This is a genomic window from Streptomyces sp. NRRL B-24484 (genome assembly GCF_000717715.1).
Taxonomy (GTDB): Bacteria; Actinomycetota; Actinomycetes; order Streptomycetales; family Streptomycetaceae; genus Kitasatospora.
This window is the reverse complement of the sequence record NZ_JOAI01000002.1, coordinates 1-56,001: the sequence shown is the minus strand read 5'-3', so window position 1 is coordinate 56,001 and position 56,001 is coordinate 1. Positions and strand designations below refer to the sequence as shown.

The window sequence follows — 56,001 nt, the reverse complement described above, 5'->3', positions numbered from 1 at the left end:
AGCGTGCTCATGGGGTGACTCCCGGGTCGCGGGCCCGGTCCGGTCCGTCCGGCGGGCATGTGTCCATCGTGCTCGGACGGGCCGCCGGAAACGTCAGCCCCGATAGTGATCCACGCCCCTGACCTCTCACCGGGGCGGCGGAGGTCCCTCTCAGGGTCGACCTCAGGGCCGCCCCCGAGAGGCACAGCCGGCCGGGGCGCCAGCGGGCCTGCGGAGGAGGCCTGTGCGGGCCCGGGAGTCACCGCGCGTTGCCGGGCCGCGGATGGTGCCGACGGCAAGTCCGTGGCGCGGGGCCGCTGTTGCCGACGCGGGGCAGGGCGTCGAGTCCGTCCGGACGGGCCCGCCGAGAAGACGCCTGCACGCCCGGAAGTCACCGCGCACGGCCGTGCCGGCCGGGCGCTACCGGACGGTGGGGCTGCCCGGGGCGGTGAGGCGGCCCAGGGGGGCGGCGGAGGCGAGTTCGTAGGTGCGGTGGTGCGGCACCGCGGCGGCGCCGGCGGTGCGGCGCCGGCGGGCCCGCAGCCGGAGCAGGGCACGGGCGGCCGGGACCATCAGCAGATGGCAGACGGCCGCGCCGGCCGTGCCGAGGATGATGTCGTCGACGTTCAGCACGTGGCCCGGGGTCCAGCTCTTCAGGATCTCCAGCCCGGTCGCCAGCAGGGCGGCCCCGCCGACCGTGCGCAGGAAGGACGGCAGCACGGGCGTCCGCAGCCGGCCGACCGCGATCGGCAGCAGCACCCCGAACGGGGCCAGCGGCAGGATGCCGGCCGCGAGCTGCCGGGCCCCCGCGTAGCCGCCGAGGGCGAGCGCCCGGTCGACGGAGGCCAGCGGGGTCAGGTTGGCCGGGTAGGTCCAGTTCACCGCGTTGGGCCGCAGCACCAGCCAGGCGAGCAGCACCGCGTAGCCGGCCAGCAGGAGCCGTGCGGTCGTCCGCAGCAAGCGGCACGCCTCCGGCGGCGGGGTCCGATCGGTCGGCTCGGCGTCCTCGATCGTGTCGTCCCCGGTCACTGCGCCGGTGCGGGTGGTGGTGCCATGTCGGTGCACAACCGGGTGGACGCGGTCCCGGCCGTGGACGGTTCCACCGCCCCGCCCCGGGCGGGTCAGGGGCAGTGCGAGGCCGAAGCGCTCGGCGTCGGGGTGATGCTGAACAGCGGCGTCGGGGTCTTCGCCGCGACGGACGGCCACCCGGTCGGGGCCGGCGAGGCGGCCGTCGGCGTCACCGCCCGCGGCACCTGCACCGGGCTCGGGCAGGCCGTGCGGCTGGCGGGCGCCCCGGCGTCGACCGGTACCGCCGTCGGCCGGATGCCGCAGCCGGCCGCGGCCCCGGCCAGCAGGACCAGTGCCGCCGCCCTCCGTACCGCGCTCACTGTGCGTCCTCCAGACTGGGCGGGGTGTGCGGCAGGGTCAGGGTGAAGACCGCCCCGCTCTCCCCGTTGGCGGCCGTGATGGTGCCGCCGTGGATCTGTGCGTTGGCCATCGCGATGGACAGCCCGAGGCCGCTGCCCTCGGAGCGGGCCCGCCCCTTGTCGGCCTTGTAGAAGCGGTCGAAGACGTGCGGCAGCACCTCTTCGGGGATGCCCGGCCCGCTGTCGCGGACCTCGACGACCACGTCGTCGCCCTCCTGCCGGACGGCCACCCGGACGGGCGAGCCGCCGTGCTTGAGGGCGTTGCCGATCAGGTTCGCGAAGACGACGTCCAGGCGGCGCGGGTCGGCCATCAGCCGGATGCCGCGCGGCGCGTCCACCTCGACGGCGTCGTACCAGGCCCGGCCGTCGATGCAGGACATGATCAGGTCGGCTATGTCCACCTCGTCGGCGACCAGCTTGGCGGTGCCGGCGTCGAAGCGGGTCACCTCCATGAGGTTCTCCACCAGGTCTGACAGCCGCCGCGTCTCGCTGACCACCAGCCGCACCGCGGGCTCGATCATCGGGTCCAGCGAGTCCGCCTCGTCCTCCAGGATGTCGGTGACGGCGGTCATCGCGGTGAGCGGGGTGCGCAGTTCGTGCGACATGTCGGCCACGAAGCGGCGGCTCTGCGCCTCGCGGGCGCTCAACTCCTCGACCTGGTGCGAGAGCGACTCCGCGGTCCGGTTGAACGTCCGGGCGAGGTCCGCGAGTTCGTCGCCGCCCTCGACCTCCAGCCGGGTGTCCAGCTTGCCCTCGCCGAGCCGCCGGGCGGCCTCGCCGAGCCGGCGCACCGGCCGCAGCACGGTCGAGGAGGCGGCCTGCGCCAGCAGCGCCGAGCCGATCAGCGCCAGCAGCGTGGCGATCGCCAACGACCAGCCCAGCGTGTTGAGATCGGCCCGCTCGTCCTCCAGCGACTTGAACATGTACGCCGTCGGACCGGTGGGCACCACCCTCGTGCCGCCGACCAGGAACGGCCGGTTCCCCAGGTTCACCCGCTGCCAGTACAGGTGGTACGGGTACGGGTTGCCCGCCCCCACCTCGCGCTCGGCGGCCACCGCCCGCTGCAGCGACTGCGGCACGTCGTGCAGGGTGAACCGCGACGGGTCGGTGGAGACCGCGCACTCGGGCTTCGCCGGGTCGGTCACCACCACGTCGTAGTTGAGCCCGGACGAGGCCACCTGCTGTGCCAGGTAGGCGAGTTCGGGGCAGGTGGAGTCCACCGGCAGGTCGGAGACGTTCCGGGTCAGCGAGACCCGGAAGTCGTTCAGTGCCGTGTCCTGGGCGCGCTTGAGGACGGCGTCGCGGTTCAGCCAGTAGGCGATGCCGGACGCCGACACCGCGGTGATCAGCGCGACCGCGGCGAACACCGCGATCAGGCGGACCCGGAGCGAGCGCAGCCGCCGCCAGGGACGGCGGCGGCGCGGCGGGGTATGGGCGTCAGTCAACAGGTCTCACAGACGGGAACGGGAACAGGCGGGCGGCCGCGGCGGCCGACGGTCACTGCAGGGGCGGATCGAGCCGGTAGCCGACCCCGCGCACGGTGCGGATCAGCGTCGGCGCGGACGGCACGTCCTCGACCTTGGCCCGCAGCCGCTGCACGCAGGCGTCCACGAGCCGGGAGTCGCCCAGGTAGTCGTGCTCCCACACCAGCCGCAGCAACTGCTGCCGGGAGAGCGCCTGGCCGGGCCGGCGGCTCAGCTCCAGCAGCAGCCGGAGCTCGGTCGGGGTGAGCTGCAGGTCCAGCCCGTCCTTGGTGACGGTCATCGCCGAGCGGTCGATGACCAGGCTGCCGTAGGTGGAGGAGTCCGAACTCTCCCGTTCGCCACGGCGCAGCACGGCCCGGATCCGCGCGTCCAGGACGCGCGGCTGCACCGGCTTGACGACGTAGTCGTCGGCACCGGACTCCAGGCCCACCACCACGTCGATGTCGTCGGAGCGCGCGGTGAGCAGGATGATCGGCAGCTGGTCGGTCCGGCGGATGCGACGGCACACCTCGAAGCCGTCGATGCCGGGCAGCATGACGTCCAGGACGATGAGGTCCGGACGCTGCTCCTTGAACAGCTTCAGGCCGTCCTCGCCGGAGGACGCGGCGGCCACACGGTGGCCCTGGCGGGTGAGGGCGAGTTCGAGGCCTGTCCGGATGGCGTCGTCGTCCTCGATCAGAAGCAGGAAAGGCACGGGCTCATTCTGGCCCACCCACGGCCACAGATCACCCACCCGGGTGGTTGCTGAACGGTCGCGGGAACCGGAGGCGCCGGTTCGGGCGTCCGGGCGGATGTGACAGCAGTGCGCCCGGACGCCCCGGGCGCTGTGACAGCCCTGTGACAGTCGGCGGACACCGCCATGACGACGGGCGGGCAGGATTTTCCTTGTCGCCGGGAACGACCGGGTGAGAACCGGAGGGAACGGCGACGGGGAACCGCACGTACCGACCATGGGGGCGCACGATGAACGCAACGCTTCTGACCCGCAACGCGGCCGTCCGCGCAGCGCGTTCGACCGCCAACCCGCGGACCAGGTACGAGGTGCGGACCGACGAGGCTTCCGGTGCCGTGATCGTACGGGGGTGCGCACACCGCACCGGAGCCCACCGCCCCAGCGGCGGCGGGCACGTGGGGGAGCTGTATGGGATCGGCCACAGGGGGAGTGCGGCCGACAGCAGCTCGACCATGACGCTCCGGGGGATCCTCCCGGTGGGTCAGGGTCGGGCCATCCCGACGGGGGAAGGCCTGCGCGGCACCGGCTCGGGGGAGCCGGACGCCCGCCAGGCCGCAGGCACCACACTGCTGCGGCTCACCCCCGCGGCAGCAGGTGCCGAGGACGGTCGACAGGGAGGCGCGCAGGGGGAGTGCTCGACCGAGGCGGCGGACCGCATCGCAGAGTTCACCGCGTACGTGCGCGAGCGCCGCGCCTCCCTGTACGCCACCGCGTACCACCTCACCGGTGACCGCTACGAGGCCGAGGACCTGCTGCAGAGCGCGCTCTTCAGCACCTACCGCGCCTGGGACCGGATCACCGACAAGGCCGCGGTCGGGGGCTACCTCCGCCGCACCATGACCAACCTGCACATCTCCGCCTGGCGGCGCCGCAAGGTCAACGAGTACCCGACCGAGGAGCTGCCGGAGACGGCCGGCGACACCGACGCGATGGGCGGCACCGAGCTGCGCGCCGTGCTCTGGCAGGCGCTGGCCAAGCTGCCGGAGAACCAGCGCACCATGCTGGTGCTCCGCTACTACGAGGGCCGTACCGACCCGGAGATCGCCGACATCCTCGGCATCAGCGTCGGCACCGTCAAGAGCAGCATCTGGCGCGCGCTGCGCCGGCTGCGCGACGACGAGCAGCTCAACCGGACGGGCGACACCGCGCACGCCTTCGGCGAGCTGGTCGCCTGACCGCGGCCACCACAGGACTCCCGTCGGGGGACGGGTGAAGGGGACGCGGAAGCGCGACGGCCTACTCGGGGGAGTGGCCGCCAACGGGGGAAGCCCGCGGACCCGCAACAGCAGGAGCCCGGTGCCGGGGAGAGGCACCGGGCTCCTGTGCGTCGTCGTACGGGAGGGCGCGTGAGCGGTCCGGGGGCCGTGCGGGCCGCCCGGGGCCCTCGGGGCCGTGGCTCAGGCCGCGACGCGGACCGGTCGGGCGTCCGCCACCGCGCGCACCCGCCGCTCGGCCTCCGGGCCGGCGCAGGCGTGCGCGCCGAGGGCGGTCTGGCGGGACACGATGCCGCGCTCGGCACGCATCAGCCGCCAGCCGCGGCGCAGCAGGTAGGGCACCGACTTGCGGCCCTCGCGGACGTCCCGGCGGAAGCGCCGCCAGGCCGTGGTGGACGGGCGGTTGCGCAGGCACAGCGCGTCGCCGAGCAGCCCCTCCGCCCCGCAGCGGCCGACCAGCTCGGCGGCGAAGATCCCCTCCGCGACGAACGCGGCGGCGCCGTCGAGCGCGAACGGGCGCACCCCGACCCGGCCGTTGTCCGGGATCGAGTACACCGGGACGTCCGCGCGGCCGTCCTCGACCAGCGCCCGGATCACCGCCAGCGCCTGCTCGGCGTGCCAGGAGGCCGGCGAGTCCCAGTCCGTGCCGCCGTCGTCCGGCAGCTGCGGCAGCGTCGGGTCGTCGCCGTCCTTGTAGAAGTCGTCGAGCTGGAGCACGGGCAGGCCGGTGCGCTCGGCGAGGGAGGACTTCCCCGATCCGGAGGGTCCCGACAGCAGGATGACGCGGGCGCGCTGGGTCGGCGCCGGGTTCAGCGGGGTGTCACTCACGGGACACCAGTCTGACGCATCACCGGCGTTCACCGGTACCGCCGGGACGTCCCCGGGCCAATCTCACACGGACCGCCGGGCGGTGCGCCCGTCAGACCGTCCCGTCCACCGGGCCGCCCAGCGCGAGCCGGGTGGTCACCAGGTAGCGGCTGTGCACCTGGACGAACACCGCCGCGCCGCCGTCCGGCGGCAGGTAGCCGGTGGCCGGCCGGTCGGGGCCGAAGCGGTCCTCCGGCGCCGGGTCGCGGTGCTCACCGCCGAGCCCGAACTCCAGCCACGGGTGCCGGCGGGAGCCGAAGGCGGCGGTGGGCCGGCCCGGCGTGACCAGCAGGCTCCCGCTCTCGAACGCGGCCGGCCAGCCCGGGCGCTCCGAGCGCACCGAGCACGGGATGCGGGTCGGCAGCCCGGCCAGCAGCCGCCGGCGGGCCCGCCGTGCGCGCAGCGCCCGCAGCGGCCCGTCCCCGAACAGAACCGCCAGGTCGGCGGCCAACTCCCACATCGTTTCGTCCTTCCGGTCGTTCCTGCCCGGTTGGACTCGTGGAGGGGGTCGGCAGGTTGCCCGCCGACCGGCCGGAACCCGCAACGACGAAAGTGGGACCCGCACCCCCGGTCGGGAGGGTGCGGGTCCCACTTTCGTCGCGGCCCGGTGGTCAGATGCCCATCGGGTGCCAGACCGTCTTGGTCTCCAGGAAGGAGGTCAGCCGCTTGGTGCCCGGCGCCTCCGTCCAGTCCGCGGCGGCCGGGTCGGCGGCCGGCCGCAGGACGCGCTTGAGGGTCTCGGCGGCGGCGGCCTCCAGGGCGGCGGGCGAGCCCGGACCGTCCTGGTGCACCGCGCCGGTCAGGTCGAGACCGTTGACGTCCTGGTGGGACGCCAGCGTGGGGGCGATGTCGGCCGTGCGGCCGGACAGCACGTTGACCACACCGCCGGGCAGGTCGGAGGTGGCGAGCACCTCGCCCAGCGACAGCGCCGGCAGCGGCGCGTCGGCAGCGGCGGCGACCACGGCGGTGTTGCCGGTGGCGATCACCGGGGCGATCACCGACACCAGGCCGAGGAAGGAGAAGCCGTGGCCGGCCTGCGGCGCCAGCACACCGACCACGCCGCTCGGTTCGGGCGTCGACAGGTTGAAGTACGGCCCGGCGACCGGGTTGGCGTTGCCGGCGACCTGGGCGACCTTGTCCGTCCAGCCCGCGTACCAGACCCAGCGGTCGATCGCGGCGTCCACCAGCGAGGCGGCCTTCTTGACGCCCAGGCCCTCGGCGGCGGCCACCTCGACGGCGAACTGCTCGCGGCGGCCCTGCAGCATCTCGGCGACCCGGTACAGCACCTGGCCGCGGTTGTACGCGGTGGTGCCGGACCAGCCCTTGACCGCGGCGCGCGCGGCCACGACGGCGTCCCGGGTGTCCTTGCGGGTGCCGAGCGGGGCGTTGGCGAGCCACTGGCCCTTGGAGTCGGTCACCTCGTACACCCGCCCGCTCTCGGACCGCGGGAACTTCCCGCCGACGTACAGCTTGTAGGTCTTGAGGACGTCAAGACGCAGGGTCGTGTCAGACATCGAGGTAGGCCTCCAGACCGTGCCGGCCACCCTCGCGGCCGTAACCCGACTCCTTGTAGCCGCCGAACGGCGAGGCCGGGTCGAACTTGTTGAAGGTGTTGGCCCAGACCACACCGGCCTTGAGCCGGCTCGCCGTCCACAGGATGCGCGAGCCCTTCTCCGTCCAGATGCCGGCGGAGAGGCCGTACGGGGTGTTGTTGGCCTTCTCGACCGCCTCGGCGGGGGTGCGGAAGGTCAGCACCGACAGCACCGGGCCGAAGATCTCCTCGCGGGCGATCCGGTGGGCCTGCGAGACGCCGGTGAACAGGGTCGGGCGGAACCAGTAGCCGGCGCCCGGCAGGTCGCAGGAGGGCGACCAGCGCTCGGCGCCCTCGGCCTCGCCGGCGTCGGTCAGCTCGGTGATCCGGGCGAGCTGCGCCGAGGAGTTGATGGCGCCGATGTCGGTGTTCTTGTCCAGCGGGTCGCCGACCCGCAGGGTCGACATCCGGCGCTTCAGCGCCTCCAGGAACTCGTCCTGGACGGACTCCTGGACGAGCAGCCGGGAGCCGGCGCAGCAGACGTGGCCCTGGTTGAAGAAGATGCCGTTGACGATGCCCTCGACGGCCTGGTCGATCGGCGCGTCGTCGAAGACGATGTTCGCGGCCTTGCCGCCGAGCTCCAGCGAGAGCTTGGTGCGGGTGCCGGCGAGCTGGCGGGCGATCGAACGGCCGACCGGGGTGGAGCCGGTGAAGGCGACCTTGTCCACGTCCGGGTGGGCGGTCAGCGCGGCGCCGGTGCGGCCGTCGCCGGTGACGATGTTGACGACGCCCTTCGGCAGACCGGCCTGGCGGCAGATCTCGGCGAAGCGCAGCGCGGTCAGCGGGGTGGTCTCGGCCGGCTTGAGGACGACCGTGTTGCCGGTGGCCAGCGCCGGGGCGATCTTCCACGCCAGCATCATCAGCGGGAAGTTCCACGGGATGACCTGGGCGGCGACGCCGACCGGCTTCGGGTTGGGGCCGTAGCCCGCGTAGTCCAGCTTGTCCGCCCAGCCCGCGTAGTAGAAGAACCACGCGGCGACCATCGGCACGTCGAAGTCGCGGGTCTCACGGATCGGCTTGCCGTTGTCGATCGACTCCAGCACGGCCAGCTCGCGGGAGCGCTCCTGGACGATCCGGGCGATCCGGAACAGGTACTTGGCGCGCTCGCTGCCCGGCAGCGCCGACCAGTCGGTGAAGGCCTTGCGGGCGGCGGCGACCGCGCGGTCGACGTCCTCACCGGTGCCCTGCGCGAACTCCGCCAGCACCTGCTCGGTGGCCGGGTTGACGGTCTTCAGCGCCTCGCTGCCGGAGGAGTCGACGAACTCGCCGCCGATGAAGTGGCCGTACGAGGTCGCGATGTCGCCGGCCGCGGCCGGGGACTCCGGGGCGGGGGCGTAGGTGAACAGGCCGCCGCGGGGGGCCTGCGCCACGGGCGCGTCGGTCTTCTTGGTGTTCTTGGCCATCTGTCTCAGTCCACCGTCACGTAGTCAGGGCCGGAGTACCGTCCGGTGGTCAGCTTCTGGCGCTGCATCAGCAGGTCGTTGAGCAGGCTGGAGGCGCCGAAGCGGAACCAGTGCGGGGACAGCCAGTCGTCGCCCAGCGTCTCGTTGACCATCACCAGGTACTTCATCGCGTCCTTGGTGGTCTTGATACCGCCGGCCGGCTTCACGCCGATCTGCACGCCGGTCGCGGCGCGGAAGTCGCGGACCGCCTCCAGCATCAGCAGGGTCACCGGGGGAGTGGCGTTCACCGCGACCTTGCCGGTGGACGTCTTGATGAAGTCCGCGCCGGCGAGCATCGCCAGCCAGGAGGCGCGGCGGACGTTGTCGTACGTCTGCAGCTCGCCGGTCTCGAAGATCACCTTGAGGTGGGCGGAGGTGCCGTCGGGGCGGCGGCAGGCCTCCTTGACCGCGGTGATCTCGTTGAAGACGTCCAGGTAGCGGCCGGACAGGAAGGCGCCGCGGTCGATCACCATGTCGATCTCGTCGGCGCCGGCGGCGACCGCGTCCGCGGTGTCGGCGAGCTTCACCGGCAGGGCCGCGCGGCCGGCCGGGAAGGCGGTGGCCACCGAGGCGACCTGGATGTCGGTGCCACGCAGGGCGTCCTTGGCGGTGGCGACCATGTCCGGATAGACGCAGATCGCCGCGACCCGCGGGGTCGTCGGGTCGGACGGGTCGGGGTTCCGGCCCTTGATGCAGAGCGAGCGCACCTTGCCGACCGTGTCCGCGCCTTCCAGCGTGGTCAGGTCGATCATCGAGATCGCCAGGTCGATGGCGTACGCCTTCGCCGTGGTCTTGATCGAACGGGTGCCGAGGGTGGCGGCGCGAGCCTCCAGGCCGACCTGGTCGACGCCGGGCAGGCCGTGCAGGAAGCGGCGGAGCGAGGCCTCGGACGACGCGACGTCCGAGAGGCCGCTGCCCGCAGCGCCGGGGGCGTGGGCTGCAAGAGTGGACATAGTCACCAGACCAGCATATCTACGCGCGTAGCGATCCGCTAGGGAGGGTCGGTTTTCGATGCCGGACCGAGATGTGGTGCCCGCCCGCCCGCCGGAGCGGCCGGCAGGCGGGAAGAATGCCCTGGTGACTTCCGCTGCCGAACATCCCGCACCCCGCAAGAGGACCGGCCGGCGCCCCGGCGGCGCGGACACCCGGCGGACGGTGCTGGAGGCCGCCCGGGCCGAGTTCGCCGCCCTCGGCTACCAGAAGGCGAGCATGCGGGCGATCGCCCGCGCCGCCGGTGTGGACGCCGCCCTGCTGCACCACTACTTCGGCAGCAAGGACCGGCTCTTCCTGGCCGCCCTGGAGTTCCCCGTCGACCCTCGGCTGATCGTCGACCGGGTGCTGGCCGGCGAGCGCGCCGAGGTCGGGGACCGGGTCGCCCGGTTCGTCCTCTCGCTGTGGGAGCAGCCGACCGTCCGCGACCGGCTGCTCGCCGTCCTGCGGACGGCCGCCGCCTCCGAGGAGGTCGCCGGGCTGATGCGCGGCTTCATGGTCACCGAGGTGGTGTCCCGGGTCGCCGCCGGCCTCGACGTGCCGCAGCCGGAACTGCGGGTCGAGCTGGTGATGTCGCAGATCCTGGGACTGGCCATGGCCCGCTACGTGATCGCCGTCGAACCGCTGGCCTCGGCCCCGGCCGAAGAGGTGCTGCCGCTGCTGGCCCGCGCGGTGCAGGGGTACCTCGTCGAGGCCTGAGAGGTCCGCTCTTTCTACTGCTCCAGGAGGCCGAGGGCGGTGGCGAAGGCGGTGAAGGTGGGGGCGGCGATCCGCCAGGTGTACTCGCGGGGGTTCGTCCAGATGTCGCTGCCCACCACCCGCGGGTCGGCCGGGTCGGTGCGGTAGTCGAGGGCGAGCGCGGTGTCGTCCCCGGCGGTGCGGGCGACCGCGATGAGCACGGCCCGCTCCGCGTCCAGCCACGGCAGCTCCACCGGCTCGTCGGCGGTACTGCCGCGGGCCTGCCGGAAGAGCGGGCCCAGCTCCTCGTCCGAGAGGTCGTCGAGCGAGGCGGACTGGCGTCGCACCGCCGCCACGTCGGGCAGGAACTCCACCGGGTCGGCGAACCAGGGCAGGGCCTCGGCGAGGGCCGCGTCGCCCGGGTGCCGCCAGCGCCCGTCGGCGATCAGGTCGAGCAGCAGCTGCGGCAGCGGCAGGCCCCGGACGGTGCCGGGGCCCTCCCGGTCGGCCCCGGTCGGTACGTCGGTACCGGTCGGCAGGTCGGTGTCGGCGGCGGGCGGGGCGGGGGCGTCCGATGCGGTCACGCGCCCACCCTGCTGGTCGGCGGGCCCGTTGTCCATGGCCGGGGCGGCTCCGGGTCGCCCCCCGGTCGTCCCCGGTCCTCCCCACGACACCGTGCGAGGTCTCTTGACGGCCAGGGTCCGGAACGCAAAACTCATCGCATGATGAATTCTGAGGCGGGGCCCGGCCCCGCGATCCGGACCACCGGCCTGACCGTGGTCCGCGGCGGCCGCCCCGTCCTGCACGGCCTCGACCTGGAGATCCCGCGCGGATCGGTGACCGGACTGCTCGGCCCCAGCGGCTGCGGCAAGACCACCCTGCTGCGGTCGGTCGTCGGCGTGCAGCGCACCGCCGGCGGCACCGTCGAGGTGCTCGGCCGCCCGGCCGGCGACGCCGCCCTGCGCCACCGCGTCGGCTACGTCACCCAGGCACCCTCCGTCTACGCCGACCTCACCGTCACCGAGAACCTCGACTACTTCGCCGCCGTCCTCGGCACACCCAAGGGCGACCCGACCCGGGTGATCCGCCAGGTCGGCCTCACCGGCCACGAGAACGACCCCGCCGGCCGGCTCTCCGGCGGCCAGCGCGCCCGCGTCTCGCTCGCCGCCGCCCTGCTCGGCACGCCCGAACTCCTCGTCCTCGACGAGCCCACCGTCGGCCTCGACCCGGTACTCCGCCAGGACCTCTGGCAGCTCTTCCGCGGCCTCGCCGAGGACGGCGCCACCCTGCTGGTCTCCAGCCACGTCATGGACGAGGCGACCCGCTGCGACCGCCTGCTGCTGATGCGCGACGGCCGCCTGCTCGCCCACGACACCCCGGCCGCCCTGCTCGCCGCCACGGGGGCCGCCGACATCGACAGCGCCTTCCTCCGCCTGGTCGAGGACACCCCCCGCACCGCCGACACCGTGGAGACCGGCCGATGAACACCCGGCGCACCCTCGCCACCGCCCGCCGCGTCCTCGCCCAGCTGCGCCACGACCCGCGGACCCTCGCGATGCTGCTCGTCGTCCCCTGCGTCCTGCTGACCCTGCTGCGCTACATGTACGACGGGCAGCCGACCACCTTCGACCGGATCGGACCGGCCCTGCTCGGGGTCTTCCCACTGCTGGTGATGTTCCTGGTCACCTCGGTCGCCATGCTGCGCGAGCGCACCTCCGGCACGCTGGAGCGGCTGCTCACCATGCCGCTCGGCAAGCTGGACCTGCTGCTCGGCTACGCGCTCGCGTTCGGCCTGGTCGCCCTCGTCCAGGCGGCCCTCGCTTCCGCGCTGACCATCGGCCTGCTCGGCCTCGACGTCGCCGGGCCCACCTGGCTGCTGTTCGCCGTCGCGGTCGGCGACGGCCTGCTCGGCATGGCGCTCGGCCTGCTGGTCTCCGCGTTCGCCGCCACCGAGTTCCAGGCCGTGCAGTTCCTGCCCGCCGTCCTGCTGCCGCAGTTCCTGCTCTGCGGACTGTTCGTGCCCCGCGAGCAGATGGCGGACGTGCTGCGCTGGGCCTCCGACGTGATGCCGCTCTCGTACGCGGTCGACGCGATGAGCCGGCTCACCGTGCACAGCGGCGTCGGCAGCGAGGTGGTCACGGACCTCGCGGTCATCGCGGGCTGCGCCCTGCTCGCCCTCGGCCTCGGCGCGGCCACGCTCCGCCGCCGCACCCCCTGACCCCGCGGAGCGGACCCACCCCGCGCCGCCGGACCGGCCCCGGTCCGGCGGCGCCCGGCGTGACCCGCAGGAATCCCGCGGCCGGGGTCCCTGGGGCGGACGGGTCCCATGCGGCAGAATCGTCCCCATGACCGAATCCGACGGCACGCCCCACCCGGGCCCCGCCGCCCCCGAGGAGCCGCAGTACGCCGACCGCGTCTACCGCTCCGGCCCGGGCATCATCTCCGGTGTCCTGCTGCTCGCCGTCGCCGCCTGGCTGATCGGCGACGCCGTGATCTCCGGCACCGGCCGCACGCCCTGGGTGGCGCTCGCCGCCGCGCCGGTCTTCGTCTTCCCGGTGATCGCCTACACGCTCCGCCCCGCGGTGTACGCCAACGAGCGCCGGCTGCTCGTCCGCAACCCGCTGCGCAGCGTCCACGCGCCGTGGTCGCAGGTGGAGGGGCTGCGGTCGGGGTACTCGGTCGAGCTGTTCGCCGGCGGCCACAAGTACCAGATCTGGGCGGTGCCGGTGTCGATCCGCCAGCGCAAGGCGGCGAGCCGCCGGGCGATGCGGGCCGCCAAGGACGGCACCCCGTCGGCGCCGCTGCGGCCGGGCCAGAACGACCCGACCCGGGCCTGGTCCGACCAGGTGGTGGGGAACCTGCAGGAGCTGGCCGAGCGGTGCGCCGGCCGGCCCGAGGCCGAGGGCGAGGTGACCGTCAGCTGGTGCTGGTGGGTGATCGTGCCGACCGTGGCCGGCCTGGTCGCGCTGGTCACCCTGATCGCCGCGGGCTGACCCCGCACACGTACGCACGGGCCCCCGCCGACCGAGGTCGGCGGGGGCCCGTGCGCGTGGCACCGCCCGGCGGACGAAGCGGGGTGTCCGCCGGGCGGTGCCGGGCCGTCAGGCGCCGATGCCTGCGGCAGCCGCGAGGTCCCGCTTGATGCCGTCGAGCAGGGCGGCGGCCCGCCCGCGGGCGTCGGCCAGCCCGGCCGCGTCGGCGACCGGGAGGACGACCTCCAGGTAGCACTTGAGCTTGGGCTCCGTGCCGGACGGCCGGACGACGATCCGCGCCGAGCGGACGCCCTCACCGGCCAGGTAGTACCGCAGGCCGTCGGTGGCCGGCAGGTCGGCGGAGCCGGCCGTGAGGTCGTCGGCCCGGGTGACCTGCAGCCCGGCCAGCACGGTCGGCGGCCGCTCGCGCAGCCGGTGCATCGCCTCGGCGATCAGCGCGAGGTCGTCGACCCGGGCGGAGAGCTGGTCGGTGGCGTGCAGGCCGTGCTCCAGCGCCAGGTCGTCCAGCAGGTCGGCGAGGGTGCGGCCGGCCCGCTTGAGGGTGGCGGCGAGCTCGGCGACCAGCAGGGCGGCGGTGATGCCGTCCTTGTCGCGCACGCCCTCGGGGTCGACGCTGTAGCCGAGCGCCTCCTCGTAGCCGTACCGCAGGCCCTCGGCGCGGGAGATCCACTTGAAGCCGGTGAGCGTCTCGGTGTAGCCGAGGCCCGCCGCGGCGGCGATCCGGCCGAGCAGGGTGGAGGAGACGATGGTGGTGGCGAAGGTGCCGCCGACCCGTTTGGCGACCAGGGCCGAGCCGAGCAGCGCGCCGACGTCGTCGCCGCGCAGCATCCGCCAGCCGCCGTTGTCCGGGACGGCCACCGCGCAGCGGTCGGCGTCCGGGTCGTTGGCGATGACGATGTCCGGGCCGGCGGCGGCGGCCGTCCGGAAGGACAGGTCCATCGCGCCGGGCTCCTCCGGGTTGGGGAAGGCCACGGTCGGGAAGTCGGGGTCGGGCTCGGCCTGCTCGGCGACCACGGTGGGCGCCGGGAAGCCGGCCTTCTCGAAGGCGGCGAGCAGGACGTCCCGGCCGACGCCGTGCAGCGGCGTGTAGACCACGTCCAGCTCACGCGCGCCGGCCGGGTCCAGCACGGTGACCGCGCGGTCCAGGTAGGCCTCGACGACGTCGTCGCCCAGCACCTCCCAGCCCTTCTCGGCGAGCGGGACGTCGGCGAGGGCGCCGATCGCGTCGATCTCGGCGGCGATCCCGGCGTCCGCGGGCGGGACGATCTGCGAGCCGTCGCCCATGTAGACCTTGTAGCCGTTGTCCTGCGGCGGGTTGTGGCTGGCCGTCACCGTCACGCCGGCCGCGGCGCCGAGGTGGCGGATCGCGAAGGCGAGCACCGGGGTGGGCAGCGGCCGCGGCAGCAGCGCGGCGCGCAGGCCGGCGCCGACCACGGCGGCGGCGGTGGCCAGGGCGAAGTCGTAGGACTTGTGCCGGGCGTCGTACCCGATCACCACCAGGTCGCCGAGCTCCGGGTTCTTGCGCACGTACGCGGCGAGGCCGGCGGCGGCGCGGATCACCACGGCGCGGTTCATCCGCATCGGGCCGGCGCCGAGTTCGCCGCGCAGGCCCGCGGTGCCGAACTGGAGGCGGCCGGCGAAGCGCTCGGCCAGCCGGGACCAGGCGATCCGCTCCCCGGACTCCGCGTCGGGGCCCTCCGCGGCGACGAGCAGCTCGGTGAGCTCCGTGCGGGTCTGCGGGTCGGGATCCTCGGCGAGCCATGCGCGGGCCCGGGCGAGGAGGTCGGTGGTGGGTGCCTGCGCCATGCTGCGAGCTCCAAACGAGGGTGTGGGCCGGCCGGCGGCGGTCGCGGCGCCGCGGGGGCGCCGCGCCCGCCGCCGGTCTACTGATTCTGCGTCAGCGCGGGCTCAGATCCGCTCAAGGACCTTCGCGAGCAGCGCGCCCATCCGCTCGGCGCTGGCCTTGCCGGCCTCCAGCACCTCTTCGTGGTTGAGCGGCTCGCCGGTGATGCCGGCGGCCAGGTTGGTCACCAGGGAGATGCCGAGCACCTCGGAGCCGGCCTCGCGGGCGGCGATGGCCTCCAGGGTGGTCGACATGCCGACCAGCTCGCCGCCGATCACCCGGGCCATGTTGACCTCGGCCGGGGTCTCGTAGTGCGGGCCGCGGAACTGCACGTAGACGGCCTCGTCGAGGGACGGGTCGACCTCGCGGCACAGGGTGCGCAGCCGCTTGGAGTAGAGGTCGGTGAGGTCGACGAAGTTGGCGCCGACGATCGGCGAGTCGGCGGTGAGGTTGATGTGGTCGCTGATCAGGACCGGCTGGCCCGGGGTCCAGCCCTCGCGCAGGCCGCCGCAGCCGTTGGTGAGGACGATGATCCCGCAGCCCGCCTCGGCGGCGGTGCGGACGCCGTGCACCACGGTGGCCACGCCGTGGCCCTCGTAGTAGTGGTTGCGGCCGAGGAAGATCAGGGCGCGCTTCTCGCCGATCTTCACGGAGCGGATCCGGCCGGCGTGCCCGGCGACGGCGGGGGCGGGGAAGCCCGGGAGGTCGGTGACCGGGAACTCGGCCACGGTCTCGCCCAGGGCGTCGGCGGCCGGCACCCAGCCGGAGCCCATCACGAGGGCGACGTCGTGGCGGTCGACGCCGGTCAGCTCGCGGAGGCGGTCGGCGGCGGCCCGGGCGGCGGCGTAGGGGTCGGCGGAGACGACCGACTGAGGAGATACGTTCACGCGTCCGAGGATAGACAAGATTCGCCTACGCGCGTAGACCATCCCGCCAAGACGCGCCGGATCGTTACCGGAATCATCCGGAAATACCGTGACAGGACGCCTGCGGACACCCCGGTCCGTCGGATCGCACGAGGCCGCGGGCCCGGTCGGCGTGCCCGTGCGGGCCGTCGTCGGGTCGCCGGAGCGCCCTCGCGGGCCCTCGGGGAGCCGTCCGGCAGGGGCGGCTCAGCAGGGGCGGCGGCGCAGCTCGCGCACGTAGTCGTCCGGGGCGCCGGCACTCTCCGCCGCGTCCGCGACCAGCCCCAGGTAGCGGGCGGCCGGAAGCCCGCCCTCGTAGTCGTTGAGCACGTACGTCCACACCGGGATGTCGCCGTCCAGGGTGTGCGCCCGCAGCCGGATCTTGCGGTAGATGCCGAGCTGCACGCCCTCCCAGCGGTCGAGCCCCTCCTCGTCCACCGGCGAGACGTCGTAGAGCGAGACGAAGACCTGCTCCTTTTCGTCCTCCACCACCGTCGCCAGCGAGCCCTCCCAGCCCAGCTGCTCGCCGCCGAAGGTCAGCCGCCAGCCGTCCAGCCAGCCGGTGCCGCGCAGCGGGGAGTGCGGGGCGCGCCGGGTCATCTGCCGGGCGTCGAGGTTCGTGGCGTACGCGGCGTAGAGCGACATGGGCGCCAGCCTACGGGAGAGCGCTGCCCCGGACGGGACGGGCGGACCCGCGGCGGCGCCGGCGCGGGCGCCGGCAGGGGGTGTCCGGCGGGCCGGGGCGGGAGGCAACGCCCCCGGCGTGGCTTTGGTTCCGGCATGCGGGAGAATGGTGCCCGTGACTCGGATCGTGATCATCGGTGGCGGACCCGGCGGATACGAGGCGGCCCTGGTGGCAGCCCAGCTCGGCGCGGAGGTGACCGTCGTCGACCGCGACGGCCTGGGCGGATCGGCGGTGCTGACGGACTGTGTGCCGTCCAAGACGCTGATCGCGACCGCCGAGGTGATGACGACCTTCGACAGCTCCTACGAGGAGCTCGGCATCATCGTCGCCGACGACACCCCGCCGCTGGCGCGGTCCGCCCGGGTGGTCGGCGTCGACCTCGGCAAGGTCAACCGACGGGTGAAGCGCCTCGCGATCGCCCAGTCCCACGACATCACCCAGGCCGTCACCCGGGCCGGCGTCACCGTGCTGCGCGGCAAGGGCCGGCTCGGCTCCGGCGGGCAGGCCGTGGACGGCTCCCGCGAGGTGGTCGTCGACCGCGAGGACGGCACCACCGAGACCGTGCGCGCCGACGCCGTGCTGATCGCCACCGGTGTGCACCCGCGCGAGCTGCCGGACGCCCAGCCGGACGGCGAGCGGATCCTCACCTGGACCCAGGTCTACGACCTCGACGAGCTGCCCCGCGAGCTGATCGTGGTCGGCTCCGGCGTGACCGGTGCCGAGTTCGCCGGTGCCTACCAGGCGCTCGGCTCCGACGTCACCCTGGTGTCCAGCCGCGACCGGGTGCTGCCGGGCGAGGACCCGGACGCGGCCGAGGTGCTGGAGGACGTCTTCCGCCGCCGCGGCATGAACGTGATGAGCCGCTCGCGCGCCGAGAGCGCCAAGCGGATCGGCGACAAGGTCGAGGTCACCCTCTCGGACGGCACCGTCATCGAGGGCACCCACTGCCTGATGGCGGTCGGCTCGATCCCCAACACCGCGGACATGGGCCTGGAGGAGGCCGGCGTCGCGCTGAACGACTGGGGCCAGATCAAGGTCGACCGGGTCTCCCGCACCACCGCCCCGGGCGTCTACGCGGCCGGCGACTGCACGGGCGTCTTCATGCTCGCCTCGGTCGCCGCCATGCAGGGCCGGATCGCGATGTACCACGCTCTCGGCGACGCGGTGCAGCCGCTCAATCTGAAGACCGTCGCCTCCAACGTCTTCACCGACCCGGAGATCGCCACCGTCGGCTACACCGCCGCGGACGTGGCCGGCGGCAAGATGGACGCCGTCGAGATCAAGCTGCCGCTGCGCGGCAACCCGCGGGCCAAGATGCAGGGCATCCGCGACGGCTTCGTGAAGCTGTTCTGCCGCCCCGGCACCGGCATCGTGGTCGGCGGCGTGGTCGTCGCGCCGCGCGCGAGCGAACTCATCCATTCGATCTCGCTCGCCGTGGACAACAACTTGACGGTCGAACAGGTGGCCGGCGCGTTCACCGTGTACCCGTCGCTGTCCGGCTCCACCGCGGAGGCCGCCCGTCAGCTGCACATCCGCAAGCGCGAGGGCTCGGACTCCTGATCCGCCGGACGCCCGGGGCGGCCGCCACGGCGGCCGCCCGCCGCGTTCCACCCGCGCGGAGGAGCGTGCACGGAGCCGCCCGCGGCGCGAATTGTACGGTCGCACGCCGCTCGTAGGTGAGCGTTTCCGGCTACTGGCTGCAAACGCCTGAAAGCAGACGGTCATTCAGGTTACCGTCGGTTCCGTGTTTGCTGCAGAACGTCGCCAGTTGATCCTCGAAATGGTGCGCGCCAACGGAGCGGTCTCGCTCCGGGAGTTGGCCCGCGTCGTCCAGACCTCCGAAGTCACCGTCCGCCGGGACGTCCGGGCCCTGGAGGCCGAAGGGCTGCTCGACCGCCGCCACGGCGGCGCGGTGCTCCCCGGAGGCTTCAGCCGGGAGCCCGGATACCCGCAGAAGACCCATCTCGCCGCGGCCGAGAAGAGCGCCATCGCCGACCTGGCCGCCGGCCTGGTCGAGGAGGGCGACGCCGTGGTCGTGGGCGCCGGCACCACCACCCAGGAGCTGGCCCGCCGGCTCGCCCGGGTGCCCGGCCTCACCGTGGTCACCAACTCGCTGCTGGTCGCCCAGGCGCTGGCGCACGCCAACCGCGTCGAGGTGGTGATGACCGGCGGCACCCTGCGCGGCTCCAACTACGCCCTGGTGGGCAGTGGCGCCGAGCAGTCGCTGGCCGGGCTGCGGGTGTCCAAGGCGTTCGTCTCCGGCAGCGGTCTGACCGCGGAGCGCGGCCTGTCCACCACCAACATGCTGTCCGCGAGCGTGGACCGCGCGCTGGTGCAGGCGGCGGCGGAGGTGATCGTCCTCGCCGACCACACCAAGCTCGGTGCCGACACCATGTTCCAGACGGTGCCGACGGAGGCCATCACCCGGCTGGTCACCGACGAGCAGTCCGCCGCCCAGGACCCGACCGCCCGGGAGCTGGACGCGCTCGCCGACTGCGGGGTGCAGATCTCGCTCGCCCCGCTCGGCACGCCGGCCGAGCCGACCGTCCACAGCGGCGGCCCGGCGCACCCGATGACGCCGCACCAGCCGCCGTCCGCCGGCGGCCCGCGGCGCACCGCACCTCCCGGCACCCCGCTGCCCGGCCAGCGCCGCCCCGGCCACGCCGGCCTGATGGCCCGCCAGCTGACCACCGGCAGGCCCTGAACCGGCCCGGAACGGCCGGAGGCCGGCCCGCACACCCGAGGGGTGCGGGCCGGCCTCCCGACGACCGACGCGGGGTCAGTTGTCCTTGATCTCGCAGAGCGCGGCGCCGCTGCTGACGCTCGCGCCGACCTCGGCCTTGAGGCCGACGATGGTGCCGGCCTTGTGGGCGTTGAGCGGCTGCTCCATCTTCATGGCCTCCAGGACGACGATCAGCTCGCCCTCCGCGACGACCTGGCCCTCCTCGACGGCGACCTTGACGATGGTGCCCTGCATCGGCGAGGCGAGGGTGTCGCCGCTGACCGCGGCGCCCGCCTTCTTGGCGCCGACGCGGCGCTTGGCGACCTTGGTGCCGGTCGCCGCCGGGGCGCTCGCGACGCCCAGCGAGGACGGCAGCGAGACCTCGATCCGCTTGCCGCCGACCTCGACGACGACGGTCTCGCGGCCCTCGGCCTCCTCGCCCTCGGCGCCGGCCCCGGCGAAGGGCGGGATGGTGTTCTGGAACTCGGTCTCGATCCAGCGGGTGTAGACCGAGAACGGCGCGTCGCTGCCGTGCACCTCGGGCGCGTACGCCGGGTCGACGACCACCGCGCGGTGGAACGGGATGGCGGTCGCCATACCCTCGACCTTGAACTCCTCCAGCGCGCGGGCGGCACGCTGCAGGGCCTGCTGCCGGGTGGCACCGGTGACGATCAGCTTGGCGAGCAGCGAGTCCCAGGCGGGGCCGATGACCGAGCCGGTCTCGACGCCGGCGTCCAGGCGGACGCCCGGGCCGGACGGCGGGGCGAACAGCGTGACCGTGCCCGGGGCGGGCAGGAAGTTGCGGCCCGGGTCCTCGCCGTTGATGCGGAACTCGATCGAGTGACCGCGGATCTCCGGGTCGTCGTAGCCGAGCTCCTCGCCGTCGGCGATCCGGAACATCTCGCGGACCAGGTCGATGCCGGTGACCTCCTCGGAGACCGGGTGCTCGACCTGCAGACGGGTGTTGACCTCCAGGAAGGAGATCAGACCGTCCTGGGAGACGAGGAACTCGCAGGTGCCGGCGCCGACGTAGCCCGCCTCGCGGAGGATGGCCTTGGAGGCGCGGTACAGCTCCGCGTTCTGCTCGTCGGTCAGGAACGGCGCGGGGGCCTCCTCGACCAGCTTCTGGTGGCGGCGCTGCAGCGAGCAGTCGCGGGTGGAGACGATCACCACGTTGCCGTGCTGGTCGGCCAGGCACTGGGTCTCGACGTGCCGCGGCTTGTCCAGGTACTGCTCGACGAAGCACTCGCCGCGACCGAAGGCGGCGACCGCCTCGCGGACGGCGGACTCGTACAGCTCGGGGATCTCCTCGAGCGTGCGGGCGACCTTCAGGCCGCGGCCGCCGCCGCCGTACGCCGCCTTGATGGCGACCGGCAGGCCGTGCTCGGTGGCGAACGCGACGACCTCGTCGGCACCGGAGACCGGCTCCGGCGTACCGGCGACCAGCGGGGCGCCGGCGCGCTGGGCGACGTGCCGCGCGGTGACCTTGTCACCGAGGTCGCGGATGGCCTGCGGCGGCGGGCCGATCCAGATCAGACCGGCCGCGATCACGGCCTCGGCGAAGTCGGCGTTCTCGGAGAGGAAGCCGTAACCGGGGTGGACGGCGTCCGCACCCGCGTCGGCGGCCGCCTTGAGCACCTTGGCGATGTCCAGGTAGCTGGTCGCGGGGGTGTCGCCGCCGAGCGCGTAGGCCTCGTCGGCCGCGCGGACGTGCAGCGCGTCCCGATCAGGCTCGGCGTAGACGGCGACGCTGGCGATACCGGCGTCCCGACACGCCCGGGCGACGCGGACAGCGATCTCTCCGCGGTTGGCGATGAGCACCTTGCGCACTGTGGCTCCCTTCTTGAACCTCGTTGAGTCTAGGGATCTGAGGGCACTACCGGCGAGTAGTCCCTGGTGGTGAGCTAGCCCACACGGAGCGTCACCCGATTTCGTGATCACGCGACCACGCAGCGGCAGACCCCGCTGGTAGAGACGCTACGCGTCGCGGTCCGTCGCGGCGCGCAGCGGCCCCGGGCCGTCGGTGCCGGCCCGTGGCCTTCGCCACACGGAGGTCAGGCCGCGGCCGTGGCGGCCGCCGGCGCCGGCCTGGCGGTCGCCTCGGCGGTGACCTCCGCGGCGAGCTCGACCACGTCCGGACCGTACGCCCCGGGGTTGACCACCTTCAGTACCACGACGAACGTGCTGTCCGCGCCGTGCCGCCGCGCCAGTGCGCGGTGGTTGGCCGCCAGGTAGCGGACCGCCGCGTGGTTGGACGTGGAGGTCTGACCGGATATCAGGAACACCGGCCGGTCGCCCGATCCGGCGTGCACCCTGGCCAGCAGGGCGTACACCGGCACGCCCTCCTGGACGGGCCGGGAGAGCGGGAACTCCTTGTCGCCCACCGTGATCGTCAGGTCGGTGTCCCCCGCGGCGGCGGACACCCCGGGCAGCCAGGACGCCAGGTGGGCGGCCGTCCGGTTGTTGCTGGACGGGCCGCCGAGGCAGAACTCCGCCTTGGCGCCGAGCCCCTGGCGCACCTGGTCGTGCGCCACGATCTCGGCCCGTGCCCCGCACTCGCGCACCAGGGCGGCGAGCTCCATCAGCGCGTACACGTCGTTGCGTGCGACGGCCGTGGAGGCGCGAGCCCCGGCGTCCCGGTTGACCACCAGGAGGCACTCGGTGCCCTCCGGCATGCCGAAGAACCGCTGGGTGCGCTCCAGCCGGCGCCTGCGGCGCACGGTCTGGGCGAGCCAGCCGATGCCCGCACTGATGGCCGACGCCACCAGTCCGAGCACCACGTTGAGGACGCTGTCGGTCATGTCCCCCGCTCCTTCCGGCCGACGGCTGCGTCAGCCTATCGGGGGACGGTACGGGGCCGGGCTGGCCCGCCGCGACAGTAGTTCGCCCCCGGTTCTGTCCGATTCCGCAGGGCACTGTTCGGAGCGGACCGTTCCGCTTCGCGTTGCCGCCGATGGGAACTGGTATGGACCATTGACGCCGCCTGCGGCTCCCCCTAGCGTGACGCCCCGTCGGGCGGCGGCCGGCCGCCCCGGACCCCGGGAGTCGATGTGATGCGGACCACCACGGCGGTACGGCTCGCGACCGTGCTGACGGCGGCTGCGGCGCTGGCGGGCTGCTCCTCCGGCGGCGGCGCGCCCGGGCCCGCGGCCGCGAGCGCCCCGGACGGGTACGGCTGCCTCACCGCGGAGCAGGCCGCCAAGGGTTCGGTCACCGTCGACGGGCTCGCGCCGGTGCGGGCCTACTTCCGCGACTCCGACGCCGGCGGCGCGAGGACCGCCGTCGTCCTCTCGCACCAGAACGGCGGCAGCCTCTGCGACTGGATCCCCTACCTGGACGCCTTCACCGGGGCCGGCTACGCGGTGCTGCCCTACACCGCCAACGGGAACGTCTCGGACAACATCCAGCAGGTCGCCGGCTACCTGAAGACGAAGGGCGTCGCCGGGCTGGTGCTGGTCGGCGCGTCCAAGGGCGGCACCGGCTCGATCGTCGCCGGCTCGCTGCCGGACCTCGCGCTGCCGCCCGCCGCGGTGGTCTCGCTGAGCTCGGCGGAGTCCTTCGGCGGCGACAGCGCGAGCAGCGCAGTCAAGCGGCTCACCGTGCCCGTGCTGTTCGCCGCCGAGCAGGGCGACCAGCCCTTCGCCGACTACGCGCACGCCCTGCACGACACGGCCGCGGCGAAGGACAAGCAGCTCAAGATCTACCCGGGCGCCCACCACGGGGCCCCGCTGCTCTCCGACGGCGCACTGCCCGACGTGCTGGCCTTCCTGGCCCGCACCGCGCCGCCGAAGGGCTGACGGCGGCCGGCGGGGGCCGGCGCGCGGGGTCTCAGACCCAGAGGTCGGTGATCCGCACGCCCAGATCGGCCAGCAGGCGGCGCAGCAGCGGCAGCGACAGGCCGATCACGTTGCCCGGGTCGCCGTCGATGCCCTCCACGAAGGGCGCCGAGCGGCCGTCCAGGGTGAACGCCCCGGCCACGTGCAGGGGTTCGCCGGAGGCGATGTAGGCGGCGACCTCCTCGTCGTCCGGGGTGCCGAAGCGCACCGTGGTCGAGGCGGTCGCCGAGGACTGCCGGCCGGTCGCCGTGTCGACGACGCAGTGGCCGGTCTGCAGCACGCCCGCCCGCCCGCGCATCGACCGCCAGCGCTCCAGTGCCTCGGCGGCGTCCGCGGGCTTGCCGAGCGCCTGCCCGTCGAGCTCCAGCACCGAGTCGCAGCCGATCACCAGCTCGCCGCCGCAGAGGCCGGCGGCCACCGTCTTGGCCTTCGCCTCGGCGAGCACCAGGGCGAGTTCGGCGGGGGTGGCGGCGGTCAGGGCGTCCTCGTCGACCCCGCTGACCCGGACCTGCGGGTCGAGGCCGGCCTGGCGGAGCAGCCCGAGCCGGGCCGGGGACGCGGAGGCGAGGACGAGGGTGCGGCGATCGGTCATGGCGCCCAGCCTAGGGGGTGTCGGCAGGGCGACGGGGCGCGCGGCCCTGAGCCCGTCCCGTGTGCCGGAGGGCCGCTACCGCACCAGCAGCACGGCCGCGACGAAGCCGAGGACCGCCAGCAGCAGGCCGGCGCGGCGGAGCATCCGCTGCGCCCTCCGCGCTTCGGGGGAGGGCTCGTCGCGGGGATCTGACCAGAGCACCTCACCAGCCTGCGCCGGAGCCGCGGACGGCGCCTGAGTACGCGTACTCAAACCCTCCGGCCCCGTCCGGAACCCTTGACGCGCGGCCCGGGCGGCCCTCCAATGGTCCGGACGACTTGTCGCGTTCATGATCCGTGCGGGCGGAGAACGCGGCAGCGCCGCCAGGTCAGGGACTCCCCGGGCGCCCACCGGCGTCCGGCTTCCGCAGGTTCCAGCCGAGGAGACGTACCGTGTCCCGTTCGTCCGTCAGATCAGAGGCCGTCCGCCCCTATGCGGTGGCCTTGTTCCGCGTCGTCACCGGCCTGTTGTTCACGGCCCACGGCGCCGCCTCGCTGTTCGGCGTCCCGGCCGCCGGCCGGGGCGGCGGCACCGTCGAGGCCTGGTCCTGGCCCGGCTGGTACGCCGCGGTCATCCAGCTCGTCGGCGGCGCCCTGGTGCTGGTCGGGCTCGCCACCCGGGCCGCCGCCGTCGTCTGCTCCGGCTCGATGGCCTACGCGTACTTCTCCGTGCACCAGGAGCACGCGCTCTGGCCGATGCAGAACGGCGGCGAGCCGGCCGCGCTGTTCGCCTGGGTGTTCCTGCTGATCGCGGTGATCGGCCCGGGGGCGGTGGCGCTGGACGGCCTGCTCGGCCGCCGGCCGGTCGCCACGGGCTGACCGGCCCGCCGCAGCACCCGGACCGCGGACCGCAGACCGCGGAACGCAGAACGGCCCGGTGCGCCGCCCCGCGAAGGGGGCGGTGCACCGGGCCGTCCGGCGGCTCGGTCGCTAGCGGGCCCAGCCGGACGTCCGCCAGGCGGCGGGGCCGGGGGCCGGCAGGGTGCGCATCTTCCGCGCGTGGTCGCGCCACGGGGAGACCGGGCCGCCGGCCCGGCCGGCCGCCTCGGCGGCGGCCTGAGCGGCGGCGGCCCGGGATTGGACCACCGCCAGGACGGTGGCCAGCTCCTCGGGGGTCGGCTGTCCGTGCAGCACCTGGATGGGGGCCATGGGTCGATCCTCTCCCGGAACGGACTACAGCGGAATGTTGCCGTGCTTCTTCGGCGGCAGCGTCTCCCGCTTGCCGCGCAGCGCCCGCAGTCCGCGGACGATGTGCCGGCGGGTCTCGCTCGGCGCGATGACCGCGTCCACGTAGCCGCGTTCGGCGGCCAGGTACGGGTTGAGCAGGGTGTCCTCGTACTCGGCGACCAGCTCGGCGCGGCGGGCGTCGACGTCCTCGCCCGCCTTGGCGGCCTCGGCCAGCTCGCGGCGGTAGACGATGTTGGCCGCGCCCTGGGCGCCCATGACGGCGATCTGGGCGGTCGGCCAGGCCAGGTTGAGGTCGGCGCCGAGGTGCTTGGAGCCCATGACGTCGTAGGCGCCGCCGAAGGCCTTGCGGGTGATCACGGTGATCAGCGGCACGGTGGCCTCGGCGTAGGCGTAGATCAGCTTGGCGCCGCGGCGGATGATGCCGTCCCACTCCTGGCCGGTGCCGGGCAGGAAGCCGGGCACGTCGACGAAGGTCAGCACCGGGATGTTGAAGCTGTCGCAGGTCCGCACGAAGCGGGCCGCCTTCTCGCTGGCGGCGATGTCCAGGCAGCCGGCCAGGTCCATCGGCTGGTTGCCGACGATGCCGACCGGGTGGCCCTCGACCCGGCCGAAGCCGGTGATGATGTTGCCGGCGAACAGCGGCTGGGTCTCCAGGAACTCGCCGTCGTCCAGGACGTGCTCGATCACCTTGTGCATGTCGTACGGCTGGTTCGCCGAGTCCGGCACGATGGTGTCGAGTTCGAGGTCCTCGTCGGTGATCGAGAGGTCGGCCTGCTCGGGGTAGGCCGGCGGGTCCGAGAGGTTGTTGGAGGGCAGGTACGACAGCAGGTTCTTGACGTACTCGATCGCCTCCTTCTCGTCCGCGGCCAGGTAGTGCGCGTTGCCCGACTTGGTGTTGTGGGTGCGGGCGCCGCCCAGCTCCTCCATGCCGACGTCCTCGCCGGTGACCGTCTTGATGACGTCCGGGCCGGTGATGAACATGTGCGAGGTCTGGTCGGCCATCACCACGAAGTCGGTGATCGCGGGGGAGTACACCGCGCCACCGGCGCAGGGGCCCATGATCAGCGAGATCTGCGGGACGACGCCCGAGGCGTGCACGTTGCGGCGGAAGATCTCGCCGTACAGGCCGAGCGAGACCACGCCCTCCTGGATCCGGGCGCCGCCGGAGTCGTTGATGCCGATGACCGGGCAGCCGGTCTTCAGCGCGAAGTCCATGACCTTGACGATCTTCTCGCCGAACACCTCGCCGAGGGAGCCGCCGAAGACGGTGAAGTCCTGCGCGAAGACGGCGACCTGACGGCCGTCGATCGTGCCGTAGCCGGTCACCACGCCGTCGCCGTACGGCCGGTTCTTCTCCTGGCCGAAGTTGGTCGAGCGGTGCCGGGCGAACTCGTCGAACTCGACGAACGAGTCCTCGTCCAGCAGCTCCACCACCCGCTCACGCGCCGTCAGCTTGCCCTTGGCGTGCTGCTTCTCGACGGCCGCGGCGGAGCCGGAGTGCACCGCCTCGTCGATCCTGCGCCGCAGGTCGGCGAGTTTCCCGGCGGTGGTGTGGGGGTCGTACGGCGCCTCGGTCATTGAGGTGGCTCTCCCTGGTCCTTGGCCGCTCCCGGAGCCGACGACGGCACGAGGGCAGGGCGGCACTGCGACTACCGCCAAGTAGCGTAGCCAGCCGCGCGCGAATCGTGTTATGGCCAGCGACACAGTGTGTCGGCCCGCCCTTCTGCGGCACGATGGGACGGCCTGTGGCCGGGGCGCCCGGACGGCCCCGCGCGCACCCCCGGACGGCCCCCGCGCCCCCTGCGCCGCAACGGGCGCCGCGCGGCCCCGTCGGTAGGCTGGCCAGGTGACCGACGCCGATCAGCCCGAGCCCACCCGTCCCCGCCGCAGCGGCCTGCGCGGCCTCGGCCAGAGCGCCGGACCCTCCCCCTGGACGGACCTGGAGCGCCCCCCGCTGGACACCGCGGCCCTCCGCCGCGACCTTGTCGTCCCCGGCGGCCTGTGGACCTCGTTCGACGTCGTCACCGAGACCGGCTCCACCAACACCGACCTCGCCGCCCGGGCCCGGTCCGGCGCCGCCGAGGGCGCCGTGCTCGTCGCCGAGGCCCAGAACGCCGGCCGCGGCCGGATGGAGCGCCGCTGGAGCGCCCCGCCGCGTTCCGGCCTCTTCCTGTCGATGCTGCTGCGCCCCACCGGCGTCCCGGTCGAGCGGTACGGCTGGCTGCCGATCCTGGTCGGCGTCGCCGCGGCCGCGACCGTCGCCAGGATCACCGAACTCGACACCGGCCTCAAGTGGCCGAACGACCTGCAGGTGACCGTCGGCGGCGAGGAGCGCAAGATCGGCGGCATCCTCACCGAGCTCTCCGGCGGCGCCGTCGTCGCCGGACTCGGCATCAACGTCTCGCTGCGCGCCGAGGAGCTCCCGGTGCCCACCGCCTCCTCGCTCGCCCTCGCCGGCGGCACCGTCACCGACCGGCAGACCCTGCTGCGCGGCCTGCTGCGCGAGTTCGCCGAGCTCTACGGCGAGTGGCGGGCCGCGGCCGGCGACCCGCACGCGAGCGGCCTGCTGCCCGCGTACACCGCCCGCTGCACCACGCTCGGCCGCCCCGTCCGGGTGCAGCTGCCGGGCGAGCGCGAACTCGCGGGCGAGGCCGTCGCGGTGGACGGCGACGGGCGGCTGGTCGTCCGCACCCCGGACGGCACCCGGCACCCGGTCGCCGCCGGGGACGTGGTGCACGTCCGCCCGGAGCGTCCGGACTCCGCCTGATCCGGACGGATGCCCCGGATCGCGGGATTCCGTGCGAACATTCCACCTGGCAGCGGTGTGAGGCGCGCCACTACCCCCGGGTGGTCGGCCGCCCTTGACAGGCAGGACAAGAGGAAGTGCGGCGACCGCACGGGGATGGACCGGTGGCAGGCGAGGAATCGGGCGACGGCAACGGCGGCCACGGCACGGGCGGGGCGGGCGAGCGCACCGTCGCGCTGGACCTGGAACGGCTGATCCTCGACGCCCCGCGCAAGTACACCCCGTACCAGGCCGCCCGCGCGGCCGACGTCCCGATGGAACTCGCCACACGGTTCTGGCGGGCGATGGGCTTTCCCGACATCGGCCAGTCCCGGGCGCTCACCGACAACGACGTGATCGCCCTGCGCCGCCTCGCCGGCCTCATCGAGTCCGGGCTGCTCAGCGAGCCGATGGCGATCCAGGTCGCCCGCTCCACCGGCCAGACCACCTCCCGGCTGGCCGGCTGGCAGATGGACACCTTCCTGGAGAACCTCACCCAGGCCGTCGAGCCCGGCCTCACCCGTGCCGAGGTCGCCTACCCGCTCACCGAGCTGCTGCTGCCCGAGCTCGAACAGTTCCTGGTGTACGTCTGGCGCCGCCAGCTCGCCGCCGTCACCGGCCGCGTGGTGCACGCCGCCGAGGACAACGAGATCACCAGCGGCCGGCTCGCCGTCGGCTTCGCCGACCTGGTCGGCTTCACCCGGCTCTCCCGCCGGCTGGAGGAGGAGGAACTCGGCTCGCTCGTCGAGACCTTCGAGACCACCTGCTCCGACCTCATCGCCGGCCAGGGCGGCCGGGTGGTCAAGACCCTCGGCGACGAGATCCTCTACGTCACCGAGGACCCGGCGGTCGCCACCGAGATCGCCCTCAGCCTGGTGGAGGCACTCGCCAAGGAGGACACCATGCCCGCGCTGCGGGTCGGCATGGCCTTCGGCACCGTCACCTCCCGGATGGGCGACGTCTTCGGCACCACCGTCAACCTGGCCAGCCGGCTCACCTCGATCGCCCCGCGGGACGCGGTCCTCGTCGACGGCGAGTTCGCCACCGCGCTGGAGCAGACCGGCGCCGTCCCGCCGCACGTGCCGGACGACCCGGCGGGCCGGCAGGCCGAGGGCGGCTTCCCCTTCCACCTGCAGCCGATGTGGCGGCGCCCCGTCCGCGGCCTCGGCCTGGTCGAGCCCTGGCTGCTCACCCGGAGCCACGACCCGGAGTGACCGCGGGCCGCCGCCTGCCGCGAACCGCCGCGATTTCACCTTGACAAATCGGGCAATGCCTTACCAAATCGCCATAATCTTGGTCCAGGATGGATGCGCACCAGGGCGGACCAAGGGACGAGGCGATCCGGTTGAGCGGTGAGGCGGACAGCACGGCGGACGGCGCCGGCCGACCCCCTGCCACCCCGGACGTGCGGCTGCGCGCGGTCGTCGAACTCGCCCACGACATGGCCGGGGCGCTGACCCCGCTGGAGGCCGTCCGGGCCGCCGCCGTCCGCGCCACCGCAGCACTGGAGGCCACCATGGCCGCCGTCTCGGTCTGGGACCGCGAGTCCGGCCGGCTCCGGGTGCTCGCCAACTACGGCGAACTCGCCGCCGGCGAGGAGGAGTTCCCCGAGGACGAGTCCTACCCGGTGGCCGACTTCCCGGAGATCGTCACCTACCTCGACGAGCACTGGACGACCGGCCGGCTGCCCCGCGCCTGGGTCCAGACCGCCGAGGACACCGACCCCGGCCCCGCGCCGGACCACCCGGCCGCCGGAGCCTTCTGCCTGCAGCGCGCCGCCGGACTGCGCCGGCGCGGCCGCGAGTGCTGCCTGGTCGCCCCGATCGTCCTGCACGGCCAGGCCTGGGGAGAGCTCTACCTCGCCCGCACCGCCGGCCGGCCGGTCTTCGACGAGGGCGACGTCGACTACGCCACCCTGCTCGCCGCCCAGATCTCCGCCGGCCTCTCGCAGACCGAGCGCCTCGCCGACCTGCGCCGGCTCGCCTTCACCGACCCGCTCACCGGCCTCGCCAACCGGCGCGCCGTCGACGCCCGGCTGGAGGGCGCACTGCAGGCCCACAACCGCGACAACACCGTCGTCAGCCTGGTCGTCTGCGACGTCAACGGCCTCAAGCGGGTCAACGACCAGCTCGGCCACGAGATGGGCGACCGGCTGCTGGAACGGTTCGCCCACCAGCTGTCGCTCTGCGCCGCCAAACTGCCCGGCAGCCTCGCAGCCCGGCTCGGCGGCGACGAGTTCTGCCTGCTCGTCGAGGGCCAGAAGGCCGACGAGGTGGTCGCCGTCGCCGAGGACCTCTGCGCCCGCGCCCTGCAGCTCACCGAGGGCGAGGGCGTCGCCTGCGGCGTCGCCTCCACCGGCGACTCGATCGGTCCGGTCTCCACCGCCGACCGGCTCTTCCGGCTCGCCGACGCGGCCCAGTACCGCGCCAAGGCCTCCCGGGCCGCCCACCCCGTGGTGGCCGGCCGCAGCCACGGCCCCGGCTTCTCGCCCGACCCGACCGTGCTGCTCGCCGACGCCGCCGACCCGCACCACCGGGCCGACGGCCGGCGCGGCGGCCCCGGCCAGCGCGGCAACGGCGACCGGCGGCGCTTCCGCGGCGCCGCCCGCAGCGCCGACCCCGGCCAGCTGCTCACCACCGTGCTCGCGGCGCTCGACCAGAACGAGGTCCACCGCACCAGCCACCCCGCCGACACCCTGGCCCGGCTGGTCACCGTCGCGGAGACCTCCGCCCGGTTGCTCGACGCCGTCGCCTGGTGGGTCTCCTACGTGCCGCCCGGCTCGCACCTGATGCGCACCGCGCAGCACGCCGTGTACCGGATGACCAGCGGCCCGAGCAGCACCGGCGCCGCCACCCAGCGGGCCCAGATCGAGGCCCCGGACGCCGTGTTCGACCTCCGGCACTACCCGCTCACCCGGCGGGCCGCCCGCGGCGGCGGCTTCGCCCTGCGGGCCGGGGCCGCGGGCAACGACCCGTCCGAGGAGGCCGTGATGGTGGTCAGCGGCTACAAGGGGATGGTCGCCGCGGGCGGCCCCAACCCGGCCGGCGGCTGGCTGGTCGAACTCTTCGCCGACGACACCACCCTGCCGCTCGGCCAGATCGCCGCCGCCCTGCGCGCCCTGGTCGCCGTCGCCCTCTCCGGCCCGACCTCCCCACCGCCGGACTGACGCCCGCTTCCAAGGCGGCGCTCGGGGCAGCCCCAGGGGCGCGGGGAACCGCGCGATTCGGATGCGGGCCACCGTGCACGCGAGGGCTGAGCCGGATCCGTCCGGAGCGCCGCTCCCCGATTGCGCAGTTCTCCCCCAGCCCTCCCCCAGCCTTCGGCCGGGAGGTGCCCCCACGCGCCCCCGGGGCGCTGCCTGCCCTCGGGGGAGTGGAATCGCTGCGGCGGGGCATCCGACGGGGGCGGCTGCGACGGGGCCGCACGGGGTACGTCACAGCTGGGCCACAGGGGCCGCGCGGGGGCTGTGCCCCGTGGGCCGCGGCTGCGACAGTGGCCGCACAGCATCGGGGGACCTGGGAGGGACCATGCGCACCAAGTTGGCGGGGGCACTGCTCGCACTGGCACTGGCGGTCGGCGGTTCGGCGCTCGCCGGCGGCGAGGCCGCGGCGGCGACGCCCCGCACCGCACCCGCGGCGGCCGTCCAGCAGGCCCCGGCCCAGGCGCCCGCCCAGGCGCCGACGCAGGCCCGGGCACTCGGTCAGGCGGCGGCGCCCGCCCTCGCCCCGGCGGCGTCCAAGCAGAAGACCAACGTGGCGAAGTCCAAGTCGAAGTCGAAGTCCAAGAAGAAGAAGAGCTTCTTCGGCACCGTCGTGGGCATCGTGATCGGCGTCGTGATCCTCGGCATCGTGCTGATCGTCATCGTCGTCGTCGTGATGGCGATGCGCCGCAGGAGCTGACGGAGCGCCGGGTGGCGGTCCGTCAGCCGGTCGCCACCCGCTCCGCACCGGTGTACACGTTGGCGCTCTCGCCGCGCAGGAATCCCACCAGCGTCAGGCCCAGCTCCTCGGCGAGCTCGACCGCGAGCGAGGACGGCGCCGACACCGCGGCCAGCAGCGGGACGCCCGCCAGCGCCGCCTTCTGGGTCAGCTCGAACGAGGCCCGCCCGCTCACCAGCAGCACGTGCCCGGTGAGCGGCAGCCGGCCCTCGCGCAGGGCCCAGCCGACCACCTTGTCCACCGCGTTGTGCCGTCCGACGTCCTCGCGGGCGCAGAGCAGCCTGCCCCCGGCGTCGAAGAGCCCGGCCGCGTGCAGCCCGCCGGTGGAGTCGAACGCCCGCTGCGCCGCGCGGAGCCGCTCCGGCAGGGCGTAGAGCAGGGCGGGGGTGACCCGCAGCGGGTCCCGGTCGACCGGCCAGCGGCTGTGCGTGCGCACCGCCTCCACGGTGTCCCGGCCGCAGAGTCCGCAGGCGCTGGTGGTGAGCAGGTTGCGGTGCCCGGAGAGCGGGGCCGCGTCGCCGCGCACCGCCGCGTCCACCACGTTGTAGCTGTTGACGCCCTCGTCGTCGGTGCCCGCGCAGTAGCGCAGGGCGGCCAGCTGCTCGGTGCGGTGGACGACGCCCTCGCCGACCAGGAAGCCCGCGACCAGGTCGAAGTCGTGGCCCGGGGTGCGCATGGTGACGGTCAGCGGCTCGCCGCCGAGCCGTATCTCCAGCGGCTCCTCGGCCGCCAGCGCGTCCGGACGCACGCCCGTCTCGCTGCCGCGCAGCCGGACCACCCGGCGCCGTACCGTCGCCCGTGCCATCGACCCTCCGCATCCCGTGTCCGCTGTACCCAGCCTGCGGCACCGCCCCGTCCGGACGGAAATCCTGGCCGCGGTCGGTCCCCGGTGGCAGCAGAACACGTTCCGGCCAGCGGTTGTCAGATTCTCATTCACCTGATCTCATTGTGCATATGGATATGCACGGTGCTGTGGCCCCCGACGCGCCACTGGTCCAGGTCGGCAAGGCCGACGTCACTGCCGAGGACGTCCTCGCCGTCGCCCGGGGCAACGCCCGGGTCGAGATCGGCCCGGACGCGCTCGCCGAGATGGCCGGCGCCCGCGCCCGGATCGACGCCCTCGCGGCCGAGCCGCGCCCGGTCTACGGCGTCTCCACCGGCTTCGGCGCCCTCGCCGTCCGGCACATCAGCCCCGAGCTGCGCGCCCAGCTGCAGCGCTCCCTGGTGCGCTCGCACGCCGCCGGCATGGGCCCGGTGGTCGAGCGCGAGGTCGTCCGCGCCCTGGTCTTCCTGCGCATGAAGACCCTCGCCTCCGGCCGCACCGGCGTCCGCCCGCTGGTCGCCGAGACCATGGCCGCCCTGCTCAACGCCGGCATCACCCCCGCCGTCCGCGAGTTCGGCTCGCTCGGCTGCTCCGGCGACCTCGCCCCGCTCTCGCACTGCGCCCTGGTGCTGATGGGCGAGGGCACCGCCTTCGGCCCCGACGGCGTGGAGAAGGACGCCGCCGAGCTGCTCGCCGCCGCCGGCATCGAGCCCGTCGAGCTGCTGGAGAAGGAGGGCCTCGCCCTCATCAACGGCACCGACGGCATGCTCGGCATGCTGGTCATGGCCATCGCCGACCTGCAGAAGCTCTTCACCACCGCGGACATCACCGCCGCGATGAGCCTGGAGGCACTGCTCGGCACCGACAGGGTGCTCGCGCCCGAGCTGCACGCCCCGATCCGCCCGCACCCCGGCCAGGCGCTCTCCGCCGCCAACATGCTGGCCGTGCTCAGCGGCTCCGGCCTGACCGGCCACCACCAGGACGACGCCCCGCGCGTCCAGGACGCCTACTCGATCCGCTGCGCCCCGCAGGTCGCCGGCGCCGGCCGCGACACCGTCGCGCACGCCCGCACCGTCGCCGAGCGCGAGCTCGCCGCCTCCGTCGACAACCCGGTGGTGCTGCCGGACGGCCGGGTCGAGTCCAACGGCAACTTCCACGGCGCCCCGGTCGCCTACGTGCTGGACTTCCTCGCCATCGCCGCCGCGGACCTCGGCTCGATCTCCGAGCGCCGCACCGACCGGCTGCTCGACAAGGCCCGTTCGCACGGCCTGCCGGCCTTCCTCGCCGACGACCCGGGCGTGGACTCCGGCCTGATGATCGCCCAGTACACCCAGGCCGCCCTGGTCAGCGAGAACAAGCGGCTCGCCGTCCCGGCCTCGGTGGACTCCATCCCGTCCTCCGCGATGCAGGAGGACCACGTGTCGATGGGCTGGTCGGCCGCGCGCAAGCTGCGCCAGACCGTCGCCAACCTGACCCGGGTGCTGGCCGTGGAGCTGGTCGCCGCCGGCCGGGCGCTGGAGATCCGCGCCGAGGGCGGCAGCGGCCCGCTCGCCCCGGCCACCGCCGCCGCGATCGCCGCGGCCCGCGAGGCCGGTGTCGGCGGCCCCGGCCGGGACCGCTTCCTCTCGCCCGACCTGGAGGCCGCCGCCGCGCTGGTCGCCTCCGGCGCGCTGGTCACCGCGGTCGAGCGGGTCACCGGCCCGCTGGCCTGACGCCCCGACGGGACGGCCGGTCTCAGTACCGGCCGTCCCGCCGCCGCTCCCGGATCCGGCCGGCCCGCGCGGAGGAGATGTTGATGCCGACGATGCCCGCCCAGCAGACGATCAGGCCGGGCAGCCGGGCGCTCTCGGCGGCGATCGCGGACAGCGGGATGCCCATCACCAGCGAGAGCACCTGCACCTTGAACTGCGGGTTCCCGGGCCGTCGCACCGGCTCGGCGGCACCGAGGCGCTCGGTCACGCGCTGCTCGACCCGGGCGTCGAGCCGCTCGTCCAGGCGCGCGAGGAAGGAGTCGACGATCTCCGCCTCGTACTCCTTGCCGAGCTCCTTGCGGGTCTGCACGGCGGCGTCGAGGTCACGCGCGAGGTCGTCCTTCGAGAGGTCCATGGCCTCAGCCTGGCCGCGCCCGGGGGCCGGGGTCCACCGCCGGAGCGCGATTTCGGGGACGGGTCAGGGCCGTCTCGGGGTGACCCCGGGGACGACCCCGACCCCGGGGCCGGCCGCGGGGACCGTCCCGACCCGCGAAACACCGTTGCCCACATGCCAGGACTGCGCGACAGTCGTCCCAGCCGCCGTCGCCAACGGTGCGCACCGCTCACGAGCCCGGAGGAACCGCCGATGACAGCCCTGGACGAGACCGGCACCGCGGGCCCCTCGGCCCGACTCCTCCAGCTGTTCGAGGGCCACCGGCTCACCCCCACCCAGCGCCGGATCGCGCACTCCCTCGTCCGGCACGCCACCGAGGCGCCGTTCCTGTCCAGCGTCGAGGTGGCCGAGCTGGCCGGGGTCAGCCAGCCCTCGGTGACCCGCTTCGCGGTCGCCCTCGGCTACGACGGCTACCCGGCGCTGCGCAAGCAGCTGCGCGAGCTCGGCGCGGGGGAGTCCGCGCCGTCCGCGGAGACCCCCGCGGACGCCGTCCGCAACGAGCACCAGCTGGCGGTGCTGGCCGAGATCGAGCACCTGCGCCACCTCGCCGAGCTGCTCGCCGACCCGGAGCCGATCGTCCGCGCCGCCCGGCTGCTCGCCGCCTCCCGGCCGCTGCCGGTGCTCGGCCTGCGCGCCGCCTCGGCCCAGGCGCACGGCTTCGCCTACTTCGCCTCCAAGGTGCACCCGGACGTCCGGCTGCTGGACGAGGGCGGCTCGATGCTGGCCGACCGGATCGAGCAGGCCGCCTCGGCCGGCGCCACCGCCCTGGCCTGCTTCGCCCTGCCCCGCTACCCGCGGGAGCTGATGGAGGCCCTGATCACCGCCCGGGACTGCGGGCTGACGGTGGTGACGGTCGCCGACAGCGCCTTCGCGCCGGTCGCCAGGCTCTCCGACCTGATGCTGCCCGCCGCGGTCGGCACCGGCCTGGTCTTCGACACCGCCTGCGCACCGATGATGCTCGGCCGGGTGCTGCTGCAGACCATGTGCGACGAGATCCCCGGCGCCGAGGCCCGACTGGAGGCCATCGAGCAGTCGGCGACGGCGCGCGGGCTGTTCCTGGAGTAGCCGCGGTCCCGTCTCCGTCTCCCGCCCGTCTCCCGGCGTGCGCAGGTGCACGGGGGCACCCGGCGGCGCGCGACGTGCAACTGTGCGCGTTTCGACGGGTTGGCGCCCGCCCGGGAGCGGGCATCCCCCAGACAGGGCCCGGTCGCGGGCCGGACGGGGGTGAACGGGATGCGAGTGATCCACCAGATGACACCGACCGCGCGGCTGGCCGACGGGGCCGACGAGTGGTCCTGTCCGACCTGCGGCCGGCGGATCGTGCTGCGCCGCCCGCCGGACCCGGGCATCACCGTGCTGGACGCGGGCGACGAGTCCGCCGTGCACATCGGGATCACCGAGCCGACCGCCGCCGAGCGGGCCGCCGCGGAGGCCGCCGAGCGGTACGGGCTGGGCCCCGTCCAGGAGATCCCGCGGCCGCCCGCCCGGGAGTCGCGGGAGACCGGCGGGGGCGAGCGCGGCCGGGAGCCGGCCGCCCTCGACGACCGGGACCGCGCCTGGCTGGCCGAGATCGGCATCGACTGGGAGGGCGGCGCGGCCGCCTGAGCCGGTCGGACGCGGCGGGAATAGCCGCCGCGGCGGGGTCGTTCAGCCCCATGTAGTTGAAAGCTGAACGATCTGGGGAGTGAGAGCCATGCAGTTCGGGATCTTCACCGTGGGCGACGTCACCGAGGACCCGACCACCGGCCGCACACCGAGCGAGCACGAGCGGATCAAGGCCATGGTCGCGATCGCGCTGAAGGCCGAGGAGGTGGGCCTGGACGTCTTCGCGACCGGCGAGCACCACAACCCGCCGTTCGTGCCGTCCTCGCCGACCACCATGCTGGGCCACATCGCGGCCCGCACCGACCGGCTGATCCTCTCCACTTCGACCACGCTGATCACCACCAACGACCCGGTGAAGATCGCCGAGGACTTCGCGATGCTCCAGCACCTGGCCGACGGCCGGGTCGACCTGATGCTCGGCCGCGGCAACACCGGCCCGGTCTACCCGTGGTTCGGCCAGGACATCCGCCAGGGCATCCCGCTCGCGATCGAGAACTACGCGCTGCTGCACGAGCTGTGGCGCAAGGACGTGGTCGACTGGCAGGGCCGCTTCCGCACCCCGTTGCAGGGCTTCACCTCGACCCCGCGCCCGCTGGACGGCGTCCCGCCGTTCGTCTGGCACGGCTCGATCCGCAGCCCCGAGATCGCCGAGCAGGCCGCGTACTACGGAGACGGCTTCTTCGCCAACAACATCTTCTGGCCGAAGGAGCACTTCCAGCGCCTGGTCGACCTGTACCGCGAGCGGTACGCGCACTACGGCCACGGCACCGCGGAGCAGGCCGTCGTCGGCCTCGGCGGGCAGGTCTTCCTGCGCCGCAACTCGCAGGACGCGGTGCGCGAGTTCCGCCCGTACTTCGACAACGCCCCGGTCTACGGGCACGGCCCGTCGATGGAGGAGTTCACCGAGCAGACCCCGCTGACCGTCGGCAGCCCGCAGCAGGTGATCGACAAGACGCTCACCTTCCGCGAGTCCTTCGGCGACTACCAGCGCCAGCTCTTCCTGGTCGACCACGCCGGCCTGCCGCTGAAGACGGTGCTGGAGCAGCTGGACCTGCTCGGCGAAGAGGTGATCCCGGTGCTGCGCAAGGAGTTCGCCTCCGGCCGCCCGGCCTCCGTGCCGGACGCCCCCACCCACGCCTCGCTGCTCGCGCAGCGGGAGGCCGCCGAGACCGCCGACAACACCCCCGAGGAGGCCCGATGACCGCCCCGCTCAAGCTGGTCGCCGTGTCGGCCGGCCTGTCCGTCCCCTCGTCCACCCGGCTGCTCGCCGACCGCCTGGCCGGCGCCGTCCGGACGGCGCTGGAGGGCCGGCGGGAGGTCGAGGTCGAGGTGGTCGAACTGCGCGGCCTCGCCCGGCCGATCGCCGACCACCTCGTGACCGGCTTCCCCGGCCCGGAGCTGCGGGCCGCCCTGGAGTCGGTGGAGGCCGCGGACGGCCTGATCGCCGTCACGCCGGTCTTCAGCGCCTCGTACAGCGGCCTGTTCAAGTCCTTCTTCGACGTGCTCGACCGGGAGGCGCTGACCGGCACCCCGGTGCTGATCGCCGCGACCGGCGGCACCGCCCGGCACTCGCTGGCCCTGGAGCACGCGCTGCGGCCGCTCTTCGCCCACCTGCGGGCGGTCGTGGTGCCGACCGCGGTGTTCGCGGCCTCCGAGGACTGGGGTCCGGGCGGCGACGCCGAGGGGCTCGGTCCGCGGATCGCCCGGGCCGGCGGCGAACTCGCCGACCTGCTGGCCGTCCGCCCGCCCCGGCCCCGGGCCGAGCCCGAGGTGGTGCCCTTCGCGCAGCAGCTGGCGGCGCTGCGCGCGGGCTGACGGCACGATCCACGGCGGGCGGCGGGGCCTCACGGCCCGGCCGCCCGCCGTCGTGTCCCGGGGGCGTGCCGCCGCGCGGGGCGGGACGGATCCTGGTCCGATTGGTGCTGAGGTCTGGCTTCCGAGTGGATGACTGGATATATTCAGTCTCGGTAAGCCTGAATGAATTCATCCGCAAGGAGGCCGGAGGCATGGTGGACCAGGTGAGCGGCCCGCGCGAGGTGCGCGCGGCACGGGGGACGCAGCTGACCGCACAGGGCTGGCAGCAGGAGGCCGCCCTGCGGATGCTCATGAACAACCTCGACCCGGAGGTCGCCGAGCACCCGTCGAAGCTCGTCGTCTACGGCGGCACGGGCAAGGCGGCCCGCGACTGGCGCTCCTACGACGCCATGGTCCGCACCCTGCAGAACCTCAAGCAGGACGAGACCATGCTGGTGCAGTCCGGCCGGCCGGTCGGCGTCATGCAGACCCACGAGTGGGCGCCGCGCGTTCTGATCGCCAACTCCAACCTGGTCGGCGACTGGGCGAACTGGGAGGAGTTCCGGCGCCTGGAGTCGCTCGGCCTCACCATGTACGGCCAGATGACCGCCGGCTCCTGGATCTACATCGGCACCCAGGGCATCCTCCAGGGCACCTACGAGACCTTCGCGGCCGTCGCCGACAAGAAGTTCAACGGCACCCTCGAAGGCACCATCACCCTGACCGCCGGCCTCGGCGGCATGGGCGGCGCCCAGCCGCTCGCCGTCACCATGAACGGCGGCGTCGCGATCTGCATCGACTGCGACCCCTCCCGGATCGCCCGCCGGATCGAGCACCGCTACCTGGACGTCGAGGCATCGAGCCTCGCCCACGCCCTCGAACTCGCCACCGCCGCCCGGGACAAGAAGCAGCCGCTCTCCATCGGCCTGCTCGGCAACGCCGCCGAACTCGTCCCGCAGCTGCTCGCGATGGACGCCCCGATCGACATCGTCACCGACCAGACCAGCGCCCACGACCCGCTGAGCTACCTGCCGGTCGGCGTCGCCTTCGACGACATGGCCACCTACGCCGCGGAGAAGCCCGCCGAGTTCACCGAGCGCTCGCGCGAGTCGATGGCCAGGCACGTCGAGGCCATGGTCGGCTTCCAGGACCGCGGCGCCGAGGTCTTCGACTACGGCAACTCGATCCGCGGCGAGGCCCAGCTCGCCGGCTACGACCGGGCGTTCGCCTTCCCCGGCTTCGTCCCGGCCTACATCCGCCCGCTGTTCTGCGAGGGCAAGGGCCCGTTCCGCTGGGCCGCGCTCTCCGGCGACCCGCAGGACATCGCCAAGACCGACAAGGCCGTCCTCGACCTCTTCCCGGAGAACGAGTCGCTGCACCGCTGGATCAAGATGGCCCAGGAGAAGGTCCACTTCCAAGGCCTCCCGGCGCGCATCTGCTGGCTCGGCTACGGCGAGCGCGACAAGGCCGGCGAGCGCTTCAACGACATGGTCGCCTCCGGCGAGCTGTCCGCGCCGATCGTCATCGGCCGCGACCACCTCGACTGCGGCTCCGTCGCCTCCCCGTACCGCGAGACCGAGTCCATGCTCGACGGCTCCGACGCCATCGCCGACTGGCCGCTGCTCAACGCCATGGTCAACGTCGCCTCCGGCGCCTCCTGGGTCTCCATCCACCACGGCGGCGGCGTCGGCATCGGCCGCTCGATCCACGCCGGCCAGGTCACCGTCGCCGACGGCACCGCCCTCGCCGGCGAGAAGATCCGCCGGGTGCTCACCAACGACCCGGGCATGGGCGTCATCCGGCACGTCGACGCCGGCTACGACCGTGCCGTCGAGGTCGCCGGCGAGCGGGGCGTGCGCGTCCCGATGGGCGAGCTGTGACCGACACCTTCCAGCGGATGTGGGCGGAGCTGCTCCCCGTGGGCCGCTCCGCCCCGTCCGGCGGCTACCGCCGCTTCGCCTGGAACTCCGCCGACGCCGAATGCCGGGCCTGGTTCGAGCAGCAGGCCCGCGACCGCGGCCTGCATCACGAACTCGACCGCAACGGCAACCAGTGGGCCTGGCTGGGCGATCCGCACGGCGAGGGCGCCGTGGTCACCGGCTCGCACCTGGACTCCGTGCCGGACGGCGGCGCCTTCGACGGCCCGCTCGGCGTGGTCTCCGCCTTCGCCGCCCTGGACGAACTCCGCGCCCGCGGGGTCGAGTTCACCAAGCCGCTGGCCATCGTCAACTTCGGGGACGAGGAGGGCGCCCGGTTCGGCGTGGCCTGCATCGGCTCCCGGCTCACCGCCGGCGTGCTCTCCAAGGAACAGGCGCACGCCCTGCGCGACGCCGACGGCACCCGGCTGCCCGACGCCATGGAGAAGGCGGGGTACGACCCCGACGCCATCGGCGCCGACCGCGAACGGCTCGGCCGCATCGGGGCGTTCGTCGAACTCCACGTCGAGCAGGGCCGCTACCTGGCCGAGGGGCAGAGCGTCGGCGTGGCCAGCGCGATCTGGCCGCACGGCCGCTGGCGGTTCGACTTCCACGGCGAGGCCAACCACGCCGGCACCACCCGCATCGAGGACCGCCGTGACCCGATGCTCACCTACGCCAACACCGTGCTCGCCGCCCGGAAGAAGGCGAAGCTGGCCGGCGCCCTCGCCACCTTCGGCAAGGTCGCCGTCGAGCCCAACGGAACCAACGCCATCGCCTCCCTCGTCCGCGGCTGGCTCGACTCCCGCGCCGCCGACGAGGCCACCCTGGACGAGGTCGTCGAGGAGATCCGGCGGGCCGCACACGAGCGCGGCGAGCGCGACGGCGTCCGGGTCGAGCTGACCCGCGAGTCGTACACGCCCGTCGTCGACTTCGACGGACCGCTGCGCGACCGGCTCGCCCGCGTCATCGGCCGCGCGGACGGCCGCCACGTCCCGGTGCTGCCGACCGGTGCGGGACACGACGCCGGAATCCTGGCCTCGGCCATTCCGACCGCCATGCTGTTCGTACGTAACCCGAGCGGAGTCTCGCACTCCCCGGCGGAGCACGCCGAGGAGGACGACTGCCTCGCGGGGGTGGCCGCGCTCGCCGACGTACTGGAGGACCTCGCATGTCAGGGCTGACGTACTGGGCGGAGCACGCCTGGCTGCCGCACGCCAGCGGCACCGTCGTCGAGAAGGACGTGCTGATCACCGTCGGGCCCGGCGGGCGGATCGGCCACGTCACCCCCGACAGCGGCCCCTGCCCGCCCGGCGCCGTCCGGCTCGGCGGCCTGCTGCTGCCCGGCCAGGCCAACGCGCACTCGCACGCCTTCCACCGGGCGCTGCGCGGCCACGTCCAGGTCGGCTCCGGCACCTTCTGGACCTGGCGCGACACCATGTACCGCTTCGCCGGCGCCCTCGACCCGGACAGTTACCTCGACCTGGCCACCGCCGTCTACGCCGAGATGGCCCTCGCCGGCATCACCGCCGTCGGCGAGTTCCACTACCTGCACCACGCGCCCGGCGGCAGCCGCTACGAGGACCCCAACGCGATGGGCCTCGCGCTCGTCGAGGCGGCGAACCGGGCCGGCATCCGGATCACCCTGCTCGACACCTGCTACCTCTCCTCCGGCTTCGGCGAGGAGGTCACCAAGCCGCAGCTGCGGTTCAGCGACGGCGACGCCGACGCCTGGGCCGCCCGCGCGGACGCCCTCAAGCCCACCGAGCACGCCCGGATCGGTGCCGCCGTCCACTCCGTCCGCGCCGTGCCCGCCGACCAGCTGGCCACCGTCGCGCACTGGGCGGCCATGCGGAAGGCCCCGCTGCACGTCCACCTCTCCGAGCAGACCGCGGAGAACGACGCCTGCCTCACCGCCCACGGCGTCACCCCCACCCGCCTGCTCGCCGACCACGGCGTGCTCGGCCCCCGGACCTCCGCGGTGCACGCCACCCACCTCACCGACGAGGACGTCCGGCTGCTCGGCGACTCCGGCACCACCATCTGCATGTGCCCCACCACCGAACGGGACCTCGCGGACGGCATCGGCCCGGCCCGCCGGCTGGCGAGCTCCGGCTGCCCGGTCAGCCTCGGCAGCGACAGCCACGCGATCATCGACCCCTTCGAGGAGGCGCGCGCCCTGGAGCTCAACGAGCGGCTCCGGACCCGCACCCGCGGCCACTGGACGGCGAACGCCCTGCTCCGCGCCGGCACCGAGGACGGCCACGCCTCCCTCGGCTGGCCCGAGGCCGGCCGGATCGAGGCCGGCGCCCTCGCCGACTTCACCGCCGTCGCCCTGGACAGCGTCCGCACCGCGGGGCCCGGGCCGCAGCTCGGGGCGGAGACCGCGGTGTTCGCGGCCACCGCCGCGGACGTCCGCCACGTGGTCGTCGGCGGCCGCCACATCGTCAAGGACGGCATCCACCAGCTCGTCCAGGACGTCCCCGCCGCCCTCCGCACCGCCATCACCTCCCTCGGGACGTAGGCACCCGGCCGGTGGGGGCGGCGCCCCCACCGGCGTCCCCCTCGTGAAAGGACCACGTTGAGCACCCTCATCACCGGCATCGGCAGTCTGGTCACCAACGACCCCGGGATCGGCGCGGGCCCGCTGGGGCTGGTCGAGGACGCGGCCGTCGTGGTGGACGGCGACCGCATCGCCTGGGTCGGCCCGGCCGCCGCCGCCCCCGCCGCGGACGAGAGCTTCGACGCGGCCGGCCGCGCCCTGCTCCCCGGCTTCGTCGACTCGCACTCCCACCTGGTCTTCGCCGGCGACCGCACCGCCGAGTTCAACGCCCGGATGTCCGGACAGTCCTACTCGGCGGGCGGCATCCGCACGACGGTGGCCGCCACCCGGGCGGCCTCCGACGCCGAGCTCGACGCCAACCTCGCCCGCTTCCTGCGCGAGGCGCTGCGCCAGGGCACCACCACGGTGGAGTGCAAGTCGGGCTACGGCCTGACCGTCGAGGACGAGGCCCGGGCGCTGCGGATCGCCGCCGGGCACACCCCGGAGACGACCTACCTCGGCGCCCACGTGGTGGCGCCCGAGTTCGCGGACGACCCGGCCGGCTACGTCGAGCTGGTGACCGGCGAGATGCTGGACGCCTGCGCCCCGCACGCCAAGTGGGTGGACGTCTTCTGCGAGCGCGGCGCCTTCGACGGCGACCAGGCGCGGGCCGTCCTCACCGCGGGCGCGGCCCGCGGCCTGGTGCCGCGGGTGCACGCCAACCAGCTGTCGTACGGCCCGGGCGTGCAGCTCGCGGTGGAGCTGGGGGCGGCCTCGGCCGACCACTGCACCCACCTGACGGACGAGGACGTGGCCGCGCTGGCCGGTTCGGACACGGTGGCGACGCTGCTGCCGGGCGCCGAGTTCTCCACCCGCGCCGCGTACCCGAACGCCCGCCGGCTGCTGGACGCGGGCGCGGCGGTGGCGCTCTCCACCGACTGCAACCCGGGGTCGAGCTTCACCAGCTCGATGGCGTTCTGCATCGCGGTGGCGGTGCGCGAGATGGGGATGACCCCGGACGAGGCGGTGCACGCGGCGACCGCGACCGGTGCCCGGGCGCTGCGCCGGACGGACGTCGGAACGGTCACCGTGGGCGCCCGCGCGGACCTGCTGCTGCTGGACGCCCCCTCGCACGTGCACCTGGCGTACCGGCCCGGCGTGCCGCTGACCGCGGCGGTCTGGCGCAACGGCGTGCGCGAGGTCTGAGGCCGGCAGGGCCGTCGGCGCTCCGGCGGGGACGGGAAAGGGAGGGCGCGATCCGCGCCCTCCCTCGTTCCGTGCAGGGTTGTGCCCTGGTCGGGACCATTTTTTCCGGTTCGCCCCGCCGCGGACAACCGCCGACCGGGGGGATTCCGGAGGGGAGGACCCCGCCGGTCGGCGGGGTACGGCAGCGGCCCGGCACGGATGGTCCGTGCCGGGCCGCTGCGCGGGGGCCGGGTGCGTCAGTGCACGTCGCCCATGAGGCGGACGACCTTCTTGCGGTACATCGCGAGGCCGATGCCGGCGATGATCGCGGCCACGCCCTGGAGGGCGAAGTACCAGGTGGTGCCGGTGGCGTCGCCGAGCACCAGCTGGACGATGGCGGCCACGCAGTCACCGGCGGTGACGGCGAGGAACCAGACACCCATCATCTGGCTGGCGTACTTCGCCGGGGCCAGCTTGGTGGTGACGGAGAGGCCGACGGGGGAGAGGGTCAGCTCGCCGACCGTCTGGACCAGGTAGACCACGGCCAGCCACAGCGGGGTGACCTTGACGCCGCCCGCGGCGGCGGCCATCGCCAGCATCATGACCAGGAAGGACGCGCCGATCATCAGCAGGCCGATGGCGAACTTCACGGTGGTGCTGGGGTTCTTGCCGCGGCGCGACAGCGCCACCCAGAGCCAGGCGAAGACCGGGGCCAGCGCCATGATGTAGAGCGGGTTCAGCGACTGGAACCAGCTGGACGGGAACGCGAACCCGAACAGCGTGGAGGCGGTGCTGTCGTCGGCGAAGACGCTCAGCGTGGAGCCGGACTGGTCGTAGATCATCCAGAAGACGGCGGCGGCCACGAAGAACCAGATGTAGCCGCTCATCTTGGACTGCTCGGCCTCGTCGAGGTCCTTGTCGCGCTTCACCCGGGCGAAGACGAACACCGGGATCGCGATGCCCGCGATCGACAGCGGCCAGATCGCCCAGTCGATGGTGAAGCGGCCGCTCAGCACGACGACGGCGTAGAACGCCACCGCGACGGCCAGCCACAGGCCGGCCTTGCGGAGGACGGCGCGCTTCTCGTCGGCCGGCATCGGGGAGGACACGAGGTCGCTCGCGGCGGCCAGGTGGCGGGTGCCGAGCAGGAACTGGCCGAGGCCGAGCGCCATGCCGACGCCGGCGAGGGCGAAGCCCAGGTGCCAGTTGACGCTCTGGCCGACGGTGCCGATGACCAGCGGGGCGGCGAAGGCACCGAGGTTGATGCCCATGTAGAAGATCGTGAAGCCGCCGTCGCGACGCGGGTCGTTCGGGCCGTCGTACAGGTGGCCGACCATCGTGGAGATGTTGGCCTTGAGCAGGCCGGAGCCGAGCGCGATGAAGCCGAGGCCGGTGAAGAACGCGGCCGATGCCGGCACGGCCAGCATGAAGTGGCCGATCATGATGATCGTGCCGCCGAGCGCCACGGTCTTGCGGGCGCCGAGGAAGCGGTCGGCGATCCAGCCGCCCGGAAGGGCCAGCAGGTACACCATCGCGTTGTAGACGCTGTACACCGCCGTCGCCACGGCGATCTTCATGCCGAGGCCGCCCTCGGTGGTGGCGGCCGTCATGTAGAGCACCAGCAGGGCACGCATGCCGTAGAAGCTGAAGCGCTCCCACATCTCGGTCATGAAGAGGGTGGCGAGCCCTCGGGGGTGCCCGAAGAAGGTCTTGCCACTGGAAGGGGCCTGGCGGATGCCGGCGTCCAGGGTGGTAGTCGCCATGTGTGGTGGGTTCCTTGCCTGTGTTCGTCCGCCGAGGGGTGGCCGGCGGGCGCGGACCGGACCACTGTACGGGGGCCAAGGCATGACATCTGATGACAAGTGCACGGGCGTCGGTATTGTCCGAGTAAAGTCCCGGCAGCTACAGCTCGTCCATTCGATGGTAACTCGGAAAATCTTCCTTCGAAACGAAGATCGAATGCCGAATTCTCCGCTTCTCGCTCTCCGATGCCGTTCTCGACGCGGGCATGGCGGCGCAAAGGTAACGATCACGGCTCTGTGAAACAGTTCACAGCACCTTGCGATCACCGGAGCGGACTACCATCACCCCCATGACCTGTGTGCTGCTGGCCGAGGACGACCCGGCAATCTCCGAACCGCTGGCCCGCGCGCTCCGTCGCGAGGGGTACGACGTGCTCGTCCGCGAGGACGGTCCGGCCGCGCTGGCGGCGGGCCTCGCCGAGGACGTCGACCTGATCGTCCTGGACCTCGGCCTGCCCGAGATGGACGGCCTGGAGGTCTGCCGCCGTCTGCGCGCCGACGGCCGCAGCTGCCCCGTGCTGGTGCTCACCGCACGCGCCGACGAGGTGGACACCGTGGTCGGCCTGGACGCCGGCGCCGACGACTACGTCACCAAGCCCTTCCGGCTGGCCGAGCTGCTGGCCCGCGTCCGGGCGCTGCTGCGCCGCGGCAACGTGGACCAGCTCACCACCGGCGCCCACGGCGTGAAGATCGACATCGAGTCGCACCGCGCCTGGCTCGGCGAGGAGGAGCTCACCCTCTCCGCCAAGGAGTTCGAGCTGCTGCGCGTCCTGGTGCGGGACGCCGGCCGGGTGGTCACCCGCGAGGAGATCATGCGCCAGGTCTGGGACACCACCTGGTGGACGTCCACCAAGACGCTGGACATGCACATCTCCTGGCTGCGCAAGAAGCTCGGCGACGACGCCGCCAACCCGCGCTACATCGCCACCGTCCGCGGCGTCGGCTTCCGGTTCGAGAAGAACTGACCCCGCCGCCCGCACCGCAGCAGCACCCGAACCACCGACCTGAGCGAAGGCGTTCCCCGGCGTGAAGCGCAGAATGATCAACTCGCTGCTGGGCGTCGTCCTGGTGGTGGTCGCGGTGTTCTGCGTCCCGCTGGCGCTCATCGAGAAGCAGAGCATCGTCAGCGCCGCCGAGGACCGGGTCGACGCCGCCGCCGTCCGGGTCCTCGGCCTGGTCGAGAACCGGCTCGCCGCGGGCGAGCCGGTGACCGGCGAGAAGTTCGCCGCCCAGGTCACCGACGGCTCCTTCGTCACCGTCGACATCCCCGGCCAGCCGCTCATCGCGGCCGGCCGGCCCGTCGACGGCCCGGCGCTGACCGCCACCGAGGAGGGCGCCAGCGGCGAGAAGGTGACCGTCCAGCAGTCCCGCGAGGACGTCGACCACGAGATCGGCAACATGCTGCTGCTGCTCGGCGTGGTCGCCCTGCTCGCCGTCCAGGCCGCGGTCGCCCTCGCGGTCTGGCAGGCCAAGCGCCTGGCCCGCCCGCTCACCGAACTCGCCGAGACCGCCGAGCGCCTCGGGTCCGGCGACCCGCGCCCCCGCGACCGCCGCTACGGCGTGCCCGAACTCGACCGGATCGCCGAGGTGCTGGACGTCAGCGCGGTGCGGATCGCCCGGATGCTCACCGCCGAGCGCCGGCTCGCCGCCGACGCCTCGCACCAGCTCCGCACCCCGCTCACCGCGCTCTCCATGCGGCTGGAGGAGATCACCGCGCTCGCCGAGGAGCCCGACACCGTCAAGGAGGAGGCCACCATCGCCCTCCAGCAGGTCGAGCGGCTCACCGACGTCGTCCAGCGGCTGCTCACCAACCAGCGCGACCCGGCCAGCCCGACCGCCGTCACCTTCGACCTCGACGAGGTGCTCAAGCAGCAGGTCGAGGAGTGGAGCGCACCGCTGCGGGCGGCCGGCCGCCGGCTGCTGATGGAGGGCATGCGCGGCACCACGGTGGTCGGCACGCCCGGAACGGTGGCCCAGGTGATGGCCACGCTGATCGAGAACTCGCTGATGCACGGCGGCGGCGACATCACCCTGCGGGTCCGCCGCACCGGCTCCTCGGTCGTGGCCGAGGTGCAGGACGAGGGCCCGGGCGTCCCGCCCGAGCTCGGCAACCGGGTCTTCGAGCGGGCGGTCAGCGGACGCAACTCCACCGGCATCGGCCTGGCCGTCGCCCGCGACCTCGCGGAGGCGGACGGCGCCCGCCTGGAACTGCTCTCGCTCAGGCCCCCGGTGTTCGCCCTCTTCCTCGGCAGCGGCCGGGACACGGACGAGGAACGGGCCGAGCCGCAGCGCTGAGCGCGGCCGGCCCGGCCGTCACTTCACGTAGCGCGATTCCTCGGTGGCCAGCAGCAGTTCGGCCTCGGTGACCACCTCGGGGCCGACCGCGGCCTCGGGCTCGGCGAGCTCCGGCATCGCCTTGAACACCCAGGTGCGGTAGGAGACGAAGCGGAAGACCGTGCCGATCCCGAGGCCGACCACCTTCGCCGCGATCAGCTCCAGGTGCGTGTTCAGGCCCAGCACGTAGTCGGAGAAGCCCACCACGCCGGTCTCGATCAGCATGCCGATGCCGCTGAACACCAGGAACAGCGTGATCTCACGCTTGCGGGAGGCCGCGTCGCGGTCCTTGTAGAGCCAGTACCGGTAGCCGAGGTAGTTGGTGGCGATGGCCACCAGGGTCGCCGCCACGTTGGAGCGCATCGAGGCCAGGCCCAGGGCGTTGATGCAGATCCAGAAGACGAGGAAGTTGACCGCCACACCGCTCAGCCCGACGACGCCGAACTTGATCATCTCGTCGGACATGCCGCGCAGGCGCTGCACCAACGAAGGCTGGGTCGCGGTGGTCTGGGTCATCCGGGTGTCTCCTGAGTGGCGTACGGGAGGACGAGAGGTGCCCGCGGGGGCGCAGCGCTCACCGGCGCCTCGTGTACGCACGTGCGCGGCGAAGGCCCGGGCCACCAGGCTACTCGCTCCCACGGGCCCCATCGGCGCCCGGTTCCCCTCCGCCCTCCGGGGAACCGCCCGTGCACCGGCTCCGACCGGCCCGGATATCCTGGGCAGCGTGACTTTCGCGGGCAATGCAAAATTTCCAGTGGTCGGCGTGATCGGTGGCGGGCAGCTGGCGCGCATGGCGCACCAGGCCGGCATCCCGCTCGGCATCCGTTTCCGGCTCCTCGCCGACACCCCGCAGGACTCGGCGGCGCAGGTGGTGTCCGACGTCGTCCTCGGTGACTACCGGGACCTGGAGACGCTGCGCCGCTTCGCCGCCGGCTGCGACGTGATCACCTTCGACCACGAGCACGTGCCGACCGGGCACCTGCGGGCGCTGCAGGCCGACGGCGTCGCCGTCCGCCCGGGCCCGGACGCCCTGGTGAACGCCCAGGACAAGGGCGTCATGCGGGCCAAGCTGGACTCGATCGGCGTGCCCTGCCCGCGCCACCGGATCGTCGCCGACCCGGCCGACGTCACCGCCTTCGCGGAGGAGGGCACCGGCTACCCGGTCGTCCTGAAGACCGTCCGCGGCGGCTACGACGGCAAGGGCGTGTGGGTCGTGGCCGACGAGGCCGAGGCGGCCGCACCCTTCCTGGCCGGCGTGCCCGTGCTGGCGGAGGAGAAGGTCGACTTCCTGCGCGAGCTGGCCGCGAACGTCGTCCGCTCGCCCAGCGGCCAGGCGGTCGCCTACCCGGTCGTCGAGAGCGTCCAGGAGAACGGCGTCTGCGCCGAGGTCACCGCACCCGCACCGGACCTCGACCCGGAGCTGGCCGCCGAGGCCCAGCAGCTGGCCCTGCGGATCGCCGGCGACCTGGACATCACCGGCCACCTCGCGGTGGAGCTGTTCCAGACCCGGGACGGCCGCATCCTCGTCAACGAGCTGGCGATGCGCCCGCACAACTCCGGCCACTGGTCCCAGGACGGCTCGGTCACCTCGCAGTTCGAGAACCACCTGCGGGCCGTCCTCGACCTGCCGCTCGGCGACCCGCGCCCGCGCGCCCGGTGGACGGTCATGGTCAACGTGCTCGGCGGCGACTACCCGGACATGTACCACGCCTTCCTGCACTGCATGGCCCGCGACCCCGGCCTCAAGATCCACATGTACGGCAAGGACGTGAAGCCGGGCCGCAAGGTCGGCCACGTCAACGTCGTCGGGGACGACCTCGACGACGTCCGCGAGCGCGCCCGTCACGCGGCCGCCTACCTGCGAGGAACGATCACCGAATGACCAACCCCGAGGCTCCGCTCGTCGGCATCGTCATGGGCTCGGACTCCGACTGGCCCGTGATGGAGGCCGCCGCGCAGGCGCTGGCCGAGTTCGAGGTCCCCTTCGAGGTGGACGTCGTCTCCGCCCACCGCATGCCGCGCGAGATGGTGGCGTACGGCGAGCAGGCGCACGCCCGCGGACTGAAGGCGATCATCGCCGGTGCCGGCGGCGCCGCCCACCTCCCGGGCATGCTGGCCTCCGTCACGCCGCTGCCGGTCATCGGCGTCCCGGTGCCGCTGAAGTACCTCGACGGCATGGACAGCCTGATGTCGATCGTGCAGATGCCCGCCGGCGTGCCGGTGGCCACCGTGTCGATCGCCGGCGCCCGCAACGCCGGCCTGCTGGCCGTGCGGATGCTCGCCGCCTTCGACCCGGAGCTCGCCGAGCGGATGGTGGACTTCCAGGCCGAGCTGAACGCCCAGGCCACCGAGAAGGGCAAGAAGCTCCGCGCCCGCGCGGCCGGCAACCAGGGCTGAGCCCCTCGACCGGCCCGGGCGACCGCCCGGGCCGATCGCCCGGGCCCGGCGGGCACGCCGGTGTAGAACGGGGGGATGACCCCTGAACTGCTCGACCGCGCCCGCGCCGTGCTCCGCGACACCCCCGTGGTGGACGGGCACAACGACCTCCCCTGGGCGATGCGGTCCCAGGTCGGCTACGACCTGGACGCCGTCGACCTCGCGGCCGACCAGAGCGCCCGCCTGCACACCGACCTCGGCCGGCTCCGCGCCGGCGGGGTCGGTGCGCAGTTCTGGTCGGTGTACGTGCGCAGCGACTTCGCCGGCGACCGGGCGGTCAGCGCCACCCTGGAGCAGATCGACTTCGTGCACGCGCTGACCGCGCGCTACCCCGGGGTGCTGCGCCTCGCGCTGACCGCGGACGACATGGAGGCGGCCCGCGCCGAGGGCCGGATCGCCTCGCTGATGGGCGCCGAGGGCGGGCACTCGATCGACAGCTCCCTGGCCACCCTGCGAGCCCTGCACACCCTGGGCGTGCGGTACCTGACGCTCACCCACAACGACAACGTGCCGTGGGCGGACTCCGCGACCGACGAGCCGGCCGCGGGCGGACTGACCGCCTTCGGCGAGGAGGTCGTCCGCGAGATGAACCGGCTCGGCATGCTGGTCGACCTCTCGCACACCTCCGCCGACACCATGCGGGCCGCCCTCCGGGTCTCCGAGGCGCCGGTGATCTTCTCGCACTCCTCCGCGCGGGCCGTCTGCGACCACCCGCGCAACGTCCCGGACGACGTGCTCGCCGCGCTGCCCGCCAACGGCGGTCTGGCGATGGCCACCTTCGTGCCGAAGTTCGTGCTGCCCGCCGCGATCGAGTGGACACTGGCCGCGGACGAGAACATGCACGCGCACGGCTTCCACGCGCTGGAGACCACGCCCGCCGCGATGGACTGCCAGCGCGCCTACGAGGCCGCCCACCCCCGGCCGGTCGCCACCCCGGCCACGGTCGCCGACCACCTCGACCACATGCGGGAGGTCGCCGGCATCGACCACATCGGCATCGGCGGCGACTTCGACGGCACCGCCTTCGTCCCGGCCGGGCTGGACGACGTCGCCGGCTACCCGAACCTGATCGCCGAACTCCTCGGCCGCGGCTGGTCCGAGGCCGACCTGTCCAAGCTGACCTGGCACAACGCCGTCCGGGTGCTGCGCGGGGCGGAGGCGGCGGCCCGTCGGCTGCAGGCCGTCCGCGGCCCGTCCATCGCCACCCTGGAACAGCTCGACGGCCGGGGTTGACCTTGCCCCTGGGGCAGACGGGAGCGTGGAGGACGTGGAGGACGGATCACTGCTCGGCATCGGAGCGTTCGCCCGTCGCGCCCGGCTCTCGGCCAAGGCGCTGCGGCTGTACGACCGGCAGGGCCTGCTGCCGCCGGACCGGGTCGACCCGGTCACCGGCTACCGGTACTACCGGGAGGACCGGCTGCAGGCGGCCCGGCTGATCGTCCGGCTGCGCGGGCTGGACATGCCGCTCGCGACCGTGGCCGAGGTGCTGGCCGCGCCCGGTCCGCGGGCCGCCGAACTGGTGGCCGCGTACTGGGAGTCGGTCGAGCACCGGATCGCGGCGCAGCGCGAGCTCGCGGCGCACCTCCGCATCCGACTGGCAGGAGACGAAGGGAGATCGGACATGTACCGGATCGAGGAGCGCGAGGCCCCGGAGCAGCTGGTGCTCACCGAGCAGCGGCACGCCGGGCCGGAGGACCTGCCGGTGTGGATCCCGGAGGCCACCGGGCGGCTGGTCGCGGCCGCGGGGGAGTACGGCGGGGTGGCCGCGGCGCCGTTCGTGGTCTACCACGGCGAGGTCAGCGAGGACAGCGACGGACCGGTCGAGGTCTGCGTGCCGGTCGACCCCGCGCAGGCCGGCCGTGTCGTGCACGCCCACCGGACGGAGCCGGCGCACCGCGAGGCGTACACCACCATCACCAAGGCGCAGGTGGCCTACCCGCAGATCCTGTCGGCCTACGACGCCGTCTTCGAGTGGGCGAAGTCCGCGGACCGCACCGTGGTGTCGGCCCCGCGCGAGGTCTACTTCGCGGACTGGTCCTCCGCCGCCGACGGCGAGCCGGTCTGCGACATCGCGGTGCCGGTGGAGTAGCGGGAGGGCCGCCGGGGCGGCGGGTCAGAGCAGCGGCAGCTCGATGGCCGGGCACTTGTCCATGACCATGTCGAGCCCGGCGGCCCTGGTCCGCTCCCAGGCGGCCTCGTCCACCACGTCCAGCTGGAACCAGACGGCCCTGGCGCCCACCGCCACGGCCTGGTCGGCGACCTCGCCGGCCAGGCCGCTGTTCACGAACACGTCGACCACGTCGACCGGGAAGGGGATGTCGGCGAGCGTGGCGTAGCCCTGCTCGCCGAGCACCGTCTCGGCCTTCGGGTGGACCGGCACCACGCGCTTGCCGGCCCGCTGCAGCACCCGGGCGACGCCGTACGCGGCCCGCCGGGTGTTGGTGGACAGGCCGACCACCGCCCAGGTGTCGCCCGACTCCTGGAGGATCCTGCGGACCGTCGCCTCGTCTCCGTACGTCATGCCGGGGACAACCGGCGGCGGCCCGCTGTCATTCCGCCCCGGGCCGGCCCATCGCCCGGTAGGTCCAGCCGGCGGCCCGCCAGGCGGTCGCGTCCAGCACGTTCCGGCCGTCCAGGATGCGGCGCTCGGCGACCAGCGCGCCGACCTCCGCCGGGTCGAGCTCGCGGAACTCCTGCCACTCCGTCAGGTGCAGCACCACGTGGGCGCCCTGAACGGCCTCCAGCGCGGAGTCCGCGTAGGACAGGCTGGGGAACATCTTGCGGGCGTTGTCCATCGCCTTGGGGTCGTACACGGTGACCTGGGCGCCCTGCAGCTGGATCTGCCCGGCGACGTTCAGCGCGGGGGAGTCCCGGATGTCGTCGGAGTTCGGCTTGAAGGCCGCGCCGAGCACGGCCACCCGGCGGCCCAGGAAGCCGCCGCCGCACTGCTCGCGGGCGAGCTCGACCATCCGCGAGCGGCGCCGCATGTTGATCGAGTCGACCTCGCGCAGGAAGGTCAGCGCCTGGTCCGCGCCCAGCTCGCCGGCCCGGGCCATGAACGCCCGGATGTCCTTGGGCAGGCAGCCGCCGCCGAAGCCGAGGCCGGCGTTGAGGAACTTGCCGCCGATCCGGGCGTCGTAGGAGAGCGCCTTGGACAGCTGGACGACGTCCGCGCCGGCCGACTCGCAGACCTCCGCCATCGCGTTGATGAAGGAGATCTTGGTGGCCAGGAAGGAGTTCGCGGCGGCCTTGACCAGCTCGGCGGTCGGGAAGTCGGTCACCACGAAGGGCACGCCCTCGGAGACCGGCGTCGCGTACACCTCGCGCAGCAGCTGCTCGGCGCGCTCGCTGCGCACGCCGACCACCAGCCGGTCCGGGTGCAGGGTGTCGCCGACCGCGAAGCCCTCGCGGAGGAACTCCGGGTTCCAGGCCAGCTCGGCCTGGTCGCCGACCGGCGCCAGGGCGGCCAGCCGCTCCGCCAGCCGGCTCGCGCTGCCGACCGGCACGGTCGACTTGCCGACCACCAGGGTCGGGCGGGTCAGGTGGACGGCGAGCGAGTCCAGCGCGCTGTCGACATAGCTCATGTCGGCGGCGAACTCGCCCTTCTTCTGCGGGGTGTTGGTGCAGATGAAGTGGACGTCGCCGAACTCGGCCACCTCCTCGTACGAGGTGGTGAAGCGCAGCCGGCCGGTCGAGCCCTCGTGGCCGGGGACGTGCTTGACCAGCAGTTCCGCGAGGCCGGGCTCGTACATCGGCACCCGGCCGGCGGCGAGCGACGCTATCTTCTCCGGGTCGATGTCCAGGCCGAGCACCTCGAAGCCGAGCTCCGCCATGCAGGCGGCGTGCGTCGCGCCGAGGTAACCGGTGCCGATCACCGTGATGCGGAGGGCCACGTGCTTCCCCTTCAGTCCAGGTTGCCGGGCCGCCCGGGGTGACCGGCGGCCGCAGCCACTGATGGTAGCTGGGGCCGGCCGCGCGGCGAACCCGTCGATAACGGCCGGGTTGCCGAAATCCCGAGCCGGACCCGTGGGGGCGCACGGAGCGGCACAATGCGCGCATGGCAGCGAGGGAGCGCGAGGAAGCGGCGGGGGAGCGCCCGGCACCGCTGAGCCTCTTCGAGGGCGTGCAGGGGGACGGGGCGGACGAGGGGGACGGAGGGACCGCCGAGGGCGCCCCGCCGTCCGGCGGCGGCGAGGGCCGGCGCAGGCGGCGCACCCGCCGGGTGCTGCTCTGGACGCTGGTGGCGCTGTTCGCCCTGCTGCTCGGCGGGACGGGCGCCGCGTACTGGACGGTGGAGCACTACGCGTCCTCGGTGGACCGGATCCCCGGCGCCTTCCCCACCCTGCCGGCCGAGCAGCAGCCGGCGGCCGTGCCGAACACCGGCACGACCTTCCTGCTGGTCGGCCTGGACGCCCGCTCGGACGTGGCCACCACCGGCAAGGAGGCCAAGGCGCCCGCCTGGAAGGCCGGCGCACAGCGCAGCGACACCATGATGCTGCTGCACATAGCGGCCGACCGGAAGAGCGCGTCGATCATCTCGCTGGCCCGCGACACCCTGGTGGACATCCCCGGCCACGGGAAGGCGAAGATCAACGCGGCCTACTCCTGGGGCGGCCCGGCGCTGATGGTCGAGACGGTGCAGGACCTCACCGGCATCCGCATCGACCACCTCGCGGTGATCGACTGGAACGGCTTCCGGGCGCTCACCGACGCGGTCGGCGGCGTCGACATCACCATCCCGAAGACCATCGAGGCCCGCGGCGACGCCCGCCAGTGGGACGCCGGCACCCACCACATGGACGGTGCCGAGGCGCTGCTCTACGTCCGCGAGCGGCACGGCCTGCCCAACGGCGACCTGGACCGCAGCAAGCGCCAGCAGAACTTCCTGCGTGCCCTGATGATCCAGACCATGAACGCCGGCACGCTCGGCAGCCCGGCCCGGCTCACCGGCCTGCTGCAGGCCGTCGGCGACGTGGTCAGCGTGGACGACCGGCTCAGCAACTCCGACCTCTACGAGCTCGCCTGGAGCATGCGCGGACTGCGTGCGGACGGCGTGCGCTTCATGAACGCGCCCTTCGGCGGCTTCGACACCACCGCGGACGGGCAGTCCGTGGTGCTGCTCGACCGGGCGGCGGCGGCCCCGCTCTGGGAGGCGGTCCGCAACGACCGGATGGACCAGTACCTGGCCGAGCACCGCACCAGCAGCGACACCCTCGGCGACAGCGTGCGCTGAGCCGCACGGCGGCCGGCTGTTGCGCATGTCACGCTGCCGGGGGATCGCGGGGCACGCCTAGAATGAGTGGCGACACTGCTACTTAACGGTAATTAACCACGCGAGGGGCGAGGCACATGGCGGGCAATTCCGGAGCGGATTTCGACCTCTTCCGGTTGGCCGAGGAGCACGACATGCTCCGTGACGCGGTGCGGTCGCTGGCCGAGGCGAAGATCGCCCCGTTCGCGGCCGAGGTCGACGAGCAGGGCCGTTTCCC

Annotated in this window: 56 protein-coding genes (1 of these 56 only partly in view); 31 read left to right on the top strand and 25 right to left on the bottom strand. The window is 73.8% G+C overall.

All coding sequences use genetic code 11. From position 1 onward, the window contains the following. Both IE98_RS0102300 and IE98_RS0102295 read right to left on the bottom strand, forming a co-directional pair. Positions 1–11, bottom strand: partial view of a PspC domain-containing protein gene (locus IE98_RS0102300; RefSeq protein ID WP_030263165.1) — the 5' end (the start) only. The gene continues 172 nt to the left of window position 1, outside the view; 11 of the gene's 183 nt are visible here — the first part of the coding sequence; it begins with the start codon at positions 9–11; the stop codon falls past the left edge of the window. Positions 12–399: 388 nt separating this feature from the next. Further along, entirely contained in the window at positions 400–1,008 is a 609-nt protein-coding gene (locus IE98_RS0102295; protein ID WP_159400810.1) for a VanZ family protein, read from the bottom strand. Positions 1,009–1,032: 24 nt separating this feature from the next. On the opposite strand from IE98_RS0102295, the gene IE98_RS48855 reads away from it, so the two are divergent. Then, the gene (locus IE98_RS48855) at positions 1,033–1,413 is read left to right on the top strand and encodes a hypothetical protein (protein ID WP_159400809.1); all 381 of its coding nucleotides are present in this window, start codon (positions 1,033–1,035) and stop codon (positions 1,411–1,413) included. Here the strand turns inward: IE98_RS48855 and IE98_RS0102285 are convergent. Both IE98_RS0102285 and IE98_RS0102280 read right to left on the bottom strand, forming a co-directional pair. Beyond that, positions 1,364–2,851 (bottom strand): sensor histidine kinase, encoded by a 1,488-nt coding sequence (locus IE98_RS0102285; protein WP_030263158.1) that lies wholly within the window; start codon positions 2,849–2,851, stop codon positions 1,364–1,366. The genes IE98_RS48855 and IE98_RS0102285 overlap by 50 nt on opposite strands. A 52-nt stretch (positions 2,852–2,903) precedes the next feature. Beyond that, positions 2,904–3,584 carry a response regulator transcription factor gene (locus IE98_RS0102280; RefSeq protein ID WP_030263155.1) on the bottom strand — a complete coding sequence of 227 codons (681 nt, stop codon included), beginning with the start codon at positions 3,582–3,584 and terminating at the stop codon, positions 2,904–2,906. Between the two features lie 491 nt (positions 3,585–4,075). Here IE98_RS0102280 and IE98_RS0102275 point away from each other — a divergent pair, with 491 nt between their 5' ends. Then, positions 4,076–4,798 carry a SigE family RNA polymerase sigma factor gene (locus tag IE98_RS0102275; protein ID WP_420706154.1) on the top strand — a complete coding sequence of 241 codons (723 nt, stop codon included), beginning with the start codon at positions 4,076–4,078 and terminating at the stop codon, positions 4,796–4,798. Positions 4,799–5,020: 222 nt separating this feature from the next. On the opposite strand, the gene IE98_RS0102270 is transcribed toward IE98_RS0102275, so the two are convergent. From IE98_RS0102270 to deoC, 5 genes are all read right to left on the bottom strand, one after another. Further along, entirely contained in the window at positions 5,021–5,665 is a 645-nt protein-coding gene (locus tag IE98_RS0102270; RefSeq protein ID WP_199922857.1) for an ATP-binding protein, read from the bottom strand. Between the two features lie 91 nt (positions 5,666–5,756). Beyond that, a complete protein-coding gene (locus IE98_RS0102265; RefSeq protein ID WP_030263148.1) occupies positions 5,757–6,164 on the bottom strand; it encodes a hypothetical protein in 408 nt (135 codons plus the stop codon). A gap of 151 nt (positions 6,165–6,315) precedes the next feature. Then, entirely contained in the window at positions 6,316–7,218 is a 903-nt protein-coding gene (locus tag IE98_RS0102260) for an aldehyde dehydrogenase family protein (RefSeq protein WP_030263146.1), read from the bottom strand. After that, complete coding sequence (locus IE98_RS0102255) at positions 7,211–8,698, bottom strand: aldehyde dehydrogenase family protein (protein WP_052390034.1); 1,488 nt, start codon at positions 8,696–8,698, stop codon at positions 7,211–7,213. Before IE98_RS0102255 ends, IE98_RS0102260 begins: the two co-directional genes overlap by 8 nt. 5 nt (positions 8,699–8,703) lie before the next feature. Then, positions 8,704–9,696 carry a deoxyribose-phosphate aldolase gene (gene deoC / locus IE98_RS0102250; RefSeq protein WP_043173286.1) on the bottom strand — a complete coding sequence of 331 codons (993 nt, stop codon included), beginning with the start codon at positions 9,694–9,696 and terminating at the stop codon, positions 8,704–8,706. 118 nt (positions 9,697–9,814) lie between these two features. On the opposite strand from deoC, the gene IE98_RS0102245 reads away from it, so the two are divergent. Then, positions 9,815–10,426 (top strand): TetR family transcriptional regulator, encoded by a 612-nt coding sequence (locus IE98_RS0102245; protein ID WP_030263139.1) that lies wholly within the window; start codon positions 9,815–9,817, stop codon positions 10,424–10,426. Positions 10,427–10,440: 14 nt separating this feature from the next. On the opposite strand, the gene IE98_RS0102240 is transcribed toward IE98_RS0102245, so the two are convergent. Continuing rightward, a complete protein-coding gene (locus IE98_RS0102240) occupies positions 10,441–10,989 on the bottom strand; it encodes a hypothetical protein (RefSeq protein ID WP_199922856.1) in 549 nt (182 codons plus the stop codon). A 138-nt stretch (positions 10,990–11,127) separates the two neighbouring features. Between IE98_RS0102240 and IE98_RS0102235 the strand changes: the two genes are divergently transcribed. From IE98_RS0102235 to IE98_RS0102225, 3 genes are all read left to right on the top strand, one after another. Then, on the top strand, positions 11,128–11,889 hold the full coding sequence (locus IE98_RS0102235; RefSeq protein WP_030263135.1) for an ABC transporter ATP-binding protein: 762 nt from the start codon (positions 11,128–11,130) through the stop codon (positions 11,887–11,889). Then, positions 11,886–12,623, top strand: coding sequence for an ABC transporter permease (locus IE98_RS0102230; RefSeq protein WP_030263132.1), 738 nt, complete (start codon positions 11,886–11,888; stop codon positions 12,621–12,623). The genes IE98_RS0102235 and IE98_RS0102230 overlap by 4 nt, the downstream gene beginning before the upstream one ends. Before the next feature lie 127 nt (positions 12,624–12,750). Beyond that, complete coding sequence (locus IE98_RS0102225; protein ID WP_030263129.1) at positions 12,751–13,398, top strand: PH domain-containing protein; 648 nt, start codon at positions 12,751–12,753, stop codon at positions 13,396–13,398. A gap of 108 nt (positions 13,399–13,506) precedes the next feature. Here IE98_RS0102225 and IE98_RS0102220 read toward each other — a convergent pair whose 3' ends face one another. From IE98_RS0102220 to IE98_RS0102210, 3 genes are all read right to left on the bottom strand, one after another. Beyond that, complete coding sequence (locus IE98_RS0102220; RefSeq protein ID WP_030263126.1) at positions 13,507–15,204, bottom strand: phospho-sugar mutase; 1,698 nt, start codon at positions 15,202–15,204, stop codon at positions 13,507–13,509. 102 nt (positions 15,205–15,306) lie between these two features. Continuing rightward, entirely contained in the window at positions 15,307–16,128 is an 822-nt protein-coding gene (locus tag IE98_RS0102215) for a purine-nucleoside phosphorylase (RefSeq protein WP_030263124.1), read from the bottom strand. A 225-nt stretch (positions 16,129–16,353) separates the two neighbouring features. After that, a complete protein-coding gene (locus tag IE98_RS0102210) occupies positions 16,354–16,791 on the bottom strand; it encodes a gamma-glutamylcyclotransferase (protein WP_030263121.1) in 438 nt (145 codons plus the stop codon). A 145-nt stretch (positions 16,792–16,936) separates the two neighbouring features. Between IE98_RS0102210 and IE98_RS0102205 the strand changes: the two genes are divergently transcribed. Both IE98_RS0102205 and IE98_RS0102200 read left to right on the top strand, forming a co-directional pair. Next, entirely contained in the window at positions 16,937–18,391 is a 1,455-nt protein-coding gene (locus IE98_RS0102205) for an NAD(P)H-quinone dehydrogenase (RefSeq protein ID WP_030263119.1), read from the top strand. A 220-nt stretch (positions 18,392–18,611) separates the two neighbouring features. Beyond that, positions 18,612–19,535 carry a DeoR/GlpR family DNA-binding transcription regulator gene (locus IE98_RS0102200; RefSeq protein WP_052390032.1) on the top strand — a complete coding sequence of 308 codons (924 nt, stop codon included), beginning with the start codon at positions 18,612–18,614 and terminating at the stop codon, positions 19,533–19,535. 75 nt (positions 19,536–19,610) lie between these two features. Here the strand turns inward: IE98_RS0102200 and IE98_RS0102195 are convergent, their stop codons facing one another. Together IE98_RS0102195 and IE98_RS0102190 are read right to left on the bottom strand one after the other, a co-directional pair. Continuing rightward, a complete protein-coding gene (locus tag IE98_RS0102195) occupies positions 19,611–21,383 on the bottom strand; it encodes an acetyl/propionyl/methylcrotonyl-CoA carboxylase subunit alpha (RefSeq protein ID WP_030263115.1) in 1,773 nt (590 codons plus the stop codon). Positions 21,384–21,607: 224 nt separating this feature from the next. Beyond that, positions 21,608–22,354 (bottom strand): hypothetical protein, encoded by a 747-nt coding sequence (locus tag IE98_RS0102190; protein ID WP_030263112.1) that lies wholly within the window; start codon positions 22,352–22,354, stop codon positions 21,608–21,610. A gap of 252 nt (positions 22,355–22,606) precedes the next feature. On the opposite strand from IE98_RS0102190, the gene IE98_RS0102185 reads away from it, so the two are divergent. After that, on the top strand, positions 22,607–23,350 hold the full coding sequence (locus IE98_RS0102185) for an alpha/beta fold hydrolase (protein WP_030263110.1): 744 nt from the start codon (positions 22,607–22,609) through the stop codon (positions 23,348–23,350). 31 nt (positions 23,351–23,381) lie between these two features. On the opposite strand, the gene IE98_RS0102180 is transcribed toward IE98_RS0102185, so the two are convergent. Both IE98_RS0102180 and mmpB read right to left on the bottom strand, forming a co-directional pair. Beyond that, complete coding sequence (locus IE98_RS0102180) at positions 23,382–23,981, bottom strand: nucleoside triphosphate pyrophosphatase (RefSeq protein ID WP_030263108.1); 600 nt, start codon at positions 23,979–23,981, stop codon at positions 23,382–23,384. Between the two features lie 75 nt (positions 23,982–24,056). Continuing rightward, complete coding sequence (mmpB, locus tag IE98_RS51830) at positions 24,057–24,182, bottom strand: morphogenic membrane protein MmpB (protein ID WP_263105079.1); 126 nt, start codon at positions 24,180–24,182, stop codon at positions 24,057–24,059. A 230-nt stretch (positions 24,183–24,412) separates the two neighbouring features. On the opposite strand from mmpB, the gene IE98_RS0102170 reads away from it, so the two are divergent. Next, positions 24,413–24,838, top strand: a complete 426-nt coding sequence (locus IE98_RS0102170) for a DoxX family protein (protein ID WP_030263106.1) — start codon at positions 24,413–24,415, stop codon at positions 24,836–24,838. A 111-nt stretch (positions 24,839–24,949) separates the two neighbouring features. Here the strand turns inward: IE98_RS0102170 and IE98_RS0102165 are convergent, their stop codons facing one another. Next, positions 24,950–25,168, bottom strand: coding sequence for an acyl-CoA carboxylase subunit epsilon (locus IE98_RS0102165; protein WP_030263104.1), 219 nt, complete (start codon positions 25,166–25,168; stop codon positions 24,950–24,952). A gap of 24 nt (positions 25,169–25,192) precedes the next feature. After that, positions 25,193–26,785: an acyl-CoA carboxylase subunit beta gene (locus tag IE98_RS0102160; RefSeq protein ID WP_030263103.1), complete on the bottom strand. Its 1,593-nt coding sequence runs from the start codon at positions 26,783–26,785 to the stop codon at positions 25,193–25,195. Positions 26,786–27,101: 316 nt separating this feature from the next. Here IE98_RS0102160 and IE98_RS0102155 point away from each other — a divergent pair, with 316 nt between their 5' ends. The 4 genes from IE98_RS0102155 (at position 27,102) to IE98_RS44170 (ending at position 31,891) form a co-directional block, all read left to right on the top strand. Continuing rightward, complete coding sequence (locus tag IE98_RS0102155; protein WP_030263100.1) at positions 27,102–27,974, top strand: biotin--[acetyl-CoA-carboxylase] ligase; 873 nt, start codon at positions 27,102–27,104, stop codon at positions 27,972–27,974. Positions 27,975–28,117: 143 nt separating this feature from the next. Then, on the top strand, positions 28,118–29,206 hold the full coding sequence (locus tag IE98_RS0102150; protein ID WP_030263098.1) for an adenylate/guanylate cyclase domain-containing protein: 1,089 nt from the start codon (positions 28,118–28,120) through the stop codon (positions 29,204–29,206). An 89-nt stretch (positions 29,207–29,295) separates the two neighbouring features. After that, positions 29,296–31,158 (top strand): sensor domain-containing diguanylate cyclase, encoded by a 1,863-nt coding sequence (locus IE98_RS41915; RefSeq protein WP_234443378.1) that lies wholly within the window; start codon positions 29,296–29,298, stop codon positions 31,156–31,158. Positions 31,159–31,519: 361 nt separating this feature from the next. Continuing rightward, the gene (locus tag IE98_RS44170) at positions 31,520–31,891 is read left to right on the top strand and encodes a hypothetical protein (RefSeq protein WP_052390030.1); all 372 of its coding nucleotides are present in this window, start codon (positions 31,520–31,522) and stop codon (positions 31,889–31,891) included. Positions 31,892–31,913: 22 nt separating this feature from the next. On the opposite strand, the gene fdhD is transcribed toward IE98_RS44170, so the two are convergent. After that, a complete protein-coding gene (gene fdhD, locus IE98_RS0102135) occupies positions 31,914–32,735 on the bottom strand; it encodes a formate dehydrogenase accessory sulfurtransferase FdhD (protein ID WP_030263094.1) in 822 nt (273 codons plus the stop codon). A gap of 155 nt (positions 32,736–32,890) precedes the next feature. Here fdhD and hutH point away from each other — a divergent pair, with 155 nt between their 5' ends. Continuing rightward, the gene (gene hutH / locus IE98_RS0102130; protein ID WP_030263092.1) at positions 32,891–34,465 is read left to right on the top strand and encodes a histidine ammonia-lyase; all 1,575 of its coding nucleotides are present in this window, start codon (positions 32,891–32,893) and stop codon (positions 34,463–34,465) included. A 22-nt stretch (positions 34,466–34,487) separates the two neighbouring features. Here hutH and IE98_RS0102125 read toward each other — a convergent pair whose 3' ends face one another. Further along, complete coding sequence (locus tag IE98_RS0102125) at positions 34,488–34,859, bottom strand: hypothetical protein (protein WP_030263090.1); 372 nt, start codon at positions 34,857–34,859, stop codon at positions 34,488–34,490. A 231-nt stretch (positions 34,860–35,090) separates the two neighbouring features. Between IE98_RS0102125 and IE98_RS0102120 the strand changes: the two genes are divergently transcribed. From IE98_RS0102120 to hutI, 8 genes are all read left to right on the top strand, one after another. Next, positions 35,091–35,963, top strand: coding sequence for a MurR/RpiR family transcriptional regulator (locus IE98_RS0102120; RefSeq protein WP_030263088.1), 873 nt, complete (start codon positions 35,091–35,093; stop codon positions 35,961–35,963). 186 nt (positions 35,964–36,149) lie between these two features. Beyond that, the gene (locus tag IE98_RS41905; RefSeq protein WP_159400808.1) at positions 36,150–36,503 is read left to right on the top strand and encodes a hypothetical protein; all 354 of its coding nucleotides are present in this window, start codon (positions 36,150–36,152) and stop codon (positions 36,501–36,503) included. A gap of 88 nt (positions 36,504–36,591) precedes the next feature. After that, a complete protein-coding gene (locus IE98_RS0102110; RefSeq protein WP_030263086.1) occupies positions 36,592–37,704 on the top strand; it encodes an LLM class flavin-dependent oxidoreductase in 1,113 nt (370 codons plus the stop codon). Beyond that, positions 37,701–38,318, top strand: coding sequence for an FMN reductase (locus IE98_RS0102105; RefSeq protein WP_030263084.1), 618 nt, complete (start codon positions 37,701–37,703; stop codon positions 38,316–38,318). Before IE98_RS0102110 ends, IE98_RS0102105 begins: the two co-directional genes overlap by 4 nt. Positions 38,319–38,521: 203 nt before the next feature. Continuing rightward, positions 38,522–40,177 (top strand): urocanate hydratase, encoded by a 1,656-nt coding sequence (gene hutU, locus IE98_RS0102100; RefSeq protein ID WP_030263081.1) that lies wholly within the window; start codon positions 38,522–38,524, stop codon positions 40,175–40,177. Positions 40,178–40,194: 17 nt separating this feature from the next. Beyond that, positions 40,195–41,397, top strand: a complete 1,203-nt coding sequence (locus IE98_RS0102095; protein WP_030263078.1) for an allantoate amidohydrolase — start codon at positions 40,195–40,197, stop codon at positions 41,395–41,397. Continuing rightward, a complete protein-coding gene (locus IE98_RS0102090; protein WP_030263077.1) occupies positions 41,385–42,737 on the top strand; it encodes a formimidoylglutamate deiminase in 1,353 nt (450 codons plus the stop codon). The genes IE98_RS0102095 and IE98_RS0102090 overlap by 13 nt, the downstream gene beginning before the upstream one ends. A 57-nt stretch (positions 42,738–42,794) precedes the next feature. After that, complete coding sequence (hutI, locus tag IE98_RS0102085) at positions 42,795–43,961, top strand: imidazolonepropionase (RefSeq protein ID WP_030263075.1); 1,167 nt, start codon at positions 42,795–42,797, stop codon at positions 43,959–43,961. Positions 43,962–44,197: 236 nt separating this feature from the next. On the opposite strand, the gene IE98_RS0102080 is transcribed toward hutI, so the two are convergent. Then, positions 44,198–45,703 (bottom strand): peptide MFS transporter, encoded by a 1,506-nt coding sequence (locus IE98_RS0102080; RefSeq protein WP_030263074.1) that lies wholly within the window; start codon positions 45,701–45,703, stop codon positions 44,198–44,200. 329 nt (positions 45,704–46,032) lie between these two features. On the opposite strand from IE98_RS0102080, the gene IE98_RS0102075 reads away from it, so the two are divergent. Then, positions 46,033–46,707 (top strand): response regulator transcription factor, encoded by a 675-nt coding sequence (locus IE98_RS0102075; protein WP_030263072.1) that lies wholly within the window; start codon positions 46,033–46,035, stop codon positions 46,705–46,707. A 61-nt stretch (positions 46,708–46,768) separates the two neighbouring features. Beyond that, complete coding sequence (locus IE98_RS0102070; RefSeq protein WP_030263069.1) at positions 46,769–48,037, top strand: ATP-binding protein; 1,269 nt, start codon at positions 46,769–46,771, stop codon at positions 48,035–48,037. An 18-nt stretch (positions 48,038–48,055) separates the two neighbouring features. Here IE98_RS0102070 and IE98_RS48850 read toward each other — a convergent pair whose 3' ends face one another. Next, positions 48,056–48,592: a GtrA family protein gene (locus tag IE98_RS48850; RefSeq protein ID WP_052390026.1), complete on the bottom strand. Its 537-nt coding sequence runs from the start codon at positions 48,590–48,592 to the stop codon at positions 48,056–48,058. A 199-nt stretch (positions 48,593–48,791) separates the two neighbouring features. Here IE98_RS48850 and IE98_RS0102060 point away from each other — a divergent pair, with 199 nt between their 5' ends. The 4 genes from IE98_RS0102060 (at position 48,792) to IE98_RS0102045 (ending at position 52,601) form a co-directional block, all read left to right on the top strand. Further along, complete coding sequence (locus IE98_RS0102060; protein ID WP_420706156.1) at positions 48,792–49,958, top strand: 5-(carboxyamino)imidazole ribonucleotide synthase; 1,167 nt, start codon at positions 48,792–48,794, stop codon at positions 49,956–49,958. After that, complete coding sequence (gene purE / locus IE98_RS0102055; protein WP_030263063.1) at positions 49,955–50,473, top strand: 5-(carboxyamino)imidazole ribonucleotide mutase; 519 nt, start codon at positions 49,955–49,957, stop codon at positions 50,471–50,473. Before IE98_RS0102060 ends, purE begins: the two co-directional genes overlap by 4 nt. Positions 50,474–50,548: 75 nt before the next feature. Further along, positions 50,549–51,745 (top strand): dipeptidase, encoded by a 1,197-nt coding sequence (locus IE98_RS0102050; protein ID WP_030263058.1) that lies wholly within the window; start codon positions 50,549–50,551, stop codon positions 51,743–51,745. Positions 51,746–51,770: 25 nt separating this feature from the next. After that, positions 51,771–52,601, top strand: a complete 831-nt coding sequence (locus tag IE98_RS0102045) for a MerR family transcriptional regulator (protein WP_030263055.1) — start codon at positions 51,771–51,773, stop codon at positions 52,599–52,601. Positions 52,602–52,625: 24 nt separating this feature from the next. On the opposite strand, the gene IE98_RS0102040 is transcribed toward IE98_RS0102045, so the two are convergent. Further along, a complete protein-coding gene (locus tag IE98_RS0102040; RefSeq protein WP_030263052.1) occupies positions 52,626–53,033 on the bottom strand; it encodes a CoA-binding protein in 408 nt (135 codons plus the stop codon). Between the two features lie 28 nt (positions 53,034–53,061). After that, positions 53,062–54,405, bottom strand: coding sequence for a UDP-glucose dehydrogenase family protein (locus tag IE98_RS0102035; protein ID WP_030263049.1), 1,344 nt, complete (start codon positions 54,403–54,405; stop codon positions 53,062–53,064). A 164-nt stretch (positions 54,406–54,569) separates the two neighbouring features. Between IE98_RS0102035 and IE98_RS0102030 the strand changes: the two genes are divergently transcribed. Continuing rightward, positions 54,570–55,745, top strand: coding sequence for an LCP family protein (locus IE98_RS0102030; RefSeq protein ID WP_030263045.1), 1,176 nt, complete (start codon positions 54,570–54,572; stop codon positions 55,743–55,745). A gap of 116 nt (positions 55,746–55,861) precedes the next feature. Next, a partial coding sequence (locus IE98_RS45895; protein WP_199922855.1) for an acyl-CoA dehydrogenase family protein occupies positions 55,862–56,001 on the top strand: 140 nt, incomplete at its 3' end.

Bases quoted from the DNA above. Each gene is read 5' to 3' on its own strand.
- IE98_RS0102225 (WP_030263129.1), top strand. From the start codon at position 12,751: ATGACCGAATCCGACGGCACGCCCCACCCGGGCCCCGCCGCCCCCGAG.
- IE98_RS48850 (WP_052390026.1), bottom strand. From the start codon at position 48,592: ATGACCCAGACCACCGCGACCCAGCCTTCGTTGGTGCAGCGCCTGCGC.
- IE98_RS0102030 (WP_030263045.1), top strand. From the start codon at position 54,570: ATGGCAGCGAGGGAGCGCGAGGAAGCGGCGGGGGAGCGCCCGGCACCG.
- IE98_RS0102265 (WP_030263148.1), bottom strand. From the start codon at position 6,164: ATGTGGGAGTTGGCCGCCGACCTGGCGGTTCTGTTCGGGGACGGGCCG.
- IE98_RS0102260 (WP_030263146.1), bottom strand. From the start codon at position 7,218: ATGTCTGACACGACCCTGCGTCTTGACGTCCTCAAGACCTACAAGCTG.
- IE98_RS0102210 (WP_030263121.1), bottom strand. From the start codon at position 16,791: ATGTCGCTCTACGCCGCGTACGCCACGAACCTCGACGCCCGGCAGATG.
- IE98_RS0102235 (WP_030263135.1), top strand. From the start codon at position 11,128: ATGATGAATTCTGAGGCGGGGCCCGGCCCCGCGATCCGGACCACCGGC.
- IE98_RS0102180 (WP_030263108.1), bottom strand. From the start codon at position 23,981: ATGACCGATCGCCGCACCCTCGTCCTCGCCTCCGCGTCCCCGGCCCGG.
- IE98_RS0102275 (WP_420706154.1), top strand. From the start codon at position 4,076: ATGACGCTCCGGGGGATCCTCCCGGTGGGTCAGGGTCGGGCCATCCCG.
- IE98_RS48855 (WP_159400809.1), top strand. From the start codon at position 1,033: ATGTCGGTGCACAACCGGGTGGACGCGGTCCCGGCCGTGGACGGTTCC.
- fdhD (WP_030263094.1), bottom strand. From the start codon at position 32,735: ATGGCACGGGCGACGGTACGGCGCCGGGTGGTCCGGCTGCGCGGCAGC.
- IE98_RS0102230 (WP_030263132.1), top strand. From the start codon at position 11,886: ATGAACACCCGGCGCACCCTCGCCACCGCCCGCCGCGTCCTCGCCCAG.
- IE98_RS0102105 (WP_030263084.1), top strand. From the start codon at position 37,701: ATGACCGCCCCGCTCAAGCTGGTCGCCGTGTCGGCCGGCCTGTCCGTC.
- IE98_RS0102110 (WP_030263086.1), top strand. From the start codon at position 36,592: ATGCAGTTCGGGATCTTCACCGTGGGCGACGTCACCGAGGACCCGACC.
- IE98_RS0102125 (WP_030263090.1), bottom strand. From the start codon at position 34,859: ATGGACCTCTCGAAGGACGACCTCGCGCGTGACCTCGACGCCGCCGTG.
- IE98_RS0102255 (WP_052390034.1), bottom strand. From the start codon at position 8,698: ATGGCCAAGAACACCAAGAAGACCGACGCGCCCGTGGCGCAGGCCCCC.
- IE98_RS0102185 (WP_030263110.1), top strand. From the start codon at position 22,607: ATGCGGACCACCACGGCGGTACGGCTCGCGACCGTGCTGACGGCGGCT.
- IE98_RS44170 (WP_052390030.1), top strand. From the start codon at position 31,520: ATGCGCACCAAGTTGGCGGGGGCACTGCTCGCACTGGCACTGGCGGTC.
- IE98_RS0102095 (WP_030263078.1), top strand. From the start codon at position 40,195: ATGTGGGCGGAGCTGCTCCCCGTGGGCCGCTCCGCCCCGTCCGGCGGC.
- IE98_RS0102190 (WP_030263112.1), bottom strand. From the start codon at position 22,354: ATGACCGACAGCGTCCTCAACGTGGTGCTCGGACTGGTGGCGTCGGCC.
- IE98_RS41915 (WP_234443378.1), top strand. From the start codon at position 29,296: ATGGATGCGCACCAGGGCGGACCAAGGGACGAGGCGATCCGGTTGAGC.
- IE98_RS0102200 (WP_052390032.1), top strand. From the start codon at position 18,612: ATGGTGCGCGCCAACGGAGCGGTCTCGCTCCGGGAGTTGGCCCGCGTC.
- IE98_RS0102220 (WP_030263126.1), bottom strand. From the start codon at position 15,204: ATGGCGCAGGCACCCACCACCGACCTCCTCGCCCGGGCCCGCGCATGG.
- hutH (WP_030263092.1), top strand. From the start codon at position 32,891: ATGCACGGTGCTGTGGCCCCCGACGCGCCACTGGTCCAGGTCGGCAAG.
- IE98_RS0102075 (WP_030263072.1), top strand. From the start codon at position 46,033: ATGACCTGTGTGCTGCTGGCCGAGGACGACCCGGCAATCTCCGAACCG.
- IE98_RS0102205 (WP_030263119.1), top strand. From the start codon at position 16,937: ATGGTGCCCGTGACTCGGATCGTGATCATCGGTGGCGGACCCGGCGGA.
- IE98_RS0102120 (WP_030263088.1), top strand. From the start codon at position 35,091: ATGACAGCCCTGGACGAGACCGGCACCGCGGGCCCCTCGGCCCGACTC.
- IE98_RS0102090 (WP_030263077.1), top strand. From the start codon at position 41,385: ATGTCAGGGCTGACGTACTGGGCGGAGCACGCCTGGCTGCCGCACGCC.
- IE98_RS0102040 (WP_030263052.1), bottom strand. From the start codon at position 53,033: ATGACGTACGGAGACGAGGCGACGGTCCGCAGGATCCTCCAGGAGTCG.
- IE98_RS0102080 (WP_030263074.1), bottom strand. From the start codon at position 45,703: ATGGCGACTACCACCCTGGACGCCGGCATCCGCCAGGCCCCTTCCAGT.
- IE98_RS0102160 (WP_030263103.1), bottom strand. From the start codon at position 26,785: ATGACCGAGGCGCCGTACGACCCCCACACCACCGCCGGGAAACTCGCC.
- IE98_RS41905 (WP_159400808.1), top strand. From the start codon at position 36,150: ATGACACCGACCGCGCGGCTGGCCGACGGGGCCGACGAGTGGTCCTGT.
- IE98_RS0102165 (WP_030263104.1), bottom strand. From the start codon at position 25,168: ATGGCCCCCATCCAGGTGCTGCACGGACAGCCGACCCCCGAGGAGCTG.
- IE98_RS0102050 (WP_030263058.1), top strand. From the start codon at position 50,549: ATGACCCCTGAACTGCTCGACCGCGCCCGCGCCGTGCTCCGCGACACC.
- purE (WP_030263063.1), top strand. From the start codon at position 49,955: ATGACCAACCCCGAGGCTCCGCTCGTCGGCATCGTCATGGGCTCGGAC.